The sequence below is a fragment of the Indibacter alkaliphilus LW1 genome, from assembly GCF_000295935.2.
GTDB classification, from domain to species: Bacteria; Bacteroidota; Bacteroidia; order Cytophagales; family Cyclobacteriaceae; genus Indibacter; species Indibacter alkaliphilus.
Genome location: NZ_ALWO02000052.1, coordinates 1 through 57,671, shown reverse-complemented (window position 1 = coordinate 57,671; position 57,671 = coordinate 1). Strand labels below are relative to the sequence as shown.

At 40.4% G+C, this 57,671-nt stretch carries 50 protein-coding genes (1 of these 50 running past the window's edge); 29 read left to right on the top strand and 21 right to left on the bottom strand.

What is annotated here, in order from left to right; translation table 11 throughout:
- A protein-coding gene (gene mutY, locus A33Q_RS18575) for an A/G-specific adenine glycosylase (protein WP_040490697.1) crosses the window boundary here: on the bottom strand, positions 1-25 show its start. 1,049 nt of this gene lie to the left of the window's left edge; the window shows 25 of its 1,074 coding nt (coding positions 1-25); it begins with the start codon at positions 23-25; the stop codon falls past the left edge of the window.
- Between the two features lie 161 nt (positions 26-186).
- Here mutY and A33Q_RS18570 point away from each other — a divergent pair, with 161 nt between their 5' ends.
- From A33Q_RS18570 to A33Q_RS18560, 3 genes are all read left to right on the top strand, one after another.
- On the top strand, positions 187-495 hold the full coding sequence (locus tag A33Q_RS18570) for an HU family DNA-binding protein (RefSeq protein ID WP_009033175.1): 309 nt from the start codon (positions 187-189) through the stop codon (positions 493-495).
- Between the two features lie 21 nt (positions 496-516).
- The gene (locus A33Q_RS18565) at positions 517-1,335 is read left to right on the top strand and encodes a tetratricopeptide repeat protein (protein ID WP_009033176.1); all 819 of its coding nucleotides are present in this window, start codon (positions 517-519) and stop codon (positions 1,333-1,335) included.
- Between the two features lie 185 nt (positions 1,336-1,520).
- Positions 1,521-3,095: an Rne/Rng family ribonuclease gene (locus A33Q_RS18560; RefSeq protein ID WP_009033177.1), complete on the top strand. Its 1,575-nt coding sequence runs from the start codon at positions 1,521-1,523 to the stop codon at positions 3,093-3,095.
- Positions 3,096-3,299: 204 nt separating this feature from the next.
- Here A33Q_RS18560 and A33Q_RS18555 read toward each other — a convergent pair whose 3' ends face one another.
- From A33Q_RS18555 to A33Q_RS18545, 3 genes are all read right to left on the bottom strand, one after another.
- Positions 3,300-3,761, bottom strand: a complete 462-nt coding sequence (locus A33Q_RS18555) for a YehS family protein (protein ID WP_009033178.1) — start codon at positions 3,759-3,761, stop codon at positions 3,300-3,302.
- Between the two features lie 220 nt (positions 3,762-3,981).
- A complete protein-coding gene (locus tag A33Q_RS18550; protein ID WP_009033179.1) occupies positions 3,982-4,713 on the bottom strand; it encodes an SIMPL domain-containing protein in 732 nt (243 codons plus the stop codon).
- A gap of 27 nt (positions 4,714-4,740) precedes the next feature.
- A complete protein-coding gene (locus tag A33Q_RS18545) occupies positions 4,741-6,216 on the bottom strand; it encodes a M14 family zinc carboxypeptidase (RefSeq protein WP_009033180.1) in 1,476 nt (491 codons plus the stop codon).
- A gap of 89 nt (positions 6,217-6,305) precedes the next feature.
- Between A33Q_RS18545 and A33Q_RS18540 the strand changes: the two genes are divergently transcribed.
- Complete coding sequence (locus A33Q_RS18540; RefSeq protein ID WP_016255552.1) at positions 6,306-7,316, top strand: dipeptide epimerase; 1,011 nt, start codon at positions 6,306-6,308, stop codon at positions 7,314-7,316.
- Positions 7,317-7,482: 166 nt separating this feature from the next.
- Here A33Q_RS18540 and A33Q_RS18535 read toward each other — a convergent pair whose 3' ends face one another.
- From A33Q_RS18535 to A33Q_RS18525, 3 genes are all read right to left on the bottom strand, one after another.
- A complete protein-coding gene (locus tag A33Q_RS18535; protein WP_009033181.1) occupies positions 7,483-8,619 on the bottom strand; it encodes a DUF4221 family protein in 1,137 nt (378 codons plus the stop codon).
- Between the two features lie 354 nt (positions 8,620-8,973).
- The gene (locus tag A33Q_RS18530; protein ID WP_009033182.1) at positions 8,974-10,104 is read right to left on the bottom strand and encodes a BamA/TamA family outer membrane protein; all 1,131 of its coding nucleotides are present in this window, start codon (positions 10,102-10,104) and stop codon (positions 8,974-8,976) included.
- An 82-nt stretch (positions 10,105-10,186) separates the two neighbouring features.
- Positions 10,187-11,119 carry a hydrogen peroxide-inducible genes activator gene (locus A33Q_RS18525; RefSeq protein WP_009033183.1) on the bottom strand — a complete coding sequence of 311 codons (933 nt, stop codon included), beginning with the start codon at positions 11,117-11,119 and terminating at the stop codon, positions 10,187-10,189.
- A 99-nt stretch (positions 11,120-11,218) separates the two neighbouring features.
- Between A33Q_RS18525 and A33Q_RS18520 the strand changes: the two genes are divergently transcribed.
- The 3 genes from A33Q_RS18520 to A33Q_RS18510 are packed head-to-tail and all read left to right on the top strand — an operon-like array spanning position 11,219 to position 14,977.
- The gene (locus tag A33Q_RS18520; RefSeq protein ID WP_040490695.1) at positions 11,219-12,283 is read left to right on the top strand and encodes a Fe(3+) ABC transporter substrate-binding protein; all 1,065 of its coding nucleotides are present in this window, start codon (positions 11,219-11,221) and stop codon (positions 12,281-12,283) included.
- A gap of 9 nt (positions 12,284-12,292) precedes the next feature.
- Complete coding sequence (locus tag A33Q_RS18515; RefSeq protein ID WP_040490694.1) at positions 12,293-13,930, top strand: ABC transporter permease; 1,638 nt, start codon at positions 12,293-12,295, stop codon at positions 13,928-13,930.
- A 9-nt stretch (positions 13,931-13,939) separates the two neighbouring features.
- Positions 13,940-14,977 carry an ABC transporter ATP-binding protein gene (locus A33Q_RS18510; protein ID WP_009033186.1) on the top strand — a complete coding sequence of 346 codons (1,038 nt, stop codon included), beginning with the start codon at positions 13,940-13,942 and terminating at the stop codon, positions 14,975-14,977.
- Positions 14,978-15,383: 406 nt separating this feature from the next.
- Here A33Q_RS18510 and A33Q_RS18505 read toward each other — a convergent pair whose 3' ends face one another.
- From A33Q_RS18505 to rbsK, 4 genes are read right to left on the bottom strand one after another with little or no spacing between them, the layout of a single operon-like run.
- Positions 15,384-16,382 (bottom strand): GRP family sugar transporter, encoded by a 999-nt coding sequence (locus tag A33Q_RS18505; RefSeq protein ID WP_009033187.1) that lies wholly within the window; start codon positions 16,380-16,382, stop codon positions 15,384-15,386.
- A gap of 2 nt (positions 16,383-16,384) precedes the next feature.
- Entirely contained in the window at positions 16,385-17,416 is a 1,032-nt protein-coding gene (locus A33Q_RS18500; protein WP_009033188.1) for a nucleoside hydrolase, read from the bottom strand.
- Positions 17,417-17,457: 41 nt separating this feature from the next.
- A complete protein-coding gene (locus tag A33Q_RS18495; protein ID WP_009033189.1) occupies positions 17,458-18,933 on the bottom strand; it encodes a DUF1593 domain-containing protein in 1,476 nt (491 codons plus the stop codon).
- 34 nt (positions 18,934-18,967) lie between these two features.
- Entirely contained in the window at positions 18,968-19,876 is a 909-nt protein-coding gene (gene rbsK, locus A33Q_RS18490) for a ribokinase (protein WP_009033190.1), read from the bottom strand.
- Positions 19,877-20,065: 189 nt separating this feature from the next.
- Between rbsK and A33Q_RS18485 the strand changes: the two genes are divergently transcribed.
- From A33Q_RS18485 to A33Q_RS18460, 6 genes are all read left to right on the top strand, one after another.
- Positions 20,066-21,376 (top strand): Gfo/Idh/MocA family protein, encoded by a 1,311-nt coding sequence (locus A33Q_RS18485; RefSeq protein ID WP_009033191.1) that lies wholly within the window; start codon positions 20,066-20,068, stop codon positions 21,374-21,376.
- A gap of 11 nt (positions 21,377-21,387) precedes the next feature.
- A complete protein-coding gene (locus A33Q_RS18480; RefSeq protein ID WP_009033192.1) occupies positions 21,388-22,248 on the top strand; it encodes a sugar phosphate isomerase/epimerase family protein in 861 nt (286 codons plus the stop codon).
- 5 nt (positions 22,249-22,253) lie between these two features.
- Complete coding sequence (locus A33Q_RS18475; RefSeq protein WP_009033193.1) at positions 22,254-24,623, top strand: family 78 glycoside hydrolase catalytic domain; 2,370 nt, start codon at positions 22,254-22,256, stop codon at positions 24,621-24,623.
- A gap of 11 nt (positions 24,624-24,634) precedes the next feature.
- The gene (locus A33Q_RS18470; protein WP_016255549.1) at positions 24,635-25,834 is read left to right on the top strand and encodes a redoxin domain-containing protein; all 1,200 of its coding nucleotides are present in this window, start codon (positions 24,635-24,637) and stop codon (positions 25,832-25,834) included.
- A gap of 253 nt (positions 25,835-26,087) precedes the next feature.
- A complete protein-coding gene (locus tag A33Q_RS18465) occupies positions 26,088-26,513 on the top strand; it encodes a MarR family winged helix-turn-helix transcriptional regulator (RefSeq protein WP_009033195.1) in 426 nt (141 codons plus the stop codon).
- Positions 26,514-26,516: 3 nt separating this feature from the next.
- Entirely contained in the window at positions 26,517-26,939 is a 423-nt protein-coding gene (locus A33Q_RS18460) for an Ohr family peroxiredoxin (protein ID WP_009033196.1), read from the top strand.
- Between the two features lie 65 nt (positions 26,940-27,004).
- Here A33Q_RS18460 and A33Q_RS18455 read toward each other — a convergent pair whose 3' ends face one another.
- From A33Q_RS18455 to A33Q_RS18445, 3 genes are all read right to left on the bottom strand, one after another.
- Entirely contained in the window at positions 27,005-27,502 is a 498-nt protein-coding gene (locus A33Q_RS18455; RefSeq protein WP_009033197.1) for a hypothetical protein, read from the bottom strand.
- 24 nt (positions 27,503-27,526) lie between these two features.
- Positions 27,527-27,931 carry a hypothetical protein gene (locus A33Q_RS18450; protein WP_009033198.1) on the bottom strand — a complete coding sequence of 135 codons (405 nt, stop codon included), beginning with the start codon at positions 27,929-27,931 and terminating at the stop codon, positions 27,527-27,529.
- A gap of 131 nt (positions 27,932-28,062) precedes the next feature.
- Entirely contained in the window at positions 28,063-29,478 is a 1,416-nt protein-coding gene (locus tag A33Q_RS18445; protein WP_009033199.1) for a phage tail sheath family protein, read from the bottom strand.
- Between the two features lie 728 nt (positions 29,479-30,206).
- On the opposite strand from A33Q_RS18445, the gene A33Q_RS18440 reads away from it, so the two are divergent.
- From A33Q_RS18440 to A33Q_RS18425, 4 genes are all read left to right on the top strand, one after another.
- Positions 30,207-30,956: a hypothetical protein gene (locus A33Q_RS18440; protein ID WP_009033200.1), complete on the top strand. Its 750-nt coding sequence runs from the start codon at positions 30,207-30,209 to the stop codon at positions 30,954-30,956.
- 59 nt (positions 30,957-31,015) lie between these two features.
- Positions 31,016-32,047 (top strand): sensor histidine kinase, encoded by a 1,032-nt coding sequence (locus A33Q_RS21675; protein ID WP_009033201.1) that lies wholly within the window; start codon positions 31,016-31,018, stop codon positions 32,045-32,047.
- Positions 32,037-32,768 carry a LytR/AlgR family response regulator transcription factor gene (locus A33Q_RS18430; RefSeq protein WP_009033202.1) on the top strand — a complete coding sequence of 244 codons (732 nt, stop codon included), beginning with the start codon at positions 32,037-32,039 and terminating at the stop codon, positions 32,766-32,768. Before A33Q_RS21675 ends, A33Q_RS18430 begins: the two co-directional genes overlap by 11 nt.
- A gap of 1,978 nt (positions 32,769-34,746) precedes the next feature.
- Complete coding sequence (locus A33Q_RS18425; RefSeq protein ID WP_016255542.1) at positions 34,747-35,238, top strand: Cif family virulence factor; 492 nt, start codon at positions 34,747-34,749, stop codon at positions 35,236-35,238.
- A 71-nt stretch (positions 35,239-35,309) separates the two neighbouring features.
- Here the strand turns inward: A33Q_RS18425 and A33Q_RS18420 are convergent, their stop codons facing one another.
- Both A33Q_RS18420 and A33Q_RS18415 read right to left on the bottom strand, forming a co-directional pair.
- Entirely contained in the window at positions 35,310-35,963 is a 654-nt protein-coding gene (locus tag A33Q_RS18420; RefSeq protein ID WP_009033204.1) for a DUF6266 family protein, read from the bottom strand.
- 1,031 nt (positions 35,964-36,994) lie between these two features.
- Entirely contained in the window at positions 36,995-37,582 is a 588-nt protein-coding gene (locus tag A33Q_RS18415; RefSeq protein WP_040490691.1) for a Crp/Fnr family transcriptional regulator, read from the bottom strand.
- A 223-nt stretch (positions 37,583-37,805) separates the two neighbouring features.
- Here A33Q_RS18415 and A33Q_RS18410 point away from each other — a divergent pair, with 223 nt between their 5' ends.
- Positions 37,806-38,255: a MauE/DoxX family redox-associated membrane protein gene (locus A33Q_RS18410; protein WP_009033206.1), complete on the top strand. Its 450-nt coding sequence runs from the start codon at positions 37,806-37,808 to the stop codon at positions 38,253-38,255.
- Positions 38,256-38,503: 248 nt separating this feature from the next.
- Complete coding sequence (locus tag A33Q_RS18405; protein WP_009033207.1) at positions 38,504-38,764, top strand: DUF6520 family protein; 261 nt, start codon at positions 38,504-38,506, stop codon at positions 38,762-38,764.
- A 64-nt stretch (positions 38,765-38,828) separates the two neighbouring features.
- Here the strand turns inward: A33Q_RS18405 and A33Q_RS18400 are convergent, their stop codons facing one another.
- From A33Q_RS18400 to A33Q_RS18385, 4 genes are all read right to left on the bottom strand, one after another.
- On the bottom strand, positions 38,829-40,160 hold the full coding sequence (locus tag A33Q_RS18400) for a RagB/SusD family nutrient uptake outer membrane protein (protein ID WP_009033208.1): 1,332 nt from the start codon (positions 40,158-40,160) through the stop codon (positions 38,829-38,831).
- Positions 40,161-40,246: 86 nt separating this feature from the next.
- A complete protein-coding gene (locus A33Q_RS18395) occupies positions 40,247-43,435 on the bottom strand; it encodes a SusC/RagA family TonB-linked outer membrane protein (protein ID WP_009033209.1) in 3,189 nt (1,062 codons plus the stop codon).
- Positions 43,436-43,439: 4 nt separating this feature from the next.
- Positions 43,440-45,065: a TlpA family protein disulfide reductase gene (locus A33Q_RS18390; protein ID WP_009033210.1), complete on the bottom strand. Its 1,626-nt coding sequence runs from the start codon at positions 45,063-45,065 to the stop codon at positions 43,440-43,442.
- Between the two features lie 205 nt (positions 45,066-45,270).
- Positions 45,271-46,137: a hypothetical protein gene (locus tag A33Q_RS18385; protein ID WP_160169358.1), complete on the bottom strand. Its 867-nt coding sequence runs from the start codon at positions 46,135-46,137 to the stop codon at positions 45,271-45,273.
- A 677-nt stretch (positions 46,138-46,814) separates the two neighbouring features.
- Here A33Q_RS18385 and A33Q_RS18380 point away from each other — a divergent pair.
- From A33Q_RS18380 to A33Q_RS18335, 9 genes are all read left to right on the top strand, one after another.
- Complete coding sequence (locus A33Q_RS18380) at positions 46,815-47,228, top strand: helix-turn-helix domain-containing protein (protein ID WP_009033211.1); 414 nt, start codon at positions 46,815-46,817, stop codon at positions 47,226-47,228.
- Positions 47,229-47,232: 4 nt separating this feature from the next.
- Complete coding sequence (locus A33Q_RS18375) at positions 47,233-47,502, top strand: helix-turn-helix domain-containing protein (RefSeq protein WP_009033212.1); 270 nt, start codon at positions 47,233-47,235, stop codon at positions 47,500-47,502.
- Positions 47,503-47,729: 227 nt separating this feature from the next.
- Positions 47,730-48,275, top strand: coding sequence for a hypothetical protein (locus tag A33Q_RS18370; protein ID WP_016255538.1), 546 nt, complete (start codon positions 47,730-47,732; stop codon positions 48,273-48,275).
- Positions 48,272-48,643, top strand: a complete 372-nt coding sequence (locus A33Q_RS18365) for a hypothetical protein (RefSeq protein ID WP_009033214.1) — start codon at positions 48,272-48,274, stop codon at positions 48,641-48,643. The genes A33Q_RS18370 and A33Q_RS18365 overlap by 4 nt, the downstream gene beginning before the upstream one ends.
- A gap of 179 nt (positions 48,644-48,822) precedes the next feature.
- Complete coding sequence (locus A33Q_RS18355) at positions 48,823-49,869, top strand: DGQHR domain-containing protein (RefSeq protein ID WP_009033216.1); 1,047 nt, start codon at positions 48,823-48,825, stop codon at positions 49,867-49,869.
- Positions 49,853-50,680 (top strand): hypothetical protein, encoded by an 828-nt coding sequence (locus tag A33Q_RS18350; protein WP_009033217.1) that lies wholly within the window; start codon positions 49,853-49,855, stop codon positions 50,678-50,680. The genes A33Q_RS18355 and A33Q_RS18350 overlap by 17 nt, the downstream gene beginning before the upstream one ends.
- Positions 50,681-50,852: 172 nt before the next feature.
- Positions 50,853-53,003 carry a nuclease-related domain-containing DEAD/DEAH box helicase gene (locus tag A33Q_RS18345; RefSeq protein WP_016255537.1) on the top strand — a complete coding sequence of 717 codons (2,151 nt, stop codon included), beginning with the start codon at positions 50,853-50,855 and terminating at the stop codon, positions 53,001-53,003.
- A 163-nt stretch (positions 53,004-53,166) separates the two neighbouring features.
- Positions 53,167-53,673, top strand: a complete 507-nt coding sequence (locus A33Q_RS18340) for a DNA-deoxyinosine glycosylase (RefSeq protein ID WP_009033220.1) — start codon at positions 53,167-53,169, stop codon at positions 53,671-53,673.
- Complete coding sequence (locus A33Q_RS18335) at positions 53,670-54,509, top strand: agmatine deiminase family protein (protein ID WP_009033221.1); 840 nt, start codon at positions 53,670-53,672, stop codon at positions 54,507-54,509. Before A33Q_RS18340 ends, A33Q_RS18335 begins: the two co-directional genes overlap by 4 nt.
- Positions 54,510-54,751: 242 nt before the next feature.
- Here the strand turns inward: A33Q_RS18335 and A33Q_RS21670 are convergent, their stop codons facing one another.
- Positions 54,752-55,915, bottom strand: a complete 1,164-nt coding sequence (locus A33Q_RS21670; protein ID WP_009033222.1) for an exonuclease domain-containing protein — start codon at positions 55,913-55,915, stop codon at positions 54,752-54,754.
- A gap of 301 nt (positions 55,916-56,216) precedes the next feature.
- Between A33Q_RS21670 and A33Q_RS18325 the strand changes: the two genes are divergently transcribed.
- Positions 56,217-57,083: a hypothetical protein gene (locus A33Q_RS18325; protein WP_009033223.1), complete on the top strand. Its 867-nt coding sequence runs from the start codon at positions 56,217-56,219 to the stop codon at positions 57,081-57,083.
- Positions 57,084-57,671 lie beyond the last annotated feature (588 nt).

Sequence of the window (57,671 nt, the reverse complement as noted above, 5' to 3'; positions counted from 1 at the left end):
TATTGACAAAAGGGTGTAAACTCAAAACGGAATGAATTATTAATATGAAGGCAATGTTAAACAATTCAATCTTATTTTGGGCTTTTTGTTTTTATATTGAATTGCTTCCTTTAAATTTGCAGTCCCAAAATTAGTTGGTTAATAGGTCGTTAAGCTTATTTGATAATAATTTAAATTAATTAAACAGTGACTAAAGCAGAAGTAATCACCAAGATTTCGGATAAAACCGGCATTCAAAAAGACGATGTAACTCAAACCGTTGAGGCATTCTTCAAAGTGGTAAAAGACTCCATGGCAGAGGGTGAGAACATCTATGTTAGAGGGTTTGGAAGTTTTATCAACAAGAAGAGAGCAAAGAAAATTGCAAGAAATATCTCTCAAAATACAGCTATCGTAATTGATGAGCATTACGTTCCGGCCTTCAAGCCATCTAAAGTTTTCATTGAGAAAATAAAGAATAGCAAAAAAATAAAAGAACTGGCTCCTCAGGATTAATCCTGAGTGCCACTTTTCCTTATGAAAAAATCCCAAATCATTGTAATTGTTCTAGGATTAATCAGCATTGTAGTGCTGTTTTCTCTCCCGAGAGTAGTGGTTGACAATGATGAAGGGGAATCTGAGATAACTCAGGAGACATCCTCAGGTTCTGTAAATGCAGAAGATCTGCATGATTCAGAAATACCTGAAGCCACTAGAACTAAGCTTTCTGAGCTTGCATTCAAAATGGATAGTGAAGTCAATAAGGAAAAGTTTGCTTCATTGACTGATACGCTGGCCTCACTCTATGCTCAGGCAGGAAAATTTGATTCAGCCGCTTATTTCTTAGAACAAGCAGCACTCAAATTAGAGAATGTCGAAAGATGGGAAAAGGCCGGAGTAGCCTATTATGAAGCTTATACATTTGCTTTGAACGATCAGAAAATAGCTTACCTTGCAGACAAAACCAGGACTTATCTGACAAAGGTATTAGAAATTGATCCAGAAAGACTAGATCTGAAAACCAAAGTGGCCATGACCTATGTTTCTTCGAGCAATCCCATGCAGGGAATTGCCATGCTGAGAGAAATATTGGAGGAAGATCCAACCAATGAGGAAGGATTATTCAATATGGGGGTATTGTCCATGCAATCAGGTCAGTACAAAAGGGCAGCGGAACGTTTTGAAGAACTGATACGTTTTCATCCGGATCACATTCAAGGTCAGTTTTACCTAGCAGTGAGTTATTTCGAGTCAAAGCAAAACAATAAAGCTAAAAAGCAATTCCAAGAAGTGAAAAACATGACACAGGACCCTATGGTACTGGCAAGTGTGGAAAGCTACCTGGAGAGGTTATAAATAATTTGTTTCACTATAAATCTTTAAAACTATGCCTTGCGGTAAGAAAAGAAAAAGACATAAGATCGCTACGCACAAGCGTAAGAAAAGACTGAGAAAAAACAGACACAAGAAGAAGTAATCAATACTTCTTCTTTTTGAGTTTTTACACAACACGTTCATTTAAATTTTAAAAACAGACACGATTGAGCACAGAATTATTAATTGATTCTTCTCAAAACGGTAGTCGAATTGCCCTTCTCAAAGACAAAAATCTGGTAGAACTCCATTCAGAAGGAGGGGAAAACCAGTTTAAGGTAGGTGATATTTACTTGGGAACAGTCAGGAAAATCGTCAATGGGCTCAATGCAGCTTTTATTGACGTGGGTTATGACAAGGATGCTTTTCTGCATTATCAGGATTTAGGTCCTCAGATCAATAGCCTCAATAAGTTTACAAAGCTGGCCCGCAATAATAACAATTACCCAAATGTCAATCTTAAAGGATTTGAGAAAGAAGCAGATATAGAAAAGCTGGGAAAAATTTCCTCGGTACTTTCTAGAAACAACCAGATCTTGGTGCAGGTGGTCAAAGAACCCATCTCTACCAAAGGTCCCCGACTATCGTGTGAGCTCTCCATCGCCGGTCGCTATTTGGTATTGGTACCATTCTCCGACACTGTCAATGTATCCAAAAAGATACGTAGTGCAGAAGAAAGAAAAAGATTGGTACGCCTCATTACCTCTATCAAGCCTGCAAACTTTGGTGTAATCATCAGAACTGTTGCAGAAAGTCAGTCAGTCACAGAACTTGATAAAGATCTGAGAAACCTGCTGACCACTTGGGAAGAGGGAATGAAAAAACTTTCCAAAGCGAAAAACCGCGATAAAATCATTGGAGAGATGAGTATGGCCTCCTCTATTATCAGAGACCTGCTCAACGAATCGTTCGATGCAATCACCGTAGAGGATGAATTGATCTATGATCAAATCAGGTCTTATATCAGAACTATTGCCCCTGAAAAGGAAAAAATAGTCAAGCTTTTCAATGGAAAAGCAAAGCTCTTTGAAAATTTTGGAATAGAAAAACAAATCAAAAGCTTGTTTGGTCAGACCATAAGTCTTCCACAAGGCGGATATCTCATCATTGAGCATACCGAAGCACTTCATGTCATTGATGTGAATAGTGGAAACAAGTCAAACCAAGAAAGTGACCAGGAAATGACGGCCTTAAAAACCAACCTGGTTGCAGCTAAAGAAATTGCCCGACAGTTGCGCCTCCGGGACATGGGAGGTATCATCGTCATTGATTTCATCGATATGAAAAAGGCTGAAAATAAAAAAGCCATTTTTGATGCAATGAAAAGTGAAATGCAGGATGATAGGTCAAAGAACACTGTCCTGCCACTGACCAAGTTTGGTCTGATGCAGATCACAAGACAGCGGGTAAGACCAGAAGTCAACATTGTCACCAAGGAAACCTGTCCTTCTTGTAATGGAACAGGCAAAATCCAAGCCTCCATTTTGGTGGCTGATCAATTGGAAAATGATCTCGAGCACATTGCTACTATCCAAAATGTTTCTAACATCCACATAGGATTACACCCTTATCTCTACGCTTACTTCACAAGTGGGCTGATATCACAAAGAGTAAGGTGGTTTTTCAAATACTTAAAGTGGGTAAAGCTGATAAAAGATTCTTCTCTGCCTGTGACGGAATACCGATTCCTAGATGAATCAGGTGAAGAAATAGAACTAACTGTAAAAAGCGAGACTGAATAGTCTCGCTTTTTTTATGATTTTTTTTCCCCAAGTAACTGGACAATAAGAAGACCTGTTCCTGAACCAAACATGGCCCCTGTCAAAAATCCAATTAATTCAGTGCCTGGTGGAGTTATCATGCGAATAATAATTCCTGAGATGATCAGTATTGCAGCAAGGACAATTATTGTTTTTTTTTCATTTTGTTAACTAGGAAACATTAATTCAATTAGGCCTAAATTTTACTTGCAAACCCCTCAAAAAGTAACGTAATACCTGATCTTTACATACCCGGTATTGGCTTTGGGTCGGTTTTCTGAAAATTGCACTCAGCTCATGTTTGCTGAACCTAAAATCAGCCTCATCCAATATTTGAAGTATATCTTCATCCTTAAGCTCCAAGGCTATTTTTAGCTTACGAAACACCTTGTTGTTGTTTAAACTTTTTTCTGCAACAGGGTCCTGCCCGTCTTTTTTCCCTCTGTTCTTAACTATTAATCCATTCAAAAAAGCTGCTAAGTCCACATCATAAATTGGCTTAAAAGCTTCATCATCATCCTTTTTCAACCAGTTGCTGACTTCCTCTCTGTTGGTTGTCCTACCCCCATATTCGAAGAGCCTGATCATCTGATCATCTCCAAAATCAAAGGTGTACCTAATGGACCTTAAAATATCATTGTTGTTCATAGGTGCAATTTAAACTGCCTAAAGCACATTACCCGAAAGTTTCCTTAATTGATTCAGTGAAATTTTTCTAGACTTATACCATAGAGTCCCCCTTAGCTTATCCAACCCAAGTAGTTTCCCGAGTGGATTTAATCTATTTCATTGAAAATCAATCAATCTGATTGATTTAACGTTACTTGCGTCAGTTAAATGGTATTGGGTAATAAAAAAATCATATCGTTCACCTGACCGCATAGCTAAGCCTCATGGTAATTGAGGCTGTTTTTTCCTTAGAGCTGGTATTGAAAGTTCCTCCCCAAGAGTAATCCTCCGTACTGTTTTGGCCTGTAATCTGAAAAATTCCCATATTAGCGGAGATCAATTTCCCCAAAGAGGCTCCTGAGTTTTCGGCTATCTTTTCAGCCCTGAGTCTGGCGTCTTCGGTAGCCTTTGAAATCATTTCAATTTTCAAACTTTCCAATTGCGTGTAATAATACCTGGGTGGCTGAGAATAAAATCTCACTCCCTGCAATAATAGCTCGGTAATCTCCCGCGAAACCTGATCTACCTTATCAATATCCTTTGACTCTATCTGAAGTGATTGATTGAGTTGATATCCCTTGAATGTTTGTCCCATATAATTACCCGAACTGCTGTAGTTCTGATCATAAACCGGATTGGTATTGATGGCATTGAAAATAATTTGAGATTCGGGAATTCCTTTAGATACCAAGTATTCCAAAACTGCTTTTCTGTCTTTTTCCAAATCTGCGTAAGCATTTTGGATGTTTACATTTTCCCTGCTGAAATTGCCCTCCCAGACGACCAGGTCCGAACTGAAATTCTGCTGACCCAAACCCGTAACATCAATTGTTCCTGACTTTTGATGTCTATTGATAAAAGCATTTCCCAAAAGTGCGGAAGCCACAATGATGGCCAGGGAAAAGATAAATGCTGATAAGTGCTTTTTCATAGTCTGGTTTTTTTATTCTCTCTCAATTTACATCATTCTTTGCTTGAAGTCCACATCCTTTGGCTTTTCCAAATCTATCAGGTACCCATTGACCAGAGCATATTTCAAATCTCCATTTTTGGCAAGAAAAAAGTTTGGAACATTTCCTGTACTGATCATTGAAGGTATTCTGCTCTGATTTTTAAGTACCAAAAGCGGTAAGCCATGAAGCGCCTTTCCCTCTTTTACTTTTATCGCCAGATATCCCATCCTCATCAATTCTATGGCCTCTTGCTTACTCAGACTCTCCGGATTTTCAAATGGCTCCTCATACACCTCTCCCTGAACAATTTCCAAATCTGAAGCATCCAGTTCATCATATCCATAGAAAATCGATAGATCACCCATATCGTCTATTGACCCGGTGACAAAAAAATCTCCCATCAAGTCTGACTCTTTTCTTTTGATTCCAATATCCGCCTTGTACTCAAATACTCCTTTTTTTAGGTTGAGATTCCTGATGATGACATCCATCAGCCTAAAGGAATTATCAGGTATGGAATAATAGTCTTCCAAGCTCTTCTTTTCATAGCTTCTATTTGCTATTTGCTGCATGGCATGTAGCATGGCGATAAAGTTGAGTTTTCGGATTTCCTGCTTTTCAGGGTCATTGGGGTATCCCCCTGACTCAATAAGAATGGTACTTGTCCCCCATTTCTGTATATTATCCCCAAAAGCCCTAGGCTCAAATGCATCATTGTATTTGCCCACTTGACCTGGGACAAGATCCTGAAGCATTTCATTCATACCCACAATTACCTGCATGGCTTTTTTCCTGACATCATTTACTTCCGTTTCATAGTTGTAGGCCGGTGCCAATACAGAAATTGTAGCAGGCTTTTCTGTCTCTCCTACAGTATAAAAAGTAGATTGATCATGCAAATTGAATCCAAAATCAGGTGAAAAAGTATCTCTAGCGTTTTTTAATAAAACAGCTTCAGGAGAAGCCAGGCTGATTGCATCTCGATTCAAATCAATATCCAAAGCATTCCTTCTGATCCACCTGTTCATTCCATCTGGGTTGACAATTGGGATAAAACGTATGGTCAGTTCATTTTTCAAAAATGTCCTCAATTCCTCAAATTCATCGGCCTTTCCTTCGATAAAATTAAACAGATCAAACAAAGCCATTGTAGCAGTGCTTTCATTGCCGTGCATCTGTGACCAAAGCAATAGTTTTGTTGGTCCGTTTCCCCAAGTCATTTGGAAAATACTTCTTCCCTCCACAGATTTACCGATTTCCTCAACTTGAAATTCTTCCCCTGTTCTACTTCTGACCAAGGGCATTACTTCCGCATGCTTAAACCTCCTTTGGTTGATACTTTCCTCCTTATATTTTTCAAAAGCTCCAGAAAGTTGCTCAGAGTTCAATTCTTGAAATTTTTCCTGTGGTTGACAGGCCACCAGAAATATCAAAATAGAAACCATCAATAATAAAGGAGGAATAGGACTGTATACTTTCATAAACTAAGTTTGCTTGAATTTCTTTCACTAAGTTATGAACTTAGCCAAAAAAATAGATTTACTTTTGTCCCAACCAGAAAAATTTAATTATGAAGCTTTCCTACTTTGTCAAAGATCTGCCCCTGAAACATACTTTTACCATTGCCCATCAGAGCAGAGATATCCAGGATACTGTTATCGTAAAATTAAAAAATGAGGCATATTACGGTTTGGGTGAAACCACCACCAATCCATTTTACGGGATGACGGCTGAAAATATCATCGGGACATTGGAATTGGCAATACAAAAAGTAGAATCAGAAAACTGGAAAAGCCCGGAGGAGCTTTGGGAATTGTGTAAGGGTGACTTTTCTCAAAACCCCTTCGCCCAATGTGCCTTGGATATGGCTGCTTGGGACATTTTTACCAAAATGAAGGGCAAAAAACTCTACGAATACCTAGGTCTAGACCCAAAAGCCATCCCCTTGACCAACTTTACCATTGGAATAGACACCATAGAAAAGATGGTAGAAAAAATGAAAGAGGTAGATTGGCCCATCTACAAAATAAAACTGGGGACTGAACATGACCTGGATATCATCAGGGAACTCAGAAAGCATACCGATGCGGTGTTCCGCATAGATGCCAACTGTGCCTGGACCGCAGATCAGGCGATTATTTACTCCGAAGAATTGCTCAAGCTCAATGTGGAGTTTATGGAGCAGCCTTTGGCTAAGGATGACTTGGAAGGAATGAAGGAAGTTTTCAAAAACTCCAAACTACCGGTCATTGCAGACGAAAGCTGTATTGTGGAATCGGATGTCAAAAAATGCAGTGGCCTTTTTCATGGGATCAATATCAAATTGGTCAAAGCCGGGGGGATTACCCCTGCATTAAGGATGATCAAGGAAGCCAAAAGCCTGGGAATGAAATGTATGGTAGGCTGTATGACCGAATCTTCTGTAGGAATCACTGCAATTGCCCACATTGCACCCTTGTTGGACTATGTAGACATGGACGGTGCAATGCTTCTTTCAAAAGACATTGCCAGAGGAGTGGTCATCACACCTGAAAAAGTAACTTTTCCGGAGGGAAATGGCATTGGGGCAGAACTGGTTTGAGGGGTGGGTGATTGATCAATTGTGTATATGTGGAACTGTTTAATTGTGTAACTGTGTAAGAGATTAACTGATTATTGTTCTATCAAGCTGTTGAAAGTTAAGCTCTGGCCTGGAATCATAAGTCAGGTTTATGGTTTAGTGCGAGGGATTTCATTGCAAATCGGGATTAATTGATAGACAATCTTACATAAGCGAGTTCATCATCTAAATTGAGAAAAAGGTAGATTTTACCGTCTTTGACAAACTGCGGATTGGGTATTTTGGATATGAAGTCGGACGTTTCTTTTTCCCCAACAAGTTCAAAGTTTCTATTCAAAATGCTGAGATAGGTTTTGTATCTAACCTCTTCCCCATCAATCCTTGGTAAGGATTTGTAAGAGAACCTGTAAAAAACCTCATTGATGTCATCCCAAAAAAGCCTTCCGAAATTTATTTCCTCACTCATTTGATTTGCCACTTTCATCAATTCTTCCTGGGATTCAACATTGTTCTGATAACTTCCTGACTTGGAGTTTGGTGTCAAAGCATTTTCATATTGCCTAAAAATTAAAGTGTCATCTTCGTTTCTTAAATGATAAAAGCTATTGGTATAATTTGAGGCAAAGAAAATGTCCTCATCCCACAGGGTGAAATCCTGAGAGGGAAAAGTTGCTGACATCCCTCTGCCTCCTTCTATCTCCCAAGTAACCCTAAATTTATCCCTGTCTTCAAACTTTGGCAATTGGATTACCCTCTTGATCTTCTGTTCCAAATCCAACTCCAAAATATCCGAATCAAGCTTCTTCCACGCCATAAAAGTGCTGTAGAGTTTTTTTCCATCTTTGGAAAACCCAAGAAAATTCAATTGACCTCTTTCATCTATACCTTCACTCATCCAATCTTCCCGAAGACTGATTCTTTCCATCACTTTGGCTTGGAAGTCAGTGATGGTGATTTTCCCATCCCATCCGAGAAAAACCAACCTATCCTCTCCCAAAGTCCTGATCATATAAGCATTTTCTCCCACACCTTCAGGGCCCTCCTTTTCTACTTTGATCTTTTCGGAAAGTTCCATTTTTTCAAGGTCAATTACCTCAAGATTTGCGCCTTTTGCATCCCAGTTGAAAAGGAGCTTTTGATTGCTGAGGACTGCTATTCCAGAACTTCCTGTAGCTGCCGCCATTAAAATTTCATCCTGGGAATCTACCATCACTGTATCCATACTGATGGTAAAGTCGGAATAGGAATTTTTAGACTTCTTACCATCATTTCCTCCACAAGAGGCTAGCAGAAGGACTGCAATTGCAAAAATTAACTTTTTCATACCTTTTGATTTTATAAATGTGGAAAAACGCTGAACAAACCATTGGGGTTTACAGAGAGTTTTGCAATAAATTTTAAAGATTAAAACTAATAAAACCCTATTTTAAACTAAACTGATAAAATATACAATTTTTTCTAGTCAAAAATTTTTAATCATAAAAGAATAAATAGGTTTTCCCGAGGGTACAAAATATGGGCAGAATCTATTGCGCTTTGGATTTCCAACGTGCCGAAGGCACCAACTTTGAGCCCTCAAAAGGGTTGATAAATTCACCGGTCCAATTGGCAGATAAAAAGGCTGACACCCTTCCTAAAATTCTTTGCGCTTCTTTGCGTCATTGCGTGAAACTTCCCCCTAAAACGCCTCCCCAATAAAGAAATAAAAACCAGTACCCTCTTGGGTAAAAGCCACATCAAGCCTGGTATAAATATCCTTTTTCGGAAAGAGCAAAAACCTGAGCCCTCCCCCTGCCGACCAGACCACCTTGTGAATAGAGGCCCTTGAAAAGTCCGGGAAAACAGTGGCTGCTCCTGCAAAAGCTGCCGCTCCCAACCTATCTGTAAATCCCAAAGGCAAAGGCAACATTCTATATTCAACCTGTGTCGCAATTTGATTCCTGTCTCTGAACCTTCCCAGATAATAACCTCTCATCATACTGTCTCCACCCATCAAAGCGAGCTGATTAAAAGGTACGTCTCCCATGTTGAATTGCCCCAATAGCTGTGCGGCAAAAACGTTATTTTTGCCGACAGGCCTGAAAATCCTGTTATCAGATATGATGGTCTGAAAACCAAAGTTGCTGAAAGCAGGCATGTAATTTAAATATGCCAATTCTGAGAAATTCCCCTTTCTCACATTGAGGACATTGTGACGGTCATCATAAACCAAACCAACACCCAAACCCAGGTTATCCGAACCTGCACTACCAAGTGGTAGATTTATTTCTTGCTGCTCCTCTGCAAGCTTGAAATTTACACTGGACATTCTTTGAAAATCAATTTCCAAACCGAAGTAGAGGTTTCTTTTCAATTCACGCAATACACGCTCTTTAATCAACACCTGGTTGGCATCTACCAATGCAATGTAATCTTCAGGAGTATCCATGCCTATACCATGGTAAAAAAGCGGAAAACTTTGAATCCTGATGCGTCCCAAAAAAAACCATTTGTTCAAATCCGAATAAATCGCATGATCAAACCATATTCCGTATTGATTCTCTAAGGTTACAAAAGTAAAACCATTGATTTCACTGAGTCTATTGGTGGTATCCCTATTTGCATAGTAAACGTACAGAGAAGAAAGGCCAATTTCCCAGCTGGTTTCCGGGGCATAGGCAAGGGTTGGATATATCAAAAACTGTGGTTTGGTGATATCCGAAGTGTCCATCAAAATTCCATTGATATATCTTGAAAAAAAGCTCTGTGAATGCACAAGGTTGTTGAAACCAAGAATTATCAAACAAAGCAATAAAAGCTTTTTCCCCATAGAGTTCATAAACAGAAATGTAAGACCAAAGTTGGAATTGCCCTATAAAAAATCAAACTAATTCGCATTTTAAAGCCTGCGCTTATTTGAACCTCACAATTTTTCCGTAGGCTTTGGATGTCATTTCTTGGGGAATATTTTCTGAAATCTCTTTATAAAGCAGCTCCACCAGTTTTTTCTTCAAAAAACTTCTCGTCAATACTATGCTGACCTCCCGAGTTGGTTCTTCCCCTTCAAACTTCCTCAACCTGCTTTTTTCTTCCTCATTCAGAGATAAAGTAGCCAGTTCGGGCAGTAGCGTGACTCCTGTATATTGATTGACCATATTTCTAAGCCCTTCCAGCGAGCCACTTTCATAGTGGAAATTCATCCGTTCAAACTTTGATTGATTGCAAAGATTGAGCACCTGATCCCTAAAGCAATGTCCTTGTTGCAGCACCCACATGTCATCTGTTTCAAGATCAGCCAGGCTTACTTCTGGCTTTTCCAAAAGCTTATGCCCCCGAGAAATATATGTATAAAATTTTTCATAAAAAATCGGTTTTTCCACAATTCCGGGTTCGGAAAGTGGTGTCACAACAATTCCTAGATCCATCTCATCATTTTTGAGTTTTCTAAGAATCTCTTCAGTCACATTTTCTTCCACTTGCAATTTTACATTGGGATATTTTTCCAAAAAAGATCTGATAAAACGGTGCAGCAGGTAAGGTGCAAGGGTTGGGATTATACCCAACTTGATGACTCCACTTACATCTCCTTTGAGTTGGGACAAAAGCTCATAGATACCTTTACTTTCCGACACCACCCTTTTTGCCTGCTCAATCACCTGCACCCCGATCTCTGTAGGAATGACAGGCATCTTGGTTCTGTCAAATAGGATTATATCCAATTCCCTTTCCAGTTTACTGACCTGTGCGCTGAGCGTAGGCTGTGTCACAAAGCAGGATTCCGCTGCATGCCCGAAATGTCTGTGTTTGTCTACTGCAATGATATACTCTAGCTGTTGGATTGTCATAGTATTTCAGAAAAAGCTCCCAAACTGTATAAAAACCCATTTTTCAGGGTCTGGCAAATATAAAAATCTTTTTCTTTTTATTTAGATTTGATTTAAATAATGATTAATTTCGCCTTCAAATTGAACTCTACTATGTTAAAAAATATCCTAAAAACAACAGCAATCGCCGTTTTTGGCGCTATCATGTTCTCATGCGGAAGCGGCGAAAAGGAAGAAGTGGTCAATGTCTATACCCACAGGCACTATGAAGCAGACCAACAGCTTTTTGACAAATTTACCGAAGCCACTGGCATTAAAGTGAATGTTGTGTCTGCATCTGCAGATGAGCTTATTCAAAAATTGGAATTGGAAGGTGCCAGTTCTCCTGCTGACATTTTGATCACCGTTGACGCAGGCAGGCTTCATAGGGCAAAGGAAAAGGACTTGTTACAGGCTATCAACTCTGAGACGCTTGAAACCAACATCCCTTCCAAGTACCGGGATCCTCAAGGTTCCTGGTTTGGACTGACATACAGAGCTAGAATCCTTGCCTACAGCAAAGAGAGGGTAAACCCAGAGTCGCTCAGCACTTATGAAGCACTTACCGATGAGGAATGGAAAGGCAGAGTACTGACCAGAAGCTCTGAGAACATCTATAATCAATCTCTCTTGGCCTCTATCATAGCCCATCATGGAAAAGATGGAGCTGAAGAATGGGCTGCGGCACTTTTGGCAAATATGGCTAGAGATCCAAAAGGGTCTGATAGAGATCAGGTCAAGGCTGTAGCAGCAGGTGAAGGTGATGTAGCAATTGTGAACACATATTACATTGGCATCATGCTCAATGATTCCAATGAGGAAGAAAGAAAGGCTGCTGAAAAAATTGCTTTATTCTTTCCAAATCAAAATGACAGAGGCACCCACATCAATATTTCAGGAGCAGGTGTTACAAAGTATGCTCCCAACAAAGAAAACGGTATAAAGCTGATAGAATTCCTTTCCAAAGCAGAATCTCAGGAGTTCTTGGCAAATATCAACTTTGAATACCCAGTCAACCCAAATGTAGAATTTTCACCACTTTTGAAGGGCTGGGGAGAATTCAAATCCGATGATTTGAATCTTTCTGTATTGGGAGAAAACAACAGTGACGCAGTAGTCATTTTTGATAAAGTGGGTTGGAAATAATTCAAAGTTTTGAATATAGTTAAGCGTAATTATTATTGGTGGAATAAGTGGACCGGCTATTCATTGCTCATATTGCTATTGATAGCTACGCCCCTTTTCACCATTTTCTTCAAATTATTTGAAAAACCGGGAGGGAGTTGGACACATATTGCCAACAACCTCCTCTTTGGTTATTTTCAAAATACCATACTGATACTCTTGGGAGTTGCGGTATTGACATTTTTACTTGGAGTAAGTACCGCTTGGCTGGTTTCCAATTACGAATTTCCTGGCAGAAGATATTTTGAGTGGCTGCTGATTTTGCCACTAGGCTTCCCCGGATATATCATGGCCTACACTTATGTAGGCATTTTGGACTATACGGGACCTATTCAGGTGTTTTTAAGAAACAGTTTTGACATTCATATCAAGGGGAGTCTCTTGGATATTATGAATTTGCCCGGGGCAATATTTATTCTTTCCATTACACTATTTCCCTATGTGTTTTTGATTTCCAGGTCTTCCTTTGTGCAGCAAAGCAAGACCTTGCAGGAAGCCTCATTCTTGTTAGGGGCCAATAGGTTTCAGACATTTTTCAAAGTCGCGTTGCCGATGGCCCGTCCAGCAATTGTAGCTGGAATAGCACTTGCATCCATGGAAGTCTTGAATGATTACGGAACAGTCAAGTATTTTGGGGTGAGTACTTTTACGACCGGGATTTTCAGAGCATGGTTTTCCATGGGAGATGCCGGAACTGCCATTTACCTGGCAGCAATCCTGATGGTTTTTGTTTTTATCATTCTTTATCTGGAATCTATACAAAGGGGCAATAGGCAGTATTCTTCGGTAAATGGGATTCAAAAACCATTGGTCAGAATACATCCAACCCTAGGGAAAAAAATATTCTATACTGCCCTTTGCAGTACAATTTTCCTACTGAGTTTTTTATTCCCCTTTCTTCAACTGCTCCATTGGGTCAGTATGACGTACGCTAAGGTAGTCAATCAGGATTTTTACCTGTTGATCTTCAGAAGTTTTGGACTGGCGGTGGTCAGCGGAGCACTGGTAGTTGTCTTGTCAGTTATCTTACTCTATGCGTTGAGACTAAGCCCATTTAAATGGGTCAAAAACATTACTAAAATCGCAACATTAGGCTATGCTATCCCAGGAGCTGTCATCGCAGTCGGTGTGATGATTCCACTACTTGCCTTGGACAAATGGATTTATGCGTCTTTTATTTCCTCAAAAGCAGTGGGTTTATTTTTTTCGGGAACTTTATTTGCCCTTGTCTTTGCTTATATAGTCAGGTTTATGGCCGTAGGTTATAATCCCGTGGAAGCAGGATTTCAAAAAATCGGAATTCATGTCAATGAAGCCAGCAGACTCTTGGGGACAAGAAGCACCAAAACGCTTTGGAAAATAGATCTGCCATTGATCAAAACAAGTCTTATTTCAGGGATATTGCTGGTCTTTGTAGATGTATTGAAAGAATTACCCTTAACTTTGATCCTGCGTCCGTTCAACTACCAAACTTTGGCTACTAAGGCATTTGATATGGCTACCAACGAAATGATCGCTGAGTCTGCCAATGCTGCACTGATCATTATTTTGACAGGCATCATCCCCATCATCTTCCTCAATAAGCTGATCAAAAAAAGAGAACTTTAGAAAAACAGGATGAGGATTCTTTCGCTCAATCAGATTTCCAAAAAATACAATCAGGCAAAGGAATTTGCTGTAAACGATGTTTCCTTCGATGTAGAAGAGGGTGAAATCCTGGCTCTTATTGGAGAAAGTGGCTCAGGCAAAACAACTGTTTTGAGATTGATTGCGGGCCTTGAGCATCCCGACGCAGGCAGTATTTCGCTCTCAGGACAGGTAATAGTAGAAGGTAAAAAATCAGTCCCTGCCCATGAAAGACAGGTTGGAATGGTCTTTCAGGACTATGCACTTTTTCCTCACTTGACGATTCTGGAAAATGTAAAGTTTGGCCTTAAAAAAAATCTTTCCGACCCTATCAAAGTTGCAGAGGATACCCTAAAGCTTGTTGGCCTTAGAGAAGATTACCACAAATACCCACATCAGCTTTCAGGCGGGCAGCAACAGCGGGTAGCATTGGCCAGAGCTATAGCTCCAAACCCCAAGATACTTTTGATGGATGAACCTTTTTCCAACCTGGACGCCATGCTCAAAGATCAGGTGAGGGAGGAAATCAGACAGATTATCAAGAAAACAGGCATCACCGCCATTTTTGTAACCCACGATACCAAAGATGCTCTTTCCACTGCTGATAGGATTGCCATTCTCCACAAGGGCTACTTGCAACAGATAGATATCCCAAAAAACTTGTATGAATTTCCTGTGAACCCTTATGTTGCCAACTTTTTTGGAAAGAGGAATGAGATCATGGCTGTACCAAGAGAGGATGGATTTCATACCACTTTTGGTTTTATCACAGATCCGGAAGCAAAAAAATACAAAGAAAAGGTCAGGTTGATGTTCAGGCCTGAACATGGTGAGGTAGTTCGTCGCGACGGGCAGCAACTCAGCGGAAAGATTGTCAAAATCTCATACTTCGGAAGTCATCAAATGGTAAAATTGGCCGATGAAGAAGGTAAAAGGGTCACTATACGGACCAACCCCGGCCGTTCTTTTGACGGAATGGAAAGGGCGTTTTTTTACCTCTGGAAATATGATGTGGAGGAAGCATTTTGAGTTTGGATTTGTGGGTGATTAGTCCACCGTCCACTGCCAAGGGCCTGTCTCTAATTTCATTTACGAAGTACGATTTACGAATTACGAGGCCTAATTCATCCTCCACCCATCTTATGTCTTATGTCTTAAGTCTTAAAATGATTTACGAAGTACGATTTACGAGGTCTTGACCATACTCAAACCCTTCTTGGTACTTCGTACTTTGTACTTGGTACCTTTCTCAAATCTCATATCTTTCATTTACGAAGTACGATTTACGAGGCCTAATTCATTCTCCACCCATCTTATGTCTTAAGTCTTAAGTCTTTAACACTACAGTTCCTCGTACCCCTTCTTCGTACTTTGTACTTGGTACCTTGTTCTCCTCTGCGACCTCAGTGTGAACCCTCACTTTCACTCAACTCCTTTAACTTCCCGCATAAACAATCAGCGTCAATCCAATAAGGAAAAGCAAAAACATCCCACCAAGAAGGGTGTTGGTGCTCTTGGGGGCTTCCTTAAATTCTCTCCAGATAAACACTCCCCAAAAAGCAGCCACCATAGTGGCTCCCTGACCCAATCCATAAGAAATCGCCGGCCCTGCTTTTTCGGCTGCTATGATACTAAATGACATCCCTACACACCAAATGATGCCTCCTAAAATCCCTACCAAATGGACCAAAGGCCTTCCTTCGAAATAATCCGTTACCTTCAGTGGTTTTCCCTCGATTGGGTTTTTCATCAAAATGGTATTGAATACAAAATTGCTGAATAAGATTCCGATAGAAAATACAAATACTGCTCCATATGGAGTAAATTTTCCTCCTTCAGGTTGTGAAAAATCCAAGGACATGGATTGCGCCACGAAGAAGTAAAAGAAGGACATCAAAAATCCTCCTGCTAAGGCCAGCAGTAAACCGATTTTCGGGTTTTTTTGGTTGGTTTTAGTAAGTCGCTTGTAGGCAAAGGCATCCATTACTATGGCCATTACCACCAAGGCTACTCCAAGAAAAAGTAAAAGCGGATCTCCCTTTTGCTCTGATATATAATTGACAATTACACCCAAAACTAATGCAAGACCAATTCCCACGGGAAAGGCAACAGACATGCCTGCATATGCAATAGCCGCAACTACCAGAATATTGGCCAAATTGAAAATCACTCCACCCACAAAGGCAAGGGTGTAACTTTTGGAATCAGCCTGGAACAGATCCTCCGAAAAACTCCTTCCTGCATCCCCTGTGCTGCCCAGTGTCAGCCCAAAGACCAATGCCAGGATCACAATTCCGAATACATAATCCCAATAAAAAAGTTCAAAGCGCCATTTTGAACCAGCCAGTTTTTGGGTATTGGCCCAAGAGCCCCAGCAAAGCATGGTGATAATGCAGAAGATCACCGCTAAAGAATATGATTCGATAATGTACATGGCTATGGATTTTTGGGTTCAACTAGCTTAAAATTTTCTAAAGTTTCATAAAAATCTTTGACCACCGCATCCTGGTCAAAATTCTCCCATAAAATCATTTTCCGTGTGTTTTCTGGCCTTTCTACCCATTGGTTGTCGATGAGTATGGGTGCTGGAATTTCAGACTTTTCACCCCAGTTGGGATTTTTCAAGATGGCAGCTGCCACCATATCAAAAAGGGCTCTTGACTTTGAGTCCCCGTGATAATCAATGTGCTCAAATAAACTCACTGCATAATCTCCGAAGGTATAATAATCTCCCCCATGTCGACCCTCAATTGCTTGATCGATTTTAGGGCCCATACCTGGCAAGGTTTCATTGATCTCTTGTTGGGTGACCTTCACCGCATCCGTCCCACTTGGCTCTCCGTACCTCACCGTGACCATTTCAAAAGGTACTTTGGTGTTGAGCACATAATTCATAGAAACTGTGTCATTGTCCTGATTGTATTCTCCAGGCTTGGGATAATTCGAACCGAGCCAAACCACCCGCATCTTTTCAGCAATACTTGGATCCTGTTCTAAGGCCAAAGCCACATTGGTCAATTTCCCAACAGCCAAAAGGATCAGTTCCTCTCCTGACTTGTTTGCATGCTCAATGATAAAATCTACAGCAGCCTTGCCATCGTACTCAGGTTCTTGGATAGTAGGTTTGATGTTTTCAAAAGAACCATCTGCCCCTTTGAGCAGAGGTATTTCCCCATAACGCTGACCAAGTTGGAGTATACGCTTAGCTTCTTCATAATGACCATCGATATTTCCACCACTTTTGGTCGCATTGACAGTTACGCCTTCCAAGTCAAAAGTGGGTCCATTGACCAAAATATACATAAGGGCAAACTGATCGTCCAGTTCATTGTTGGCATCAGTATCATAAATGAGGCGGACTTTTGGTGCTTTTTCTTCTTCTACTTGCTCCTCACTTTCTTTTTCAGCAGGTTGGCAAGAAAAAAGAATTCCTAAAGCAAAACAAGTGAGTAAAAGGGACCTTTTCATAGTTGTAATGGGTTTGATGATAAGTTCTTTTCTTTTAAGTTTTATTCCAAGATAATCCTTCTGTAAGTAAGCAGTGAAGGAGTACCTGAATCACTTACTTCCAATACAAGATGGATGTTGTTCCCTTCAAGATCATCTGGAATTGTCAGTTCCAAAACCGGATCAGATAGGCCTGAAAGTTGGATTTCTTTAGGATAGGAATCTGCTTCCGTGTACCTAAACCATTTGAATGAAAGTGTATCTCCATCTGCATCGGTGGAGGCAGAGGCGTCTAGGGTGATTACCTCTCCAGCTTTCCCTTGAATCTTCAAGACCTTTGTACCCGTATCTCCGTTCACGATAGCACTTGGTTCTCTATTTACTTCTCCAGGTTCTTTGATAGACCATAGAAGGCGGTTTTTAAAATTATTACTCACTGCTTCATCCCACCTGCTGAGCTCTGCTTGCTCTATCCCACAGGTATAATAATATGAATCAGGAAACTCTTCCCCCATTTGCTGAAACCTAGATCCCCAACTTCCCTGAGTAGGGTCTAGTGGATCATTCAACCCAAAAACTGCACTCAAAAGGTAAAAATATGAAGGGCTATCTCCTTCCCCGCCGTTGTCATAAATTTCTGACATGGGGCCATGCCCATTGACTTCATTGGGCCCAATCGGTTTTTGCCAATCCGGATCTCTACTCCACACGTAATGCCAGAAATGTCCATTATCATACATCACTGACCCCAGACCAACAGGTTCCTTTCCATATGTAGGAATAGCCGTTCCGAAATCAGCACAGGTTTCTTCTTTCATCTTTACAAAGTCCGCAAAAAACTCGAAAGAGATGTCCTGAAAGAGTATTCCAAACAGGTGCAATTTGGGAAGCAATTGTCTGAATTTTTCCTGACCGTGTTTTTCCCTATAGCGATGCAAAGCCTGTACAAAAGTAATGGTACCTCCCCAGGCCTGAATGAAGATGGGCCGATCATCATCCTTTTCGAAAACCTCAACCAAAAAATCACTGCCCTCAGAATCCTTGGGTTCCTGATGTGGAGTCATGCCTTCTCCGATCCAATCATGGTAATACACCGAGTCCCAAGAGCTTGTCACATAGCGGTCAGCAATGTTATTGGAAAACTCCAGAGTATTGGTCAGCCAAATGATAGGCAATGCACCGCGCCCCTGTTTGGTGACAGCAATCAGGTCCTCATATGCAGGTAAATCTGGATCATGCTTGCGCAATTGAGGCAATTCCTCCCGATAAGCCGTAAGAACAGACATGGCTTTATCCCAAGGATCGGAATCGTCATGGTTGAAGTCAGGCAACTGATTGGTGACAATCATGGCCTCCAAATCAAAATAAGAAGCATAATAAAGATACCTGATCAAAGAATTCCCATCATCATGGGTCATGTCTGTGAGGATAACCGTTCTGATTTTTTCAATATCTGAATCTGATTCTATGCTCTGCCTTGGTTGACAGGCTAGTAGGGAAAGAGAAATAAGCAGAAAATAAAATAGGTTTTTAGGCATATAGCTTGGGCATAAATAGGTACCTGATAGACATTTATTTCAATTCACTCAAATGAGGAATAGACGATTGGGCACCCAGCTTTTGCACAGATAGGGTGGCTGCTTTTAAAGCAAAAGCGACAGCCTCTTTAATGGTCCTGCCATTGCCCAAAGCCACTGCAAGTGCCCCATTGAAGGTATCTCCTGCGGCGGTGGTATCAACCGCTTTTACCTTTTCTGTAGGAAGGATTCCTGTGAATTCCTCTGAATAAACATAGGCTCCTGAAGCACCCAAAGTGATAACGATATGCTGGGCACCTTTGGATGCCAGAACTGCTGCAGCAGACTTGGCGGATCTTTCATCTACAATCTTGATACCCGACAGCAACTCTATCTCTGTTTCATTTGGTGTAATCATATATAGGCCGTCATAGTATTCCGCTGACAACTGCGATGCCGGTGCTGGGTTCAGAATAAGTTTTTTCCCATATTTCTTTGCCATTTGAACAGATGCCAAAACCACTTGAAGGGGGATTTCCAGCTGGATCAAGACAATGGAAGCTTCCAGAAAATAATTTTCAGCAGCCTGAATATCCTCTTCTCGCAGGTGATTGTTGGCTCCTGGTGCTACGATGATGGTATTTTCCCCATGTCCGTCCACAGTAATCAAAGCTACCCCACTGGGCTGATGTGGATTTTGTCTGATCCTAGATGTATCAATGCCTTCTTTTTTAAAATTTTCAAGACTGGTATTTCCAAATACATCCGTGCCCAGTTGGGTGATAAAAGCTACTGAGCCACCCAGCCGAGCTGCAGCTACCGCTTGGTTGGCGCCCTTTCCCCCTGGAATAAGCGAAAAGTGACCCCCTATAATGGTTTCTCCAGGTTTTGGAAAATGGCTGGTTTGGATCACCATGTCCATATTGGCGCTTCCGATCACGAGAATTTTGGGCAAATCTGGCATTACCTTACAAATAAAGATTAAGACCTTTTATCAAACAGTAGCTGATGCACAGGCCATTTTAGGTTTTTTAATTTTCAATAAAGCACTTTTTAAAGTAATATTATACTGCTCTTATCTCTAACTAGCAAATAATCATAGGATTTTGGGTCAATTGAGATGATGAGTGAATTAACCTAAACCCATTGTAGCATGAAAAACAACAATTCAACTTTTTCCAGAAGGAAATTTCTAGGAACCACACTTTTAAGTGCCGCAGGCCTCTCCTTTTTGCCGGGATTAGGCAAGGCTTCTCCCAAAATGCGTCTGAATGAAGATATCCACCAAGTGCGCTTGGGGTTTATTGGAGTGGGAAGGCAGGCCATGGGAATTCTCAACGGAATGATGCGCATTCCCGGAGTAGAAGTCAAAGCCTGTGCTGATGTTTATGAAATCAAAAGAGAAAGGTTCAAGCAGAGAGTGGACAAAATCAGTAAGGAATTGAACTCTGGGACTGCCAAAGTAGATGTCTATGCTGATTATAAAGAGCTCTTGAAGCGGGAGGATATAGATGCGGTAGTCATTGCTTCTCCGGATCATTGGCATGCCCTCATGGCAATAGATGCCTGTAAAGCCGGTAAGGATGTATATTTGGAAAAACCATTGACGCTTACCATAAGGGAGGGGCAAGAGCTGATCAAAGCAGTCCGTAGTCATGGAGCTGTACTGGCGGTTGGTAGTCAGCAACGATCTGATGTCAACTTTCAGCATGCTGCAAGAATGGCACTTAAGGGAAAGATTGGCAAAATCAATCAAGTATTGGTGCATGTTGGTCAGCCCGAGCATCCAAAACCTTATGACCTAGCCGAGCAGTCTGTACCCGGAGGCTTAGATTGGAATGCCTGGCTAGGACCATTGCCCCACATGCACTTCAATGAGCAGCTCAACCCACCTATATCATTGGATCCTGAAGAAAACGAAAAACTCTGGGGAGCCTGGCGTTGGTATAAAGAAACCGGCGGTGGCTACATGACAGACTGGGGAGCCCACATGTTTGACATTGCCCAGTGGGGACTGGGCATGGATAGAAGCGGTCCGGTTAAAGTAATTCCCGGAACAGCTGACAGTCCATTGACTTACAAATATGCCAATGGAGCCGAGATGATCGTAGGCCCATTTGATGAAGGACGGCAAGGGGTGAAATTCATAGGTGAAAACGGCTGGATCAAAGTTTCAAGGGGACAGTTTGATAGTTCAGACAAAAGCCTGATGCCCACCATGGAAAGACCCAACTTGGGTTACTCTGCCCATTATTGGGATTTTATAGATTCTGTAATCAAAAGAAAAGACCCCATAGTTCCTGTGGAAGTAGGGCACAGTACCTGCGTCATCTGTACCATAGGTAATATTGCCAATGAACTGGGCAGACCTTTGGACTGGGATCCGGAAATCCAGACTTTCCCTAAAGACTGGGAAGCACAGTCCAAAATGCATTACAATTACGAAAACGGTTACACACTTTAACTACTCATACCATGAATAACAGAAGAGCATTTCTCAAAGCCTCAGGAGCCTTGGCAATAGGGGCCTTGCTGAAACCATCCGACCTTTTTGCCCTAAGAATGGCTAAAAAACCCATTGGGCTCCAGCTTTATTCTCTCCGGGCAGATATGCGGGAAGATCCTCAAAATACCTTGAGAATGGTTGCTTCTATTGGTTATAAAACCTTGGAAACAGCCAATTACAATGAAGGCCTCATTTATGGTATGGAACCGATTTTTTTCCGCAGATATATTGAAGACCTGGGGCTCAAAATGCGCAGTGCACACGTTGGAGGGCCGCAGTTTGATGGTTCAAACAAAGAAGAATTGATGAATTGGTGGAAAAAGGCAGTGTCTGACCATAAGGCTACAGGAGCAAAATACATCATCAAACCCTCCATGCCGATTCCCACAAGCCTCAGTGAATTGGACAAATGGTGCGATTATTATAACTCCATTGGAGAAGTTGCCAAAAAAGGAGGAATGATGTTTGGCTTCCACAACCATGCAAGGGAGTTTGAACAGATCGAAGGAAAGATCATGTTGGATTACATGATAGAGAATACTGACGAAAAACTCGTTTTTTATGAATTGGATGTGTATTGGGCTCAAAAGGGTGGGCAGGATCCTGTAGATTACCTGAACAAGTACCCAAAAAGATTCCCTGTCCTTCACATCAAAGACGAGGAAGAAATAGGAGCAAGCGGAACAATGGATTTCAAGGAAATTTTTGAAACGGCATACAAACATGGCATGAAAGACTACTTTGTAGAAGTGGAACGTTACAATTATGAACCATTGGAAAGTGTGCTGAAAAGTTTTGAATACCTGAACACTGCTTCATTTGTCAAATAAAACCTATGGCTTTTTTGATCAAAAAATATGGACCAAGCCTATTGATATGGGGCTTGGTCTGTTTTTTTTCTCCTAATACTTATGCCCAGGAATTTTGGGAGGCTCAATGGCTCAGCCTGCCTGCCTCCGAGCTTCCTGATTATGCTGTGGTCCATGCGAGAAATTCATTTGAAGTCAACAGTATTCCTGAAAAGCTGAATATTGACCTCGCAGCAGTCATCCGGTACAAACTCTATGTCAATGGTATTTATGTGGGGCAGGGCCCTGCCAACAATGACCTGGAGCATTATACTTTTGATACCCATGATATCGCTCCATACTTGCAGCAAGGGCGCAATGTGATTGCTTTGACAGTATTTTCCTTGGGAGAGATGAACCCGGTGCGCTATCATGATCTGGGTTTAAGGTTTATTCTCAGAACTCATGATGACTCGATAAAAGACAGCATCAATACTGGTCGTGGAAACTGGAAGGTCTGGGTTGATAAGTCTTATGAGGCTACTGTCCGGGGAAAAGACTTTGAAATATTGGGATACTTTGCCATGGGAGGAGGAGAGCAGATAGATGGGGGGAAATACCCATGGAGATGGCAGGAAATAGGCTTTGATGACAAAGACTGGGTCATTCCCAGGTCAGGGGACAGAGGTGGTCCTTATGGGCACAAACATGCCTATGGACATGCCGAAATCAGCCTAAGCCCAAGAGATATTCCCATGATGAATGAGGAGGAAGAGCTACGCCCCATTGTTCGCAAGGCAGAGGGGAGTTGGAATGAAGAGAATCTTGGGAATTGGAATTCAGAAAAACCTTTGCGCTTTGCTCCAAATACAGAGACTTCTATTTTACTGGACCAAAAGTACCTGAGCAAAGGCCATACATTTTTTACTTTTTCGGGTGGAAAAGGTAGTAAAGTCGAGGTCGTCTACGCAGAGACCTTATTTAAGGAAGACAATACACAAGGCAACAGAAATGAAATTGATGGCAAAAGAATCATTGGCCAAACTGACCGCTATATCATGGGGGGAGGAGACGGTGAAAGCTATTCACAGTTATTACCCAGAACCTGGAGATATATTCAGGTAAAGGTTCAGACCGGAGAGCAAGAACTGATATGGGACAATTATTTTGCACACAAGTTTATCTATCCTTTTCAGCAAGCCGGAAGTTTTCAGACTCCTTTCAAAATACACGAAGATATTTGGGAGGTAGGTTGGCGCACTGCATTGCTTTGCGCAGATGAAACTTATATGGACTGTCCCTATTACGAGCAGCTGCAGTATATCGGAGATACCAGAGTGCAGGCCCTGATTTCATTGTATGCGGCTGGAGATGATAGGCTTATGAAAAACGCCTTAAGGCAATTTGCCCATTCTATAACTGATGAAGGCATTGCTCAAAGCCGCTATCCTTCCAACCTGAGGCAGATGATTCCGCCATATTCCCTTTTTTGGATCAACATGCTGCATGATTATTATATGCACAGGGAAGATCCTGATTTTATCCGGCAATATATCCCGCAGGTGGCATCAATTCTATTTTGGTTTGAGCAAAAACTGAAAGAAGATCATATTCTAGGCCCAATGCCATGGTGGTCCTACACTGATGTGACTGGTTGGGAGATGTCCTCTCCTCCGGGATTTAAAGAAGGAGGGTCAGTGGTAATGACCTTGCAATTTCTCTATGCCATTCAGGAAGCCCTGCCTTTATTTGAGGAATTTGAAAAAACCCACCTTTCTGCCCATTTCTCAGCTCTTGGAGATAAGATCAGGAAGAGTGTTTATTCCAAAGCTTGGGATGACAATAGAAAACTGATGGCAGACAAGCCCAGTAAAGAAAGCTACAGTCAACATGCCAATATTTTTGCTATCTTGACAAATACAATAGTTGAAGAAGAGCAGCATGAGCTCTTCCAAGGACTGATCAGTGAAGAGGACTTGGCCAAAGCAAACATCTATTTCAGGTTTTACCTTACCCGTGCAGCACAAAAATCAGGCAATGGCCATTACTTTATCAACAATCTGCAAACATGGGAAGACATGCTTGCACTGGGCCTGACTACTTTTGCGGAACATGAAAATAAAACCCGCTCTGACTGTCACGCTTGGAGTGCCAGTCCTAACTTTGAGTTTATCCACACAGTCTGTGGAATTCAGCCTAAAGAAAATTTCTTCAAAAAAGTATTGATCGCTCCAAATCCGGGGCACTTATCCACATTTGAAGGAAGCATGCCTCACCCAAAAGGTGTCATTGCGGTAAATTACGACTTTGAAAACAATACTGCTGATATAAAGCTTCCGGCAGGATTGGAAGGAGAGTTCCTTTGGCAAGGAAAATCCTTTTTCCTAAAGTCTGGAAGTCAGCAAATCAAATGGTAAACCCTACAATTATGAACAGATTCAATCTATCCATCACCATTTTAAGTTTATCCACATTGCTTTTTGCATGTGGATCACAGGAAGAAAAAAAAGACTCAAGCGCCTATGAGGATGCGGAAACCTTCGTGCCCAATCCGCAGGAACTTGAAGAGCAGGAGGTTCCCAAATTGGCCATTGGTGACAAGGCTCCTTATTTCAGGTTGCCCAATGTAGATGGAAAATTCGTTTCCATAGATGATTTTGAAGATGCGGATGTCTTGGTGATCAATTTTACCTGCAATCACTGCCCAACAGCTCAAGCCTATGAAGAGCGGTTTATCGATGTAGTAGATGATTACAAAAGCAAGAAAGTAGCATTTGTTGCCATTTCACCAAACAGTCCCATTGGTCTTCTTCCGGAAGAGCTAGGCTATACAGACCTCAGTGATGATTTTGAGGCCATGCAAATCCGGTATGAAGACATGAATTACAACTTCCCTTATCTCTACGATGGAGATATCCATGAATATTCTTTGGCCTATGGTCCTACAGCTACTCCCCATGTATTTGTTTTTGACAAAGAAAGAAAACTGAGCTATTCGGGAAGATTGGATGCTTCCGAAAAACCCGGGACGGCAAATGCAGAGGATTTGAGAAATGCCATTGATAAAACTTTGGCAGGAGAAGCATTGGCCGAAGATAAGGCAATTACTCCCGCCTTTGGTTGCTCTACCAAATGGGCCTGGAAAAATGAATACACCAAAAAGACCAACGAGGAATGGATGAAGAAGCCGGTAGAATTGGAAAAAATCTCTCCAGAAGGATTAGCCGAGTTGCTCAAAAACGAAACGGATGAATTGTTATTGATCAATTTTTGGGCTACCTGGTGTGGGCCATGTATCGTAGAATATCCTGAATTTATAGAAATCCAACGCATGTATGGAGACAGGGACTTCCAGTTTGTCAGCCTCAGCATGGACAATCCCAATCAGGAAGAAAAAGTCCTGAAATTCCTCAAAAGCAAGTACTCAGCAGTACCCAACTACTTGATAGATACTGAAGATAAATATGCAGTAATCGATGTAGTAGGAAAGGATTGGGACGGGAGTCTCCCCATTACACTGTTGATCGAACCGGGGGGAAATATTGCCCATAAAGTCATGGGAGAAATCAAAGCTTTGGAATTAAAAAGGGCTATTGTGGACCATCCTATGATTGGGAGGTATTATTGATAGGAGGATAGATGATATAAGATTTAAGATTTAAGATTTAAGATTTACGAGGCCTAATTCATACTCCAACCTTATGTCAAGCGCCTTTGCGTCTTCGCGTGAACCCTTTTTCCTCCATCGCGAGCGTTGCGTTACCGTTGCGAGCGACGCGAGAAACTATTATTTTCTTCGTACTTGGTACCTTTCTCTAATCTTGCTTCTTGTTTTAAATACTTTTGATTAAATTTAATTGTTCACAAACAGTTAAACGCTTATGGCCAACCTATCAGATGATCTGAGTTTTCCTTTCTATGTGGCCTCAAGGCTTTTTTCCCAAGCTTACAGGGAGCCTTTGGCAGAAATTGGGCTTACTTATCCACAATACCTGGTGATGTTGGTTTTGTGGGAAAAGGACGGTCAGATGGTTTCCGAAATTGGTCAAAAACTACAGCTTGATTCCGGAACATTGACGCCACTATTGAAAAGATTGGAGGCTGCCCATCTTATCAAAAGGGTAAGATCAGAAGAAGATGAGAGAAGGGTAGAGATAGAGTTGACTTACCCGGGAAGTGCACTTCAATCCAAAGCAGCTAAAGTTGCTGAAAAAGCAGATGAGTTTTTCAACAATTGGGAGGAGAAGGATGTTTCTCAATTGAAAGTTCTAATGGAAAAATTAATCGCTGAATTTAATCCCGCATAAAGCATGGAAAAAATAAACAAGAGTTACACTGCCACAGCCACCAATACAGGAGGAAGAAACGGACAAGTAAAAACAGATGATGGCCTCCTGGAATTATCACTGGCCATGCCTAAGGAAATTGGAGGTGCCGGAGGTAAGACCAATCCTGAACAACTTTTTGCTGCTGCCTGGTCTTCTTGTTTTGCAGGAGCACTGGCTGCTGTATCTAAAAGGGTAAGTACTGAAGATGCTAAAATCAGTGTTCAGGTCCATTCCGGCGAATCAGAAAATGGTGGTTATGGGTTGGCTGCTGATATTTTGGTCAAAATTCCTCAGGCTGCTTCTGTGGAGGAGACACAAAAACTGGCAGAACTGGCGAATAAACATTGTATGTACTCTAAAGCTGTAAGTGGGAATATTGAGGTAAATGTGAAGGCCGTGGAGTAAGGGGGCTCGCTGGAACGAAGAGAAGCTTAAAGATTTTTAGGATGAGTCTCTATCTCCTTTTTAACTTATTCCTCCACTTTATCATAATAAGCAGGCTCCGGTTCAAGACACATGGATAGGGTCCCTGTGTGAAAATCAACACATTCGAATACCAACACCATTACTTTATTGTTGTTCTCAAAAGCCAGGCTGGCATTTTGGTTTACCATTGGAAAGCTATTTTGCTCTAACAACTCATCAGGTGAAGCAGGTGGATTCTCGAAATCTTCAGGGTAAAAATACCTCCTTTCAGAAAAAGTAAGCTTGTCTTCCATGACTGAATATTTTCCCTGGTAATACCCAACAATGCCCGGTGCAAAACCTTCACTGTTTTCTTTCCTGATAAAAAATGATTCGTAGGTGCCATTCATCTGGAAAACAAGAATATTTTCCAGCGTTTCATAATCATTTACCAGTTCATTAACCCATTCCCCTTCGAGATATCTGGCAGAAAACTCTTCTTGATAATCTACGCAAGAGAAAATCAAAAAAAGGAAAATCATACTTGTCAAAGACTTTTTCATTGGTTCTAATTTATTTGAAAACAATTAATTTCTTGATTCTGATTCTATCAATTTGATGGTGGCTTGTTGGGAACCCGCTTCCAGGATTTCCCACTGTTGAATAAAAGAGCCTCCCCAATATTGTCTTTCAATTTTGAGAATATTTCCTTGAAGCCTCCATTTTCCTGAATAATCATCTGTAATGATAGGAGGGGTCCCACACCAGCCAGCTAAATCCCTGACGATTAATGTGCCATTAGCCTTAAAAACATATCCCATGGTATTCTTTTTAAGCTCTTCACTCCTATTCAATACCAATGCCTCCTGCTCATAACGTAAATCAGTCCAAACGCCAAGCGGAAACTGTCCTTCTAATAATTCCATATTGTTTTGGTCCATGCAGGAGGACAATGAAAACAAAAGGATGAAAAAAAGGTATAGCTTTTTCATAGACTTTGAAAGAGTTTTAACCAAGACGCAGGTTTTTTCTTTTCTGTTGCGCAATGTTAATTTTTAAGTAAAAAAAGTTAATCTTTTCTATGGCTGTAAACATTTAAAATTTTTTTTCAAATTAAAAAACATCAATTCTCCAATTTTTTGACTATCCTGAGAATGATAAACTCTGCCGGGCGAACAGCTGCCAGTCCGATTTCAACCACCATTCTTTTCTCCAAAATATCCTGTGAACTCATAGTCTGCCCAAGCCCAACCCTGACGAAAAAGGCCTGATCCACTTTTTCACCTCTCAAAGCCCCTTTTCTCCACAACTCCTGCAAAAAATTCTCTGTAACTGACCTGACTTTTGACCAGAGATTGTTGTCATTAGGTTCAAAAACCAAGGTTTTCAAATACTCATTGATAGAAGTTTCTATCATGACAATCAATCTTCTGACAGGCACATATCTCCATTCATTGTCATTTCCGGCCAAGGTACGTGCTCCCCAGACCAAAAAGCCCCTGCCGGAAAATTCCCTGATGACGTTGACAGACTTCCCCTCCACTGCATCCACATTAAAAACCTCCTGTTCCTGATTGGTGATATGGGTTGATAATCCCTGCACAGCCTGCAAATTAACATTGGCCGGAGCTTTCCAAACCCCATGCTGTCTGTCTGTAGAGGCGTATACGGCTGCCAAAAATGGGGAAGGAGGCAGCACAGGTCTGAGCGTTCTTTTGATGGCGGCTAGACACTCTGTATACATTTTTACATGCTGAGATTGGAGCTCGGCCAAACTTATGGAAATATTCTTGCTCCGAAACCGGCTATTGGAAATATGAACAGCGACGTCTTCCGGTCTGTACACATACTCCAATTGACTTACCAAATAGGGATAATATGCTGCGGCAAAAGACCTTCCCATATTTTGGGTAAGCCCATTTCTAAAACGGCTAAGGGTCTGAAGCTTATCAGCAACAGGACTGTGCAGGTCTACCAGCAAAAACCGATTTCTTAGGCTATTGCACTGCAACATCGCCTCTCCCATAAGTTGGTAATAGTCTTTTTCGCTAAGCAAACCAACAGCATCCGGGAAACAAAGCGTGGTCATTCCTTCTTCTTTTGCGCTTGCTTGTAACCCTTTTCTGAAATCTTCCAAAAGGGGAGTTTGACCGGATTTCCCTACTGAAATGACGAAACAGCTCTTCCCTCCGTTGGCAAAAAAGGCCTGAACAGCATAATAAAACAGAGAGGATTCAGGATTATTGATCTGGGCCTGAATGGAATAAGCTAGAGGGCTTGTTTGACTAACCCGTAGGGAAATCCCTTGTTCCTTTCCGGGAGATCCAAAAAATGTACTGTATTCCTGCATGGAGGATATGCGTTTGGCCACACCTTTCAAGTCAGAGCCTGACTGAGCTCCTGCTTTTTCGGTATAACCAATAAAAACAGGAATGGCTGTTTCTACTTCCGCGATGGATTTTGGAGCAGCAGAGACTTCTTCTATATACACTCCTGGCTGTTGGTACTTGCGGTGCTGAAAAATATTTGACTTGGCCATGACTATTTTTTGGCTGGTATCTTATAAAATTAATGAATTTAGGACATAGCTCTAAATCTTTTATTGACACAAACCTTTCCCCAACCCTTCTTGATTCTTCGTACATGGTACCTTTCTCATGTCTCAGGTCTGTCATTTACGAATTACGATTGACGATTTACGAGGCCTATTACTCACTCCAACCCATCTTGGTTCTTCGTACTTTGTACTTAGTACCTTTCTCATATCTCAAGTCTGTTATTAACGAAGTACGAAATACGATTTACGAATTACGAGGCTTTGACCATACTCCAACCTTATGTCTAGCGCCTTAGCGTCTTCCCGTGAACTTTTAATGCCACGAAGACACCAAGGCACCAAGAAGGCTTCACCTTGTCATTTTGAACGAAGTGAAAAATCTATGATTAATTGTGATAAATAGATCCCTCCTTCGTCGGGGTGACAAGGAGAAATCTTTTCCATACTCCAACCCATCTTATGTCTTTTGTCTAGCGTCTTAAGTCTTAAAAGATTTACGATTGACGAGGCTTTGACCATACTCCAACCCATCTTGGTTCATCGTACTTTGTACCTTTCTCACATCTCAAGCCAATAACCAACACTTCCTTGCTTATTCGGCTATTTGCTGCATTCATTTGCTTTTTTCCCTGATTCATCGGAATCCTGGAGGAGATGGAAAGCATCAGGCATAATTTTATCCAAGAATTAAAAACAAAAAGGCAAAAATTATGAACAGAGAATTAGTAGTACTCAGAAGTTTTTCGACCGCAATGGCCCTAGGCCTTGTTTTACTCGCTACCCTGGCATTCAAGAACAACGGCAACCACCATTTCGAAGAGATCGATGTGCAGCGCATCAATATCGTAGAAGCCGACGGTACGGTCAAAATGATCATCACCAATGTGGACAAATTTCCTACAGGCGATACGCAGATCAATGACAGACCTACCAACGCGGAAAGAAAAAAGCGCTCCGGTATGATTTTCTTCAATGAAGAAGGGATTGAATGTGGAGGCTTTATATACGATGGTGCCTTGACGGAAAACGGGCACAGCTCAGGTCTTTCTCTGACTTTTGACCAATTTGATGGGGATCAGGTGATGCAGCTGCTGACCACAGATGCGAAACAGGGCGACAAAAGAAGGGTAAGCAGCAGCCTGGTATTTATGGACAGACCGGAGAAAGAATCCCAGCTTAAAACTATGGAAATTATGGCCGAAATACAGGAGTTGAGAAAAACCGACCCTTCTGCCGCCCGTGCCAAAATGATGGAATATCAAGAAGAAGGACTGATAGGAGGAGCCCCCAGGGTCATGCTGGGCAAGTCAGGCAGTCAAAACAATGGCTTGTTCCTTTTTGATGATCAGGGAATGCCAAGAGCCATGTTTTATGTAGATCAGGAGAATCAGGCCAAGCTGGACTTTTTCAGCGAAACAGGTGAGGTACTGTACTCCTTTCCTCCGGCAGAGGAAAACTAATTGCCCTACTTTTAGCCCATTTCCAGGAATGGGCTATTTTTACACATTCAATTCCTGCTATGAAAAAGTTTTTTGCGTCGCTTTACCTCAACAAATACTTTTTGGCATTTATCATTGTCTTCGCCTATCTGGAGTCTGTTCAGATCAGGTACTTGTTTTTGCGTGAGGTCAAATGGTTTCTTTTTACTCCAGAAGCGGCCATTGGTCAGCTGATCAATGCCCTGATTTTATTTGTGATCATCGGCTTTGTCATTCATCGCTTTGACAGCAAAACTTCCCTATCCAGGGCGGTTTCCGTATTCTTGATCTCCCTTGTCATCTATGTATTGGTCAATAACCTGCTTTCTTACCTGGTGGCGCTGGCATTTGGCACAGTGGAGCGGAATTTCAAGGCCGGACCCTTAACCAGCTCCAACATCAAATATACCATGGATGTATTTGTGTACGGGGGCTTCTTTTTGGCGCATTACTATTTTCAGAAAAATCAGGAAGACAAGACCAAATTGGCCAAACTGGAGAAAAGCCAGATGCAAAGCCAATTGAGCCAGCTCAAAGCACAGCTTGACCCACACTTTCTATTCAACAACCTGAATGTGCTTGACCAGCTGATCGAGGAGGATCAAGTTCAGGCTTCGGCCTTTTTGCACGATTTTTCGGATATTTACCGGTATGTATTGCTGTCTTCGGACAAGCCTCTGGTGGAGCTCAGGGATGAACTGGCTTTTGCCATTCGATACTTTAGTCTGATGCAACATAAATATGGGGAAGCTTATCTTTTCTCGATCAAAGGGAATACTCCTGAAAATGCCCTTTTGCCTGCCCTGAGCATTCAGTTGCTTTTGGAAAATGCCATCGAACACAACCTGGGCACAGCTCAAGCTCCTGTGGAGATCAGCTTGAGAATAGAAGAAAATTCCCTGATTATGACCAATACCCTAAAACCCAAGAAGCAGGGCAAGAATGGTGGGGGTAGGGCTTTGCAGAATTTAAAGACACAGTTTGAATTGTTGGGTAAGTCAACTGTAGTCATACAGCAGAGTGCAGGTACATTTGAAGTTAGCTTACCTTTAATATTCAAAGATGGACATTGAGATTTTGATCATTGAAGACGAGTTGCCGGCGCGAAGGAAATTGAAGCGCTACCTGGACCAATTGGATGAGAGTACCCGGGTGCTTGCAGAATGTGCTACCGTGGAGGAAGCCATAGTCTTTTTTGAAAAGGGAGGCAAAGCAGATCTGATCTTGTCTGATATTGCCTTGCAGGACGGTAGCGCCTTTGAGATTTATGAGGAGATAGCCTTAAAGTCCCCTGTAATTTTCACTACTGCCTACGAAGCACATATGATGCAGGCTTTTGAGAGTTATGGCATAGACTACCTTTTGAAGCCCTTTACCTTTGAGCGCTTCCAAAAGGCCTGGAAAAAATTCATGCTGTTGCATAAGGGCCCTGTATCCAATTCGGAAAAACCGGCTTACAGAAGCAGGATAGTGGTACATACCGCTAGGGACAGCTATTTTCTTCCTGTGGAATCTATCTCTTACTTTCTGGCAGAAGGGGGAATTGTGAAAGCCATTGACCGGGAAGGGAAAAGCCATCTTTTGGGACTTGGCAGCTTGAAGGACCTTGCAGCCGATTTGGATCCTGATGTTTTTTTCCGCCTCAACCGCTCAGAACTGGTCTCCAAGGCTGCGATTCTGCGCATGGAGCGATATGGAAAAAACAGTCTTGCGATACAGGTGGTAGGTTCTGAGAAAAAGTTGATAAGTAGTCAGGGAAATACTTCTGACTTTAGGGAATGGATAGAAAGGTAGGGTTATTGGGAGATGGATCCACTGCCACGGGCCTGCCTCTGATTTCAATTTACGAAGTACGATTTACGATTTACGAGGCTTTGACCATACTCCAGCCCATCTTGGCTCTTCGTACGTGGTACCTTTCTCATATCTCGTATCTCACGTCTCACATCTTTTATTTACGAAGTACGATTTACGATTTACGAGGCCTAATTCATACTCTAACCTTATGTCTAGCACCTTTGCGTCTCGGCGTGAACCACTTTTTTTCCCGCAAGGACGCAAAGATTTTGAATGAATAGTCCCACGGGATTATACCCGATTGGCCTGAAAACCTATAAAGATCTTCAACCGGCCACCTACCTAATGCTGAGTCATTAAAATTGACATTTACAGATAATCAAATGACAAAATTACGCGTCATGCTGAGCGGAGCTTGCGGAGTCGAAAGCCTGTCCCGCAGCATTGCGGGACATCTCCCACATGGTAGGAGATTCTTCACTGCGTTCAGAATGACGGTTATTCTTATCTGTCAATGGTAGTGAGGAACGAACGAAGAATCTCTTACTCTCAAAGCAAAGAGACCCCCCGAAAAAATCGGGGCAGGCTTTCGCTTCACTCAGGGTGACGATCCCTAAGTTTATGTCATTGGTAGATTTTAAAATTTTGCATTTACAGAAAGGGAATGACAGTTGGTGTACGTCATCCTGAATCGGAGCTTGCGGAGTCGAAAGCCTGTCCCGCAGCATTGCGGGACATCTCCCACATGGTAGGAGATTCTTCACTGCGTTCAGAATGACGGTTATTCTTATCTGTCAATGGTAGTGAGGAACGAACGAAGAATTTCCTGCACTCAAGTCCAAAAGACCCCCCGAAAAAATCGGGGCAGGCTTTCGTTTCACTCAGGATGACGTGCCGCTCCGATTTATGTCAATGGTAATCGGAGCTTACGGAGATGAAAGCCTGTCCCGCAGCATTGCGGGAGATATCCTCTCTTTAAAAGTTGGAGATTCTTCACTACGTTCAGAATGACGATCCCTCCATACCTTGTTGTCCGGAGGCTGTGCCTTCGGTCTGCTGGCAAAGGAGTTTGTAACTCCGATCCTGCCATAGTACCGTACAGAAGGTCTCGAAGATTCTTTTTTCACGCAACGAGCGCCAAGAAATTCGCAGCGACCGCAACTTGGGTTTTACTTCGTTGCGAGCGCTGCGTTACCGTCGCGAGCGCCGCGAGAAACTATTATTTTCTTGGTTCATCGTACTTTGTACTTGGTACCTCTTTCCCTTCACCCTGAAGCCTTTCCTCAAAAAAAACTGCCCCAAAAGAAGCAGCTTTTCCTGTGTAGTAGTAAACATTCAATCGCAATTGGTGCCTGCAGGATCCCGGGAAACACAAAAACCACTTAGGGGATTGCAGGACTTAGGAGTAAATTTTTTCCATATTATGCATTCTAACTGGGAGAAGAACATGGAAGTTGCCTGTAATTAAAGGTTTAATTATTAAATGATTTTATGGAAATGATAAGGACATTTTCGATGCCTTTTCACGCTTATAATGTTTACCAGTTTGCAATCAGGAAAACAAGCTTAATTCACCAACAAACAAACCTGTAGCTCTGGAATAATTTCTGGAAACTATCTATTACTACTCCCAATTTGGTGATGGTCTCTGACCCTTGCGAGAAAAAGGAAACGGTACCTAAATGGAAAAGCAGGAATGAAGTTCTTGCAAAACCTGTCTAACAAACAATCTAGAAAAGACTTTGTACCCATTAAGGCATTCCCAATTTCAAAAAAACTTCAGAAAAATGTTCCAAAACCAGTTAAAACGTTCAATATAAAGAAGATAAATGCCAAGAGGTTTAGCCCACCTTAGTCAAACTATGTTTCTAACCTAATCTTGAAATCCCATTTATTTTAGTATTTTTTTGGGTAGATTGCTTCTAAAACACTGTACATCAGCAAAAATTAACAATTAACTTTAAACTATAGGATTATGAGAAACTTAATGCTATTGCTTTTTACGGTTTCTATTATTTCCTGTACCAACAGCGGAAATAACTTAGAATCAGTTTCTAGCAACAAAGAGGAAATTGATATCCTAAAAGAATTAGAGTCTATTGAAGAGACTAGAGCAGGATTTGAGCTGGCTATCAAAGAAAAGCGCTATGCTGACTTAAAAAACTATGCAACGGAAGACTTGATTTCCCTAACTCCTATTTGTGGAGAATGGGAAGAATTTAAGAGGCTTAGGAACAATCCAAATGAATTATTTAGCTATGACAGTTTAATAATGAGACCTGAAGAAACCGTTATTGTGAGTGATAGTGTGGCCTATGACTTTGGCACAAGTTCGGTTTACTATACCAACGATGTAGGAAAGCCAGTGGAAATCTCGGATACCTTTTTAGCAATTTTAAAGAAGGAAAAGAAAGATGGACGTTGGAAACTTCATAGGGAGGTGGCAACCACTAATAAAAGGAAATAAGGTAGTGGAATGATTGCGGATAATTATATGCTTTTTTAGCTGAATGGATTTATGATACGGTCAAGTTTAATTTAAACTTCTCCCAAATACACCGAATCGGACAGGATTACTTTTCCTTTATACTTTTCCTGGCTGAATGCCAGATAGACATGCCAGGACTTGGCATGCGCCTGTTCGGAAAGTGGGATAAGGTGCTGTTTGGCTGAGCGAATGCTTCCCTGGAAATCCCAGACCACTTGCTTAGTGCCGGGATGATGAAGTACCAGAAAAGACCTGTCTGTCGGTTTAGCGCTGGATTGCCAGGAATTATCCTCCCAGAATATCAAAATACCCTCGGATGTTCTTTCTGCTTTGGACTCAATGGCCGGCATGAGTGAACCCCTGCTCATTTTGATAAGGGCAGGGTCAATATGGAATTCCTGGCCTTTGAAACTGAAGCAATGGGTTTTGGTGTAGGATACACAGGCATGGTAGGGCCTTTTGGCTCCTTCGGCGAATTCCTGGTACCCAAATGCGATGACCTTGGTCAGGCCTTTGAGGTATTGCTGGGTCAGGGCCATTTTGTCCTGAGACATTTTTTTCAGGGGGCTGACTTTCCGCTTTTTGGCTTTGGACTGTTTGCCCGGTGCGGAACGGACATAGGTCACTCCGTCCACTTTATAAAAAATCAGGTTGCCAACCCTGCCTTCAATGGCTGATGCAAGTGTGCCTCTTACTCTTCCCATATCAGTGTTTGCTTAAAGTGAACTATGAAGATAAGGATAAATTCCGAAATATCAATTGTATATGTAGTTGATTTTAAAAGCAATCCAAGAGCATTATTATAATCAATAAAAAATGCTGTAGAGATGCATTTGGATTAGTCAATGAATGGTGATACTGCTGAGAATGGGTAAGAAAAAGTGAAAGCTTTGTTTGTTATGTATCGGGAGAGAGGGAGGGATTTACGAAGTACGATTTACGAATTACAAGGCCATCTACTTACTCCAACCCATCTTGGTTCATCGTACTTTGTACTTGGTACCTTTCTCATATCTCGTATCTCACGTCTCATATCTATTATTTACGAAGTACGATTTACGAATTACGAGGCCCTCTACTTACTCCAACCCATCTTATGTCTTATGTCTAGCGTCTTAAGTCTTAAAATGATTTACGATTTACGAAGCCTACTTCATACTCCAGCATTATGTCTAGCGCCTTAGCGTCTTGGCATGAACATTTATTACCACGAAGGTATTATGTTTGAAAAATAGGCATAAGCTAGATTTCATATATTAAAGGAAGAATTTCAACCTTAACCTTTAAATAATATGAGTATCCGGATATTTGCACCTTGAACCATAAGAACCAAAGCTTCAACTTTACCATTAACTGTAAAATGAGACCTTGGAGGGTGGGACGAATTTCGACCGGGCCAGCGCAGGCCTTGAGCGTGGATAGGATTCGAAATTCTTGATTTTTTGGCTACTTTTTCATCAAGGAAAAAGTAGCTTTATAATTAAGTTTTGGTTAAAATTCAGTGGTAAGAATTGGTTCAAAACAATGAATGCATACTGGAAAAGAAGCGTATAACCACAAAAGCTTCACATTGTCCGGAGGTTGTGCCTTCGGACTGTTGGTAAAGGAGTTTATAACTCCGATCCTACCATTATCAGCTTCGCGCCTTTGCGCCTCCGCGCGAACCTTTATTGCCATGAACCTGTCCCGATCCGGGACAGGTTAGGCGTGAACCTTTTCTAATTCAGGCAAGCGCCTATGAGTTGACCTGCTTAATGATCTTTTTGATTTGGTATTCCTTGCATTTAAACAGAAAGGCCAGGTCTTTATCTGAAAAAAAGTGCATAAATTCTTGAAAATTATTTTTCATAGCCCGATAGCCATCTAATCTTGAAAGCAAGAAAACCTGATACCATTGAATAGATTCCTTTAGTATCCGCCTGTTTAAGGCTGAGGCTAAAGGAATAACTTCAGGCACTTCTTGAAGCAGTCTGGGTTCCAGTTCCCTGTCCAGTTCAAAAATAGAAGTATAGGTGAGTGCTTTAAGACCAAAATCAGTCGGTTGATCTGAAAAATAGGAATCAAAATCAGCAGCCACCTTCCCCGGTTCAAATATGCGCAGCCTATAATCCCTGCCTTTTTCTGAAGGCAATATTTTGGCGACATACCCTTTGTTTATAAAATGAGCAAAACGGTCTTTCTCTCCCGGTTTCTTGATTATATTTCCTTTGTCATACCTTTTTTCGACTACGAAAGGTTCTATTTTGAAATACACGCTTTCATCCAACCTCACCAAGTGGTCAAGGTGCTTTTTCAACTGTAGTATACGTAAATTTCTCCCCATTTTTGGAAAATTAAAAAACTACAACAAAACAAACTAAAGACCCACATAGACAAACTTAAATAATTCGTGGATTTTTGTCAAAGGCATTACTTCTATAAATTTTGAAATTTACCGAATTTTTATGCTGGTAAACAGATTCGGTAAATTTGGGAAAAAACCTTCATAAAGATTTTTTAGGTGCATTTGCATTTTTTAATTTCAGTTGAAAATGAGGATGTTATCTATGAAGGAAGACATAATTCAAGCAAAGGAAAGGGTATTCCCCTCGCGTACAGTACTGATTCAAATTGCTGTATTTGTGCTGGTGATTATTTGGACCTATTCCGGTGTAGAGAAACTAATGGACTGGAACAGGAGCTGGAATGCTTTCCACAATCAGACCTTTCCTTCAGACCTGGCGGACATCCTGAGCTATGCAGTTCCCATTGCAGAACTGGTGTTGGCACTGCTTCTGGTACTTGGCTTTACCCGATGGTGGGGGCTGATGGGCTCGGTATTGCTGCTGACGGTATTCAATACCTATGTGGGGCTGGTCTGGTGGGGAGCATTTCCCAGGGTTCCCTGCAACTGTGCCGGGTTTCTGGAAAGTATGGGATGGGGAGCGCATTTCTGGTTCAATGCTGCCTTGTCGCTAATGATTGTATTTGTCCTATGGATCCAAAAAGAGAATTGAGAATTCATGATCCAAACAGCAGGTAGCTGGTTTGACCTGAATTTCAAAATCTTGTGCTGCTTCACTCAGAAGCCTGGGGTTGTGTGACAGGCTTTACCCGGCAGTACAAGGGGGATGACCCTCCCCTTGGTGGAGCTTCCACTGTAGCGGTCAAAACGCTTCCCTGATGCATACCTAGGACAGGGGGGCAATGTAAATTATGTTTAACCATCGGGCAGCAAAAGCTGCCTGATACAAACTTTAATGTTATGAACAAGTTAGTAAAAATCCTGCCCGCATTTGGGCTGGTACTGGCTGCGGCATTTGCTTTCGCATTTACAGAGCCGGTGAGTGTAAACGAGGAGCCTTTGTTTGGAACTCCTGATGAAGGGATTACTTGGGTACGGGTTAATGACCCTCAAAATCCGGTAAATTACCAATGTGATCAGGGAAGTGAGTCTTGTCTTTATACAGATGAGGATCTTGGGTCTCCAGCAGGGCCAATGGACAGTAAATTCATTTTGCAGTAAGCAATTGAATAGACTTTAAATTCAGACAGGGCTACTTTTTTGAGGTAGCCCTGTCTCTTTTATATTAGTAGAAAGATTTTTCTCTTTCAGGCAAAGGTAAAGTATACCCTACACTTAAATCTAAAGTAAGTAATTCCTCCCCGACTCTTCTTGAAATGGTGCCTGATTGACCGCCCTCACTTCCAATTCTTTTAAGATCCATCCATTTCAGGCCTCTGAAAACCAACTCACGTTCCCTTTCTTCCAAAACATAGCCAAGAGCGTCATCAAGGGTGGTAAATTCCAATGCTTCAAAAGTCCCGACCTCAAACCTTTTTTCCGATAATGTATTCAGAAGTCTTGTTCCTTCGCTCATATCGCCCAATCTGATTTTAGCTTCTGCAGCGATCAGATACATTTCTGCGGTTGTTGGTCCGGTAAAAAGTGTCTGGGAATTGTCATAGCTTCCTCTGAAATTGAAAAATCCACCTGGCCTTTCAATGAAGAAAAGTTCTCTTCTCAAATCATTTTCATGATATAGAGCAAGCAATCTTTCACTTATAACCAATGATTCTGTATTCCGGATAAATGAATGATTCTGCATTCTACTGTGACAAAGTACTTCTTCATTAAATCTGGTAAACGGGAAACTGACATTTGGGTCTATATCATTGTAATCCAACAGCATACTACGGTCAATCAGCGCTTCATTTGCCGATGAGAAAGCACGTTCATAATCACCAAGATACAGTGCAACCCTTGCCATCAATGCATTGGCCGCAGATTTCGTAGGTCTTGTTTTAAATTCTGTTGTGGAAGGAAGTAGCTCAATTGCAGCCTTTAAATCTTCCATTATCACATTGAATATTTCCTCAACTCCTGCCAGCTGGGGCTGAAATTCAAAATCAGGGGCCAATTTTAGGGGAATTTGAAACTCACTGTTCCCAGCGGTCTCCAAATACGGATGAGGCAAAAAGGCCATCGCAAGATTAAAGTAGGAATTGGCCCTAAAATATTGTGCTGTACCCTTCACATAGTCCCAGGAGATATCTTTCCTTTCCAGCAGGTTGATCTGTTCAAGAACGATGTTGGAGATAAGAATAGAACTGTAGGGGCCCCTAAAATCAAACACGATGTCCTCCGTAAGAAAAGGGGTTGGATTCCAAACTGCTACCTGCTGGAGGTAATCTACTATCTGTAAATAGCCTGAGGCTGTTGAGTTGTACTCATCGGCCATAACTAATAGGGCTGCAATATCCTGATTGAGGTTGTCACTGTTGTCCAGTAAAGCCTGTAAGGCAGGAATGGTTTCTGGTACATCAAGATCTTTGGTTGGCTTTGCATCAAAGAACGAATCACATGAGGAAACGATCCCTAGTATGAGCAGGTTTAAGGCATAAATCAATATTTTTTTCATAATCATTTAGCTTTGTATTCCAGGACCGGCAAGGTTTTTTCATCATATACCGATCAGGAATTTGTTAGGTAATTTCACAGGTTTACTTAAAGGTCAAATCTGACTCCCAATGCTACACTTCTCAGAGGCCTCATGGTCTGGAATTCAGGATCAATCCGCTCATTTGTGGCCTTCCAGAGGATACCGACATTATTCACATAGCAGTAGATTTCTGCACCCGATAAGGGTGAATTCTTCGGCAAACCTGTACCAGGTCTGTAGGAAAGTCGGATATCCTGAAGCCTGATATTATCGGCACTTTCTATAAGAGAGCCAGAACCTTGGTAAAACAAATGCCTTGCATTGTTCAGTCCGACAGGCAATGAAGGGACATTGGTAATAGCTTCATCCCCTGGCTGCTGCCACCTTTCTGAAAAATCACCATGGGTGATCATACCCCTGTTCAGATCCATGTAATTGACAGATCGCCTTCTGTAATAATGGCCAAATCTATAGGATAGGTTGAATGAGATCCCTAAGGCTTTGTACATGAAATCATTGCGGACAGATCCAAAAGCAGTTGGCCTTGCAGGGCCATGATAGTAGAGGGTCTCCGGAGTAAAGGAATTGATAATTCCTGCATAATTTGTAGATGCTTCTCCCTCAAACAGGCCCATAGGGTCACCAGTATCAGGATGAAGTCCTTGCCATCCATAGGAATAAACAGCAAAAAGGGGATTGCCCTCCATTGGCATCACCGAAGTGGAAGCCGATCCTATATATTGGCCTACAGACCTGCTACCGTCAAAGGAGAGCACTTTGTCGTTCACAAAACTTATGAGGTATTGGGTATTCCACCTAATCCCCCTGTCCAGATTGAGGGTATTGAGTGTAATATCCCAGCCCATGGTACGCGTACTTGAAAAATTCCCTCTGAAATTCATCAGTCCGTTGGATTCTGGTATTAGAGACTCTCCAATCAGGTCAACACCGGTTTTTGTGTAAAACTCTATGTTACCGCTTAACCTGCCGGACTTATTTTCAAAATCCAGCCCAAAATTGGTAATCTTTATTCTTTCCCATCTTAAATCTGGATTGGGAGGGGTATTGATAAAACCATAGGGGAGACCCGGAATGATCATATTAAAGGTAGTATACCGCATGGTTGTCAGTGCACTTGAAAACCTGTCCACATTTCCGTTGTATCCATAAGTAGTCCTCAATTTTAGGAATGGCATATAGTCCCAGTTAAAAAAACTTTCATTGCTGATCAGCCATGAACCACCTACACTCCAAAGAGGGACTCCCCTTTGGTTGGCATTAACACCAAAAAGGTTTGACATATCCCTCCTTCCGCTCATTGTGAGCGTATATTTATCCTGCAGAGTGTAGGAAGCATTGGCGAAATAGGAAACAAACCTGTCTATGTCCCCACTGTGCAAGCCTCCGTAGGGGATCGCCTGCCTTGATCCTGGATTTTGGAATTGTGGAAATAGGGTGACATGGTCTATCGGCGTACTGATTCCAAGCCTGTCATTGTATCCGTAGTAGGACATCCTATCCTGTAGGGACTGCCTGTCCCGCATTTCCCAGCCACCCAGGGCTGCAAGCTCACCAATTTGGAATTTTCTGGAATAATTCAACTGCCCTCTCAAGTTGTGGCTGAAGGACTCCCTTTTGGTGGTATATAGACGGCTGCCCAATGGAACTGGCCTTGATAGAGATCCGTCTTCTGCCACTTGCGTAAAACTGTTGATCAGGTTCCTCATAGTAAAAAGCTCCTCTTCCTGAAGGTTGCTGCTTGACAGGTTGTTCCTCCAAAGTTGGTACAGGACCTGGGCATTTAGCCCTTCTATTATTTTGTAATTGGTTCCCAGATTTATCCTGAAATCATCTGAACCGGTACGGGAATTCACCATGCCGATTTCATCCAGCGGCCTGAAACTCCAGTCAAGCAATCCGCTGCCCTGCATCTGGTCCCTGAACCTGGTATTGATTGCGGATACCACAGCAAGGTTGTTTCCGTTAGCGTCCCGAAGAGCCTCATAAGGATGCAAAATGTTCGGCACGGAAGTACCGCTGCGGTCAGCTGTTTTGGAATAGGCTATTCCTGTTGAAATTTCCAAGCGGTTGCTGAAAGCAGACCATGAATTTTTTGCCGTAAGGGTAATTCTTTCAAAGGTATTGTCTATGACATCACTTCCATTTCTGTCATAGCCTGCTGAAAAGGCATAGTTGTGGTTTTTTCCTCCACCGGTTAGCTGAAGGGCATATTGTTGGTTCACAGCAGGCCGGTAATAGAAATCCCTCAACTGTTCTCTTCTATCCTGCTGGGAAAAGGTTGCCAATGCCGCATCGCGCTCACTCTGACTGATCAGTCCGTTGCGCTCTGCAAGCATTGTTTCCACCACTGGTGACAAGGGCTGCCTGGAAGGAGCATTGATCTGAGCATTGTAGTAATTGGCCTCAAACAAGCCTCTTTCATGGTTGACGAAGTCACCGATATCCATTAGGGGCTGATAGAACAAGTCCTGTGGCTCTATCACATTGACGTTGGAATTGAAGGAAACTTTTAATGGCATGTCCATCTTACCTTTTTTGGTGGTAATGATGATGACACCGTTTCCTGCCTGAGCTCCCCAAATAGAGGCTGCTGCCGCATCTCTGAGGACAGTTACAGATTCCACATCATTGGGATTGATGTTTTCCAATGGCCCCTCATAAGGAAGGTTGTCTATGACAATCAGAGGAAAGGAATTCCCGAACAAGGTTGACCTTCCCCTGATACTCAGTGGGTCTGTATTCGGGCTGTTTCTATTAAAAATCAGTCCCGAGGTCACATCCTCCAATCTTTCAAGGATATTGGTGCTTATTCTTCTGTCTACCAGTTCCTGTCCTACTTTGACGAAGGAGCCTGTTGCCCTTTCCTTTGGGATTTCATGATAGCCCGTGGTTACCACTTCCACTTCACCCAAGTCCATTTGATCCGGCTCGAGAATGATGGTCAGCTCATTGGTCTGGGGATAGTCGAGCTGGAGGGTGTAAGTTTTAAATCCCAGATAGGAAACTGTCAGGGTATGGATACCCTCTTCCAGAGAAATACTGAACTCCCCTTGTGCATCGCTGATAGCAGATCTGTCCGAGGGCCTTATCATAATGACAGCGCCTGGGAGTTCCTGACGGTTAGGCATGGTGAGAACAGTCCCTTTAAGCTGTGCCTGAGAAGCAAGGGGAACAAGGGCCAATGCCAAAATGAACAGCCCTAAAGGCAGTTTTTTAAGTAAAGCTTTTTTCATGATGTCAGTTGTTTTGGTTGGAATTTGTTCTGTGTTGTGAGTTTTGAGTGGGCTTTTTCAATTCATCCAGGAGATACTCCCGCATAGAGGAAGGATCATGGGGCATAGTTCCTGATTTCAGTATTCTGCCATCGGGAGAGATGAGCATTTGGGTAGGGAAACTTCTGATAAGATGTGCTTCCAGAAAGGGATGCTGCTCCCCTGCGTAGAGATTGGTCAGTCCCTCTCCCCGAAAAGTTTCCGAATCAATAGTTTTTACCCACACTTCCTGCTTTTTATCAGCAGATACTGCAAGCACTTCTATGGGATGACCCTCTTTGGCCAAAGCCAACAAATGGGGCATCATTTCCTTTTTGAATTTCAGACAGGAGCCGCATCCGCTGATCCAGAAATCCACAAAAAGAAACTTACCGGAATGATCCTTGAATGCTACTTCCTCCCCATCTGTGCTTTCGAATGTGGCCAAATCAAGGGATTGATGATTTTCCACCAAAAGACCCAACAGTTGTGTCCGGATCTTTTGTGATTGGATATTGGGTATTTGGGTTTGAAAGAAGGAGGGGGAGAATTTTGCCCTGTACTTTATCATTAATTTTGCCCAAAGAAGGTCTTCTAGCTCATTGGAAAATGTTTCCATGATTTCAGCCAATGGGGTTGATTCAGCCAGGGACTGCCAGTACACCGAAAGCATAAGTGCCTTCCGATATGGGTCAGGATAGAAAGTTTCATGGCTATCCAGTTTGACCAAGCCTGAAATCAAATCAGCTACTTGAAGATTTGTAAAATAGGGAGAACGGTGATTGCCTTGAGAGATCAACAAATCCAATGCAGGCAATATTGATTTCGCCACGGTCTCCATCAGGAGAATGTTGTACAATTCCCCGCTGATACCTCCACTATACCTGTCCAGGATTGCGCGGATTTCATTATGGTCAAGAGAGTTGCTAAGTAAGGCCTCAATCCTTTCCGCAATCTTTTGGTCGGTGTCTGCAATGTCAACTTTCCTGTTCCATCCGGGCCGGTAGGAATCCAGAAGTTGTTGATGCACTATTTTTTTATCCTCTGTATCGAGAAAAGAAGAGGCATCCGAAATCATGATCAGTGGATTAGTCCTGATTCTTGATTTTTTGAGCGCTCTGTCCAGCTGTTGCTGCAATTCAAATTTATAGCCCTGAGGACCCAGAAAGTAGACTTCCTCTTCGAGATGGATCCAGATAGAATCTCCCTGTTCGATAAGGTAATGGTCTATGATTTTGGTCCCACCGAAGAATATATCGATATAGGAGTACTTCTCTTGAGGGTTAATTTCCAATGAGCCTGACATCATACCAGGGTCAGCGGTCAGAAAAGATCCTTTAGTGAGGTGGAGATCAATCTTGTCAGGTTTCGGAAAGGCAGCGTCTAAATCCAAAAACTCGGAGTACAGGATTACGGAAGCATCGACCATATCCGATACCCCTTTCTTTTCCAACTTAATATGGACTTTTGTATCATGGATATTTCCGGCAACCTGAGAAATCGCTTTTAAGGAAAATAAGAGGCAGTGCAAAGTCACAAGGAAAATAGCCCTTGATAATTTATTGTTCTTGGATAGTGAGAAGCAGCCTTTAAAGGTTTTAGATTGTTTCATGTGTAGGTATTTTATATTGATAAAAAAAGGAGGCCGGAATGCACGGTTATCAACTAAATTTCCGGCCCGGAAGCGGGGCTTCCCTCCCGGGGTAGTACCGTCACCTTATGTGAATCCGCTAGCTACATTTGGGTCTTTAAATCAAATCACCTTATGAGGAAAGTGAACCGGGAGCCTTGAAGGGAGTTAGGGGTAAAGTTTTTACTTAGGGAAATTCCCTGGGCTTGAGGTAAGAGGGCATGCAAACATGCCTGCTGCCGTCTTTGAGGGAGAGCTTTTGGTATGGCAGTCCCTTGATGAGCACCTTTGCTGAGCGGAAGGAGATCATCAGTAACCTTTCCCGGATCAGGTCAATGGCATTGTTTATAATCTGGCTTTTACAGCGGGGAAATGACCGTAGGTGTACGTCATCCTGATCCGTAGCTTGCGGAGGAGAAGGATCTCCTTCCCTTAATAGTGGGAGATTCTTCACTGCGTTCAGAATGACGATCCCTCCATATCTGTCAATGGTATCCGTAGCTTGCGGAGGAGAAAGCCTGTCCCGCAGATTTGCGGGGGATCTACCTACTCTCAAAGGAAGGATACTCTTCGCTTCACTCAGAGTGACGGCCCCTACAATCCTGTCAATGGCAGTGTTTATAATCTGGCTTTTACAGCGTGGAAATGACCGTAGGTGTACGTCATCCTGATCCGAAGCTTGCGGAGGTGAAGGATCTCCTTCCCTTAATAGTGGGAGATTCTTCACTGCGTTCAGAATGACGATCCCTACATTTCTGTCATAGGTACCTCGTACCGTAAGCGCCAGTGATGCCAGCCAGAGTACCGTGCTGAGACTTCTGGGATACTTGGAGCCCAGGTCAGTCACTGCCCTGATCCTGGAGGCGGCCGGACAGGCATGGGCAGGGTATAGCCTGTAATGGATCCACCTTTGTAAGAAGGAGGGAGCGGAAGGGCGGGGATTCCCTGCCCGACTCCCATAAGGGTGATCCACAACTCTTTTTCGTATGCCGTAGGCTTTGCTTCGGTATAGGCATAGGAATGCCAGGAAGCAGTTTTTCATGAAGTGCTTCATTGGAGATAAGTTTAGATATGTTGGAAATACAGCCCTTGTAAATAGGGTGTTGTACAAAGTACAAAGTACCATGTACCAAGACCTATAATTGTAGGCTGGATCAAGAGACCGATTAGATTATTATACCTTACGACTGAGTCAAACCCCTACAAAAGGTAAATCCGTCTATGGTCTATCGTCTATCAACTAGTATAATAGACTCACAGACCCGTCTTGTCTCTTGCTTTCCCGATGCTCGGGACAGGCTTTGCTTCTTGAATCTCACAAGTGGGCCTAAAAGAGTATCTATAGCTTGTGGAGGTTTCGTATGCCCACCTGGAAGGAAAATAGGTTCAAATAGGGTTTTTGGGTTTTCTTTTGAATAGGATTTCAAAAGGGGATATTGATGAGGAGTCTGAAATTTCAAAACCACAATAATAGACTGAACTTATATTCACCGATTTACATCTTCTCTTTGGTTGAGTTGAAGATTCCTGATCAAATAAGTGAATAAGCAAGTCCATATTTTACCGTTTCCAAATAAAAGATTCAATCAAATATTCCAAATCAGCTAATAACTGCTTATATTGAACTATGATTGCTTTAAGACAAATTTTGGAAATTTGTATGAAGGGAATTCGTTAAAAAAAGTACTATTCAAGGAAGAAATTTTCTAGTTCAGTCAAAAAAGTACTGCTATGGTCAAGGCACAAAAAATCATGAGGATACTTCGGGAATCCCGGGATTACTCTCAGGAATATGTAGCCAATGTGCTAAATATTAATCAGAAGACCTATTCTAATTTGGAGTCAGGGAAGACCAAGCTGACTTTGGATAGGATTCAGCAACTGTCTGAGTTTTATCATGTGAAGCCAGATTATTTTCTGTCAGATGAGTTGCCAGTAATCAATTATAATACTGGGCCAAAAAGTAACAGCAATAGTGGTTACATTCACAATTATATTAATGATCAAAGTACAGAGTCACTTTATGAAAGAATTATTTCTGAAAAAGACCAACTAATCAAAGAAAAAGACCACCAAATTGGCCTTTTAAAGGAAGTTATTGAGATATTGAAATCAGAGTTGAATTCTAAAAAATCTAAAAATTAAAAATATGAGTAATATCCCATTTAAAACATTATTACTTGACCAGAATGTGACAATTGAAGAAGTCTCTAAAGGCTCGGAAATTCCACTTGAAGAACTTAGGGGAATCAAAGATGGAAAAGTGAAAATGACTATTCAAAATGCAATAAAGCTTGGAGATTTTTTTAATATTCCTGCAGAGGTATTTTTTTTAGAAAACGCCAGTGTTAATCACAATAATATTGGGGAAAAAAGTAATAGCAACAGTGGGTATATTGGAACTTACAAAAATGATTGAATAACAAATCACCTCGTTTTTAAATCAAAAAGCTCCGAAAACCGGGGCTTTTTTGGTTTATATAGGTGAAATTACCCTGTACAGGGTATTTTTTGGGAGAGGGGAAATGGGTAGGTTTGGGGATGTGGGGATTTAGTTGATTTTAATGTGATGATAATAATCTCAGGTTTACGATCAGCTATTGATTAATCTTTGAATTAATTGAAATTTTAATAAATGATGTTTTTATGATACCAAGCTATCAGTTTTTGTTAGCTTGGAGGAATAGATACGTTTTTATAAATAAGTTATGTGGCATTTTAGGACGACACAAACCGAAAATGAAGCAAGATATAAAACTGACATTTCAAATTTTATCAAGACATCTGATTATTGGTGCTTTGGTGACAGTTTTTATTTTTTGGCTAATCAATGAAATACCAAACAGCGACTATTTAATAGCAAGACTTCATATTTGGCTGACAATTCCATTCGGACTGACACTTTCAACTTGGCTGACTTCTAAACTGATTTACAAACAAGTGACAGGACAGAAAAGAAACGTTTATTTAGTTGCATTCAGCTTTATTCTCTTCATTTGGACAATTGCATTCCTTTCGACAGCTTTGAGTGAAGGAGTTTTGGCGACAATTAAAAACAGACGATTTGAAATTTTTGACGCACTTCAAGGTTATGCAATATATCGACTTTGGTTTTATTGGGGTGCAGGAATCATTCACGGGCTGACAGGTGGGCTATTTTTATCAATGGACTTGAAAACACTCAAACAATGAAAAAAATATTTTTTAGCATATTGGCCGTATTTGTTCTAATCATTGGAACTTATTTCATTTGGTGGAACTTGCCTTTGACTATAAACAGAAGTTCAGACATAAAACTTGGCGAGCAGATAATAGAAAAGATTGAAAGATATCAAAAACAAAATGGCTTACCCGACAACAACGATTGGGAAACATTGCGAAAATTTGGTTTTAGAGACAAAATTGATTTTTTGCAACCAGAGTACAGAAAATTAAGTGAAGACAACTTTGAACTTATTTATGTGGAAGGTTTTGACGGGCCATATTTAATGTGGAATTCAACAGAGAGAAAATGGAAAAATGGTTATCCGACATTTGACAAACCGACAGAAAATGAATAGAAAAGCGGCATATAACACGGGTTTTGCGTCAGGCGGGGTGACATGCAAACTTGGAGCTTTGTGCTTCTATTCAAGTTCAGTGCAGTTTGACAGTTTTGTCCTCCGAAATCCCGCCCGAACGCAAAGCCCGAAACCGTTATGGTGTATAATAGAAAACGAAAAACCTAAAGAACAAGAAAATGAGAAGTGAAGAATACAGATACGTAACTACTCGATTTTTCGAGAATGACATTTACACGTTTTCAATGAAAATTTCTGACTTGCTAGACATCACCTATGTTGCAGCACGGGGAAAAAGCACAGAACAAGGCGCAGTTCAAAGGATTCTGAACAAACAAAGAATTTCTTTAATTAGGAAATTCATCTTGGAAGGAAATTTATTTGTGAACACATTCATTCTTAATTGGACTGACACAGATAATCAGCCAAAAATAAAAAAGGATACTCTCAATCTTCCACTTCAAGGTAGAAGAGCTCAAATCTTGGATGGTCAACATAGAATTGAAGGACTTCGAGAAGCAGCCAATTATGATTCCGCAATAAAAGAAAAAGAAGTATTAGTTTCATTAGCAATTGGGCTTACAACTAAAGAAGCAGCCAAAATATTCCTTAATATTAATAGCGAGCAGAAACCCGTCCCTAAAAGTTTAATTTATGATTTATTTGGAGAAGCAATTGAAGATAAGGAACACGCAATAAATCGTGCTACAGATATAATTGAATTTTTAAATACCGAAGAGACATCACCTTTCTATCAAAGGGTAAAATATCCAGGTAGTCCAAAAGGAAGTGGATTAATTGACCTTGCCATTATTGTCAATGCAATAAAACCTCATCTAGGAGCAGATGGTGTTTTTAATCGACTTCAACTAAATGAAATTGAAGTTCAGCAGAGAATTATACTCAACTATTATAGTTCTATTAAAAAATCTTACCAAAAGGCTAATAATTTATGGGATAAAAGCACGGAAAATCCATTCATTAAGGGTGCAGGTTTTAATGGGTCATTTGAGTTTCTAGTTGAGACTTTAATACCAAAGTGTCAAGCTGATAAAAATTTCTCAATGGAATACTTTGAAGAAATAATGAAGTTAGAACCGGATTATCTAATTACAACTTCTGATTTCCGAAACTTGGATGGAAAATCTGCAAGAAAAACAGTAAAGAATTTCTTCAACGAATGTTTTACAAAAGATATTCCGAAAAGTGATGAATACAAGTTTTAAAAGAAACGATGTTCAACTCTACATTGAAAATGCCCAGAACTGCTATGAAGTGGAGAAATGGGGTTCATACAAACATATTTTCATAAAGTGGAAAATTGAAGAAAAGGATGTTCTTCCATTGAAGAACTGTAGAGAAAGTGATATTTCTTCATATTTCTTTAAAGCACTAGAAAGTTTTTTTTGTGCCATAGAAGATTTGCATTACGGGAAGCAAAGCTGGGCCATTGTTAAATTATATTATTCAATTTTTTACCTACTTCGATGCGATATTTTACTTTCCGGCCATTTAATTGTACGTAATGGCGCATTATATTATACAAAATTAAAGAAAGATGAAGGTTTTGTTGCATTTAACAAGAAAGCAAAAGGAGACCATCAGTTAGCAATTGAACTTGTCAAAGAGCTAAAAAAGAAAGGCGAGTTATCTGATCCAATTCTTGATAATCAAATAGATGATTTAGACCCCTATAGTTGGTATTTGCACCATAGAGAAAGAATTAATTATTCTCAAAAGAACTTTTCAGAACCAGACATAGATTTTTGCTTCGTTCATTTAGAAAGTTATTTTAAAGACAAAAAAGTGATTGAACTTTTTAATTTTTATAATTCTAAAGACTATTCAATATGCTTTGACACTGACCACTCAATTCTGTCAATACCATACAAAAAAATACAACAAATTATTGATAAAAATAATGGAGAAATAGACCTTTCAATGCACAATACTAAGAAGGTTTTATTTCACTTAAGGGAACTTAAATTATTTGGCATTGAAAAAACAGAGATATTGAATTTAATAAAAAAGGAATGAATTACGCACCATAACATCACCTACACTCAAGCAGGGGTTTAGTGCTTCGTAGGACAGGATATTGATAAATTTAAAGATTATTTCTTCGTAGAAAGTTTAGTGCTAATAATCCCTGCCTGCATATAGCTGAATCCCGTTGTGCTTCATACAAAAAAAGACCCACAGATAATTAATGGCGACCTTAATTCCATCATATGACAAAATACTTTCGTTAAAGGTAAAGCCTGAGGAAGGAGAATTGCATTTGCTTAAATTCTTGGATTCTCAACTTGACCAATCATTTGAGGTTTATTTCAACCCATATATGAATGGTGACCGACCAGACATTGTCATTATGAAGCAAGGACAAGGAATCCTAATTGTTGAAGTAAAAGATTATGACCTAAATAGCTATGAACTTGATGAAAGAAAAAATTTTGTAATAAAAAGTAACAAAACAAAAACTCATAAATCTCCAGTTTCTCAAGTCTTAAAATACAAAGACAACTTATTTGAACTCCATATTGAAAACTTACTAGAAAAAAAGATAAAGGATATAAGGCATTTCAATACTGTTTCTTGTGCTATATATTTTCATAATGCAACCTCAGATAAAATCAAGGAACTCCTTGTTGAACCTTATGAACACGATAATCGATACCTGTCATTCCTCAAATATAATATAGATTTTATAGGGAGGGATAACCTAAATGAATTTGACCTGAAAGAATTACTAAAGAACAGGTATTTAATTTCTAAACGACCTTCTTTCCTTTTTACAGATGATATTTACAGTAGTATAAAGAGATTTCTCAAACCACCTGTTCATTTAAAAGAAGAGGGTGAAGATATAAGATACAGTCAAAAGCAACTTGAAATAATCTATGAATCAAATCGTAAACAACAGAGAATAAAGGGTGTTGTTGGTTCAGGAAAAACCACTGTACTTGCTGCAAGAGCAGTTCAAGCTCATAAGCGGACGAAAGGCAACGTTCTTATCTTGACTTTTAACATTACACTCAAAAATTTTATCAAAGACAAAATAAGCAAGGTTAGAGAAGATTTTTCTTGGGAACATTTTGTCATATCAAATTATCATTTATTCATAAACTCTGAACTTAATAATTTAGGAATTCCTATCAAAGTTCCTGATGGATTTGACGAATATACAGAAGAACAAAAAGATGATTATTTTGAAAAGGAATATTACTCAAATAAAGAATTATTCATTGAGAATAAGGACAAAATAAAACCTTATGATGTCATTTTAATTGATGAAATTCAGGATTATAAAAGACCTTGGATGGAAATCATCAAGGAATGTTTTTTAGTTACAGATGGCGAGTATGTTTTGTTTGGTGATGTAAAACAGAATATATATAACAATCAAACTGAGGGTAAAGACATTTCAACCAATGTAAAGGGCGTTAACGAGCTGAAAAACTGTTTTCGTTCCGGCTTCAAAATAAAAGACTTAGCAATCCATTATCAAAAAGATATATTCAAGGATAAATATGAAATTGACTCATTTAACCAAAAAAGTCAAACCCTTGAAATTGAATTTGAAAGAAATCAACAAGGTAGTATTAACTACATTTTTCTCCCCAATGCTGATAGTGTTTCAAGCTTGTACACAATAATTCACGAGAATGCAATCAATAGAGATATTCCACCTAATGACATAACTGTTTTGGGAAATTCAATTGGGCTTCTTAAAAAATTTGACGCTTTCTACCGATATTCTTCAAATGAACGCACAAACACAATGTTTGAAACATTTGAAATGGTTTATCGAATGGGACTTAATTATTTAAAGAATAACAGGCCTGATTGGCTTAAGAGTGGTATTACACTTATAAAAAGACAAAATGATAGGTCAGAAGCAAGGGGCTTCAATCAACTTAGTACTTTGTTTACATTAAACGATTTGTATGTCGAATATCCAGACCGTTTTAGAGGCAAACTTGAATTTTATTGTGAGAGATTTTCCACCAAACTATCTGACTTTTTGGATTATTTGGAAAAATATAAAGAGGAGCTCGGAGGTTTTAAGAAGGAATTTGGACCTGAGAGACAATCCGGTAATCTTAAAATGATTCGGAATAACAAAAAAATCCATTTTTATATGAATAGTGGCACGGTAAAAATTTCCACAATACATAGTTTTAAAGGATGGGAAAGTGAAACAGTTTTCCTCATTCTTGAAGATTACAATTTTCAAATGACCTTTGACGAGATATTGTATACAGGTATAACAAGAACAAGAGCTAATCTTATTTTAATAAATTATGGAAATCAAGAGTACCATACTAAACTAAAAGACTTGATTGAAAAAGTAAAATGAAAAGTACGAAAGCACAATATCACCTATACGCAAGCAGGGGTTTCGTGCTTCGTAGGACAGGTAAGTGGTAAATTTAAAGTTCAGTTCTTCGTAGGAAGTTCAGTGGTAAAAATCCCTGCCTGCGTATAGCTGAGAAACGTTGGGCATATTTAAAAAAACGCGAATGATAGAACAACATCCATTTGAACCATTTATTCCAGAAGACAGTACAAGACTCATTTTAGGTAGTTTTCCAGGAAAAGAATCAACTCAATCAAAAAGAGAGAATGATTGGTTCTACTGTGCTGCAAGAAATCAATTTTGGAAAATTCTCGAAATTGTTTTCGATAGAGACTTATCAGATAAGAAAAATAAACAAAAACTATTCAAGGACAATAATATTGCAATTACTGATATATTGCTCTCGTGCCAAAGAAGTGAAAACAAAAACTCTGATGAAAACCTGATAAATAAGGAATACAACAAAAAAGCAATCAATGAAATTTTGACAACTAAAAATATCAAACAAATTCTATTTACGGGTAAAGGGGTTCACAAGGAGTTCATTGAGAACTTTGAATTTCCAAAACATTTGGACTTAGTAGTTCTTCCATCTCCATCTCCGGTTTATAGAAGATTGAACTTGCAGGATAAAGCCAAAATTTACAAAGACTATTTTACAAAAGAATGATAACTGACAGCCAAACAAATTTTGTATTCATAGCGGACATTCTTTCAACCAAATATCCTGAGTTTGCAAGAGAATTTATGTCCAAGCTCGAACAGGCAAAAATCCCCTTTGGAGTTCTTCCTAACACAATGGACGTTTGGGCTGTGGATTACATGCCAGTTCAAGTTTCAGAAAATAAGTTCGTAAGGTTCACCTATAAACCTGACTATTTGATTTCAACCAAAAAATGGTCAAGGACAATTTCTGACGTTGATTCAATTTGTGAAGCCATTGGAATAAAAACCGTGAAATCTGAAATAATTTTAGATGGCGGAAACATTTCAAGATGGAATGATAAAGTGCTGATGACAACCAAGATATTTACTGAAAACAATACCATCCCTGAATTAAAGCTTATTGAACAACTGAAAAACCTTTTTGAAGTAAATGACATTTTTTTTGTTCCAGTCGAGAAAGGAGATTGGCTTGGACACGTTGACGGAATGGCGAGATTTATTAGCCAAGACACAGTTTTAATTAATGACTTCAGCAATGAAGACCAGAAAGACTACATTGACTTTTTGGGAGCTTTACATAATTCAGGACTGAAATGGAAGACCTTTCCTTTTAACCCATATGGCAATGAAGATTTTGATGATGCCGCAGGACTTTACCTGAACTATCTTGAATTAGAAAATCATTTAGTTTTACCAATTTTTGGAAAGGAAACAGACAAGGATGCAATTGAAAAGTCAAAGGAAATTTTTCCTGACAAACAAATAATCACAGTCAAGAGCAATGAACCTGCAAAACACACAGGAATCATAAACTGCTTGACATGGAACATAAAAAAATGAAGAAAAGCATTCCCTAATCGAGTAGCCCGACCTGAGCCAAATGGCTCAGGTTGAGACTCTCACACCACCATACGTACGGGTCTTCCCCCACGTGCGGGAGCGGTTAACTGGATTGTAGGTTGCGCCATCCTGTATGACTTTGTCGGGGAGTATTTGAGGTTTAAGAATAGTATAGATCCGTAATATCTTCTTCTTAGGCAGAGCAAAAGTTATTCTAGAGATTAATTTAGGAGGTTTATCTGTCAGTGATTGGTGTTATCATATCTTTTTTTCAACTCTAAAAAGTCTCCATTTGAAAGAATTTTGATGTTTTTATTTTTTTGAGAATTCAGTACATGGATCTTTTGGATTTTAGACCAACCATATCCAGCACCTATTATTACAAAATCAACCTTACTAGTAATCGATGGCTTTATTAAACCACCGTGTTTTATAATAAACTCTTTACAAGATTCTCGGTTCTCGGTAAGCTCTCCTGTAAAAACAAAGCCAGAATCTTTAATACAAATTGAATTAAGTTCCTCTTTGCTTTTTGAATATTTCCTGATAATATCCAAATTCTCATTTTCGACTTTTAGGCTGAGATCTTTGGATGATTTTTTAGCATCTGAATTATCTGAGCTAATATTCCTTATCAATTCTCTATAATCAGGAAACAATTCTATCAATTCACTAAAGACATTTGCACATACTGCTGCATCTTCTTGAGGATCATGATGATTTGTTATTTCTATATCGAATTTTTTTGCTAAGTCAGTAAGCTTTTTGGGATGTCCAGTTTTCTCCGCAAGCCTCATTGTATCTAAATAATTGATGTTGAAATTTTCAATTTCATAAAATGAAAATAGGCTCTTCATAACACTTAAATCCATACTTGCATTATGAAAAACAATTAAGTTGTTATTAAAGTATTTATGGAGTTCATAATCCCAAAGTTCCCTGAAGTTTAAAGAAAACTCAAGATCATCATTGGTAATCCCATGCAAATTAGTATGAGTACTTAAAAGCTTTTCTCCTTTGGGCGGAAGAATAAAATGCTTTTCCTTATGTACAAAAGTTTCATTTTTCACAAATGCAAGGCCTAAAGCACAAGCACTAACTCTATTGTTATTGGCTGTTTCAAAATCAATTGCGATGAAATCAAAATCAGAATTAAAGTATTCAGGGAACTTGTGAGGATTCTTAAAACTTCCAGTTTGGATTTTTTTTAGGATTGCTTCTGAATATTGAGGTTTAAATTTATGTCCTAATTTTTTGGACTCTTCGAACCATCTCTCAAGAAAATAAACAGGTTCATTTTCAACGAAACGAAAAAACCTAAACTCATTTTCTGTCTGTGGATTAACTCCTTCAACAGTAATTGAGATTTTGTCTTGTGATTTAAATAAATTTTTAAACCAGTTCATAGGCTGAGGATTTATTCGGTCATAACTATTTGAATGGCATTAATTAATATTAACCCTACACCTTTAAATATTTCCCTAAGTTTAAAATACATACAAGTATTTATAAAGATGTTGTTTTATTGATCACAAGAAAACAAAGAAATAAAAGATAAAAAATACCCTGTACAGGGTATTTTTTGTTTGGAGGGGATTGGGTAGGTTTGGTAAATGGGAATCATCAACAATATTATTGATAGCATGCAAACTAGGAATGCAATCTGCTTCTGTGGAAGGTGATTGTTTTATGCAATTAAACTAAACCATGGAAAATTTCGGAGATATACTATTTAATGCAATATCATATACGAGGTCACTTTTGTTCGCTGAAGGAGAGTTGGCCAATTTGACTGTACTTTCAAATGATAGGGTTATCCAACTAATAGATGAGGATAAGGAGGAAACCATTAAAATTGACCATCCTGTTGGTTGGAGGGCAGATGATACACCAATTAATTCAACAATCACTTATTCGAAGGAGGAGCTGATTAATAGGTATCGATTTATGAGTGAGACTAAATTGCCCTTAGATGGAATTTATAGATTAGTTACTTTGACCGAGACACTTCTAAGCTTTATTCTGAAGAACGTATTGATTGAGTTTCCAGGCAAAATTCCAAACAAAAGAAAAATTGATGTTTCTTTAGCCTTAGGTGCTGACTCTATTGAATCGATAAAAATTGGAATTGTAGATAATATTTTAAACGAAATCGCATACAAATCACCCAAAGAGTTTGCAGAAGAGTTTCATAATTATGTTGGTTTAAACTTACTTGAGAATCCAATCTATCATAAGTATATAGAACTGAAAGCTACTAGGGACATTCATATTCATAATAGTGGATATGCAAATGATATCTATCTAGCTAAAGCAGGGCCGCTTTCTAGAGTTAAATCAGGAATATATCTACCCGTAACAGTCCAATACTTCTTGCAATCATATGAAGCTTGTATTCAGCTAACTGAGATTTTGGAAAATGAACTACATAAGATTTGGCCAAGTCCTGAATACCTGAAAAGTAAGGCAGCAATGAACGAAAAAGGAAAGGAAAAAGTAATTGAGGAAAATGTTGACCAAGTTATAGAAGAATCTCAGAAGAAAGCCAAAGAAGGTCATACAGATAATGAATAATAATAACTGCATACAATTGAGTAGACGGCCTCGCCAGATTTCTCTGATGAGGTGCGCCTCTCACACCACCCCCGAAAGCTTTCGGGGTACGGGTCTTCCCGCACGTGCGGGAGCGGTTCATCAAGCATAGGATAGCCGCTGTTTTCACCGACTATCCCTTTTCTTTTAGCTTCCAGTTGCTAATATGGCCTTTGCTGATTTTTCTTATTATTTTCCCGACACTCAAAGATACCCTTTGGTTCAAGGCTTAGTCATGGACTCTTACCCTCGAATTCTTAGACATTATTTGTAAATAGCTCCGAAATCCGGGGCTTTTTTGATTTATATTGGTGAAATTACCCTGTACAGGGTATTTTTTGGGTGGGGGGAAATGGTAGGTTTGGTGATTGGGAAATATTAAAAGCATGCCATTTTGGAATGCGTTACGCAATTGCAAAAAGTAAATACTATGAGCCAATTTGAGAAAAAGAAACCCTTAAAAAATAAAGACCATGCCAAAAACTAAAACTGAAATTATTAAAGAGTTAAATGAAACTCAAAAACTTTATAATAGACTAGTTATACAAATTGGTCAAGGTTATTCTGAAA

Coding starts and splice junctions, on each gene's coding strand:
- A33Q_RS18365 (WP_009033214.1), top strand. CDS start 48,272: ATGAAAAAAATATTTTTTAGCATATTGGCCGTATTTGTTCTAATCATT.
- A33Q_RS18470 (WP_016255549.1), top strand. CDS start 24,635: ATGAACAGATTCAATCTATCCATCACCATTTTAAGTTTATCCACATTG.
- A33Q_RS18460 (WP_009033196.1), top strand. CDS start 26,517: ATGGAAAAAATAAACAAGAGTTACACTGCCACAGCCACCAATACAGGA.
- A33Q_RS18425 (WP_016255542.1), top strand. CDS start 34,747: ATGAGAAACTTAATGCTATTGCTTTTTACGGTTTCTATTATTTCCTGT.
- A33Q_RS18495 (WP_009033189.1), bottom strand. CDS start 18,933: ATGCCTAAAAACCTATTTTATTTTCTGCTTATTTCTCTTTCCCTACTA.
- A33Q_RS18420 (WP_009033204.1), bottom strand. CDS start 35,963: ATGGGAAGAGTAAGAGGCACACTTGCATCAGCCATTGAAGGCAGGGTT.
- A33Q_RS18395 (WP_009033209.1), bottom strand. CDS start 43,435: ATGAAAAAAGCTTTACTTAAAAAACTGCCTTTAGGGCTGTTCATTTTG.
- A33Q_RS18530 (WP_009033182.1), bottom strand. CDS start 10,104: ATGGGGAAAAAGCTTTTATTGCTTTGTTTGATAATTCTTGGTTTCAAC.
- A33Q_RS18355 (WP_009033216.1), top strand. CDS start 48,823: ATGAGAAGTGAAGAATACAGATACGTAACTACTCGATTTTTCGAGAAT.
- A33Q_RS18335 (WP_009033221.1), top strand. CDS start 53,670: ATGATAACTGACAGCCAAACAAATTTTGTATTCATAGCGGACATTCTT.
- A33Q_RS18325 (WP_009033223.1), top strand. CDS start 56,217: ATGGAAAATTTCGGAGATATACTATTTAATGCAATATCATATACGAGG.
- A33Q_RS18375 (WP_009033212.1), top strand. CDS start 47,233: ATGAGTAATATCCCATTTAAAACATTATTACTTGACCAGAATGTGACA.
- A33Q_RS18400 (WP_009033208.1), bottom strand. CDS start 40,160: ATGAAAAAAATATTGATTTATGCCTTAAACCTGCTCATACTAGGGATC.
- A33Q_RS18445 (WP_009033199.1), bottom strand. CDS start 29,478: ATGGCCAAGTCAAATATTTTTCAGCACCGCAAGTACCAACAGCCAGGA.
- A33Q_RS18350 (WP_009033217.1), top strand. CDS start 49,853: ATGAATACAAGTTTTAAAAGAAACGATGTTCAACTCTACATTGAAAAT.
- A33Q_RS18345 (WP_016255537.1), top strand. CDS start 50,853: ATGGCGACCTTAATTCCATCATATGACAAAATACTTTCGTTAAAGGTA.
- A33Q_RS18505 (WP_009033187.1), bottom strand. CDS start 16,382: ATGTACATTATCGAATCATATTCTTTAGCGGTGATCTTCTGCATTATC.
- A33Q_RS18455 (WP_009033197.1), bottom strand. CDS start 27,502: ATGAAAAAGTCTTTGACAAGTATGATTTTCCTTTTTTTGATTTTCTCT.
- A33Q_RS18390 (WP_009033210.1), bottom strand. CDS start 45,065: ATGAAACAATCTAAAACCTTTAAAGGCTGCTTCTCACTATCCAAGAAC.
- A33Q_RS18385 (WP_160169358.1), bottom strand. CDS start 46,137: ATGAAGCACTTCATGAAAAACTGCTTCCTGGCATTCCTATGCCTATAC.
- A33Q_RS18405 (WP_009033207.1), top strand. CDS start 38,504: ATGAACAAGTTAGTAAAAATCCTGCCCGCATTTGGGCTGGTACTGGCT.
- A33Q_RS18410 (WP_009033206.1), top strand. CDS start 37,806: ATGAAGGAAGACATAATTCAAGCAAAGGAAAGGGTATTCCCCTCGCGT.
- A33Q_RS18450 (WP_009033198.1), bottom strand. CDS start 27,931: ATGAAAAAGCTATACCTTTTTTTCATCCTTTTGTTTTCATTGTCCTCC.
- A33Q_RS18430 (WP_009033202.1), top strand. CDS start 32,037: ATGGACATTGAGATTTTGATCATTGAAGACGAGTTGCCGGCGCGAAGG.
- A33Q_RS18555 (WP_009033178.1), bottom strand. CDS start 3,761: ATGAACAACAATGATATTTTAAGGTCCATTAGGTACACCTTTGATTTT.
- A33Q_RS18550 (WP_009033179.1), bottom strand. CDS start 4,713: ATGAAAAAGCACTTATCAGCATTTATCTTTTCCCTGGCCATCATTGTG.
- A33Q_RS18415 (WP_040490691.1), bottom strand. CDS start 37,582: ATGGGGAGAAATTTACGTATACTACAGTTGAAAAAGCACCTTGACCAC.
- A33Q_RS21670 (WP_009033222.1), bottom strand. CDS start 55,915: ATGAACTGGTTTAAAAATTTATTTAAATCACAAGACAAAATCTCAATT.
- A33Q_RS18485 (WP_009033191.1), top strand. CDS start 20,066: ATGAAAAACAACAATTCAACTTTTTCCAGAAGGAAATTTCTAGGAACC.
- A33Q_RS18520 (WP_040490695.1), top strand. CDS start 11,219: ATGATTAATTTCGCCTTCAAATTGAACTCTACTATGTTAAAAAATATC.
- A33Q_RS18465 (WP_009033195.1), top strand. CDS start 26,088: ATGGCCAACCTATCAGATGATCTGAGTTTTCCTTTCTATGTGGCCTCA.
- rbsK (WP_009033190.1), bottom strand. CDS start 19,876: ATGCCAGATTTGCCCAAAATTCTCGTGATCGGAAGCGCCAATATGGAC.
- A33Q_RS18480 (WP_009033192.1), top strand. CDS start 21,388: ATGAATAACAGAAGAGCATTTCTCAAAGCCTCAGGAGCCTTGGCAATA.
- A33Q_RS18510 (WP_009033186.1), top strand. CDS start 13,940: ATGAGGATTCTTTCGCTCAATCAGATTTCCAAAAAATACAATCAGGCA.
- A33Q_RS18565 (WP_009033176.1), top strand. CDS start 517: ATGAAAAAATCCCAAATCATTGTAATTGTTCTAGGATTAATCAGCATT.
- A33Q_RS18380 (WP_009033211.1), top strand. CDS start 46,815: ATGGTCAAGGCACAAAAAATCATGAGGATACTTCGGGAATCCCGGGAT.
- A33Q_RS18545 (WP_009033180.1), bottom strand. CDS start 6,216: ATGAAAGTATACAGTCCTATTCCTCCTTTATTATTGATGGTTTCTATT.
- A33Q_RS18535 (WP_009033181.1), bottom strand. CDS start 8,619: ATGAAAAAGTTAATTTTTGCAATTGCAGTCCTTCTGCTAGCCTCTTGT.
- A33Q_RS18540 (WP_016255552.1), top strand. CDS start 6,306: ATGAAGCTTTCCTACTTTGTCAAAGATCTGCCCCTGAAACATACTTTT.
- A33Q_RS18525 (WP_009033183.1), bottom strand. CDS start 11,119: ATGACAATCCAACAGCTAGAGTATATCATTGCAGTAGACAAACACAGA.
- A33Q_RS18340 (WP_009033220.1), top strand. CDS start 53,167: ATGATAGAACAACATCCATTTGAACCATTTATTCCAGAAGACAGTACA.
- A33Q_RS21675 (WP_009033201.1), top strand. CDS start 31,016: ATGAAAAAGTTTTTTGCGTCGCTTTACCTCAACAAATACTTTTTGGCA.
- A33Q_RS18440 (WP_009033200.1), top strand. CDS start 30,207: ATGAACAGAGAATTAGTAGTACTCAGAAGTTTTTCGACCGCAATGGCC.
- A33Q_RS18475 (WP_009033193.1), top strand. CDS start 22,254: ATGGCTTTTTTGATCAAAAAATATGGACCAAGCCTATTGATATGGGGC.
- A33Q_RS18500 (WP_009033188.1), bottom strand. CDS start 17,416: ATGAAAAGGTCCCTTTTACTCACTTGTTTTGCTTTAGGAATTCTTTTT.
- A33Q_RS18370 (WP_016255538.1), top strand. CDS start 47,730: ATGATACCAAGCTATCAGTTTTTGTTAGCTTGGAGGAATAGATACGTT.